The organism is Sphingomonas sanguinis (assembly GCF_019297835.1).
Lineage (GTDB): Bacteria > Pseudomonadota > Alphaproteobacteria > Sphingomonadales > Sphingomonadaceae > Sphingomonas > Sphingomonas sanguinis_D.
The window spans coordinates 2,586,460-2,643,056 of record NZ_CP079203.1 but is presented as its reverse complement, the minus strand read 5'-3'; the positions used below and the strand labels follow the sequence as shown (position 1 = coordinate 2,643,056).

General features: G+C 67.8%; 51 protein-coding genes and 1 tRNA gene (2 of these 52 only partly in view). 20 read left to right on the top strand and 32 right to left on the bottom strand.

Features of this window, described 5'->3' with window-relative positions:
- From KV697_RS12320 to KV697_RS12295, 6 genes are all read right to left on the bottom strand, one after another.
- Positions 1-387 carry the 5' portion of a GIN domain-containing protein gene (locus KV697_RS12320; protein WP_219018438.1) on the bottom strand. Its footprint begins 288 nt before the window's first position, so only the first 387 of its 675 coding nucleotides appear in the window; it begins with the start codon at positions 385-387; the stop codon falls past the left edge of the window.
- Positions 388-434: 47 nt separating this feature from the next.
- A complete protein-coding gene (locus KV697_RS12315; RefSeq protein WP_219018437.1) occupies positions 435-1,184 on the bottom strand; it encodes a head GIN domain-containing protein in 750 nt (249 codons plus the stop codon).
- Positions 1,185-1,302: 118 nt separating this feature from the next.
- The gene (locus KV697_RS12310; protein WP_042486954.1) at positions 1,303-1,836 is read right to left on the bottom strand and encodes a CarD family transcriptional regulator; all 534 of its coding nucleotides are present in this window, start codon (positions 1,834-1,836) and stop codon (positions 1,303-1,305) included.
- Between the two features lie 392 nt (positions 1,837-2,228).
- Positions 2,229-2,570, bottom strand: a complete 342-nt coding sequence (fdxA, locus tag KV697_RS12305; protein ID WP_042486955.1) for a ferredoxin FdxA — start codon at positions 2,568-2,570, stop codon at positions 2,229-2,231.
- A 29-nt stretch (positions 2,571-2,599) separates the two neighbouring features.
- Positions 2,600-2,920 carry a S4 domain-containing protein gene (locus KV697_RS12300; protein ID WP_219018436.1) on the bottom strand — a complete coding sequence of 107 codons (321 nt, stop codon included), beginning with the start codon at positions 2,918-2,920 and terminating at the stop codon, positions 2,600-2,602.
- A gap of 152 nt (positions 2,921-3,072) precedes the next feature.
- Positions 3,073-5,565 carry a helicase-related protein gene (locus tag KV697_RS12295; protein ID WP_219018435.1) on the bottom strand — a complete coding sequence of 831 codons (2,493 nt, stop codon included), beginning with the start codon at positions 5,563-5,565 and terminating at the stop codon, positions 3,073-3,075.
- Between the two features lie 221 nt (positions 5,566-5,786).
- On the opposite strand from KV697_RS12295, the gene KV697_RS12290 reads away from it, so the two are divergent.
- Positions 5,787-7,256, top strand: coding sequence for a M23 family metallopeptidase (locus tag KV697_RS12290; RefSeq protein ID WP_219018434.1), 1,470 nt, complete (start codon positions 5,787-5,789; stop codon positions 7,254-7,256).
- Between the two features lie 138 nt (positions 7,257-7,394).
- On the opposite strand, the gene KV697_RS12285 is transcribed toward KV697_RS12290, so the two are convergent.
- The 5 genes from KV697_RS12285 to KV697_RS12265 all read right to left on the bottom strand — a co-directional run bounded on the left by KV697_RS12285 (position 7,395) and on the right by KV697_RS12265 (position 13,147).
- Positions 7,395-9,023, bottom strand: a complete 1,629-nt coding sequence (locus KV697_RS12285) for an ATP-binding protein (RefSeq protein ID WP_257575307.1) — start codon at positions 9,021-9,023, stop codon at positions 7,395-7,397.
- Positions 9,024-9,093: 70 nt separating this feature from the next.
- The gene (locus tag KV697_RS12280) at positions 9,094-9,813 is read right to left on the bottom strand and encodes a TIGR02186 family protein (RefSeq protein ID WP_219021381.1); all 720 of its coding nucleotides are present in this window, start codon (positions 9,811-9,813) and stop codon (positions 9,094-9,096) included.
- Between the two features lie 41 nt (positions 9,814-9,854).
- Entirely contained in the window at positions 9,855-10,769 is a 915-nt protein-coding gene (locus KV697_RS12275) for a sulfite exporter TauE/SafE family protein (protein ID WP_219018432.1), read from the bottom strand.
- A gap of 45 nt (positions 10,770-10,814) precedes the next feature.
- Positions 10,815-11,774 (bottom strand): hypothetical protein, encoded by a 960-nt coding sequence (locus KV697_RS12270; protein ID WP_257575306.1) that lies wholly within the window; start codon positions 11,772-11,774, stop codon positions 10,815-10,817.
- Positions 11,771-13,147, bottom strand: a complete 1,377-nt coding sequence (locus KV697_RS12265) for a glycosyl transferase family protein (protein WP_219018431.1) — start codon at positions 13,145-13,147, stop codon at positions 11,771-11,773. Before KV697_RS12265 ends, KV697_RS12270 begins: the two co-directional genes overlap by 4 nt.
- A gap of 197 nt (positions 13,148-13,344) precedes the next feature.
- Between KV697_RS12265 and KV697_RS12260 the strand changes: the two genes are divergently transcribed.
- A complete protein-coding gene (locus KV697_RS12260; protein WP_219018430.1) occupies positions 13,345-14,544 on the top strand; it encodes an MFS transporter in 1,200 nt (399 codons plus the stop codon).
- Here KV697_RS12260 and KV697_RS12255 read toward each other — a convergent pair.
- The 5 genes from KV697_RS12255 to sucC all read right to left on the bottom strand — a co-directional run bounded on the left by KV697_RS12255 (position 14,498) and on the right by sucC (position 19,169).
- A complete protein-coding gene (locus tag KV697_RS12255; protein ID WP_219018429.1) occupies positions 14,498-15,721 on the bottom strand; it encodes a dipeptidase in 1,224 nt (407 codons plus the stop codon). The genes KV697_RS12260 and KV697_RS12255 overlap by 47 nt on opposite strands.
- The gene (locus KV697_RS12250; protein WP_219018428.1) at positions 15,715-15,993 is read right to left on the bottom strand and encodes an acylphosphatase; all 279 of its coding nucleotides are present in this window, start codon (positions 15,991-15,993) and stop codon (positions 15,715-15,717) included. The genes KV697_RS12255 and KV697_RS12250 overlap by 7 nt, the downstream gene beginning before the upstream one ends.
- Before the next feature lie 147 nt (positions 15,994-16,140).
- Positions 16,141-17,070 (bottom strand): electron transfer flavoprotein subunit alpha/FixB family protein, encoded by a 930-nt coding sequence (locus tag KV697_RS12245; protein ID WP_219018427.1) that lies wholly within the window; start codon positions 17,068-17,070, stop codon positions 16,141-16,143.
- Complete coding sequence (locus KV697_RS12240; protein ID WP_219018426.1) at positions 17,067-17,816, bottom strand: electron transfer flavoprotein subunit beta/FixA family protein; 750 nt, start codon at positions 17,814-17,816, stop codon at positions 17,067-17,069. Before KV697_RS12240 ends, KV697_RS12245 begins: the two co-directional genes overlap by 4 nt.
- 153 nt (positions 17,817-17,969) lie before the next feature.
- A complete protein-coding gene (gene sucC, locus KV697_RS12235) occupies positions 17,970-19,169 on the bottom strand; it encodes an ADP-forming succinate--CoA ligase subunit beta (protein WP_058746346.1) in 1,200 nt (399 codons plus the stop codon).
- 195 nt (positions 19,170-19,364) lie between these two features.
- Between sucC and KV697_RS12230 the strand changes: the two genes are divergently transcribed.
- Positions 19,365-19,913 carry a sterol desaturase family protein gene (locus KV697_RS12230; RefSeq protein ID WP_219018425.1) on the top strand — a complete coding sequence of 183 codons (549 nt, stop codon included), beginning with the start codon at positions 19,365-19,367 and terminating at the stop codon, positions 19,911-19,913.
- Between the two features lie 26 nt (positions 19,914-19,939).
- Positions 19,940-20,272 (top strand): PilZ domain-containing protein, encoded by a 333-nt coding sequence (locus KV697_RS12225; protein WP_219018424.1) that lies wholly within the window; start codon positions 19,940-19,942, stop codon positions 20,270-20,272.
- Between the two features lie 175 nt (positions 20,273-20,447).
- Here the strand turns inward: KV697_RS12225 and KV697_RS12220 are convergent, their stop codons facing one another.
- Positions 20,448-21,383 (bottom strand): ribose-phosphate pyrophosphokinase, encoded by a 936-nt coding sequence (locus KV697_RS12220; protein ID WP_042487036.1) that lies wholly within the window; start codon positions 21,381-21,383, stop codon positions 20,448-20,450.
- Between the two features lie 98 nt (positions 21,384-21,481).
- Here KV697_RS12220 and gltX point away from each other — a divergent pair, with 98 nt between their 5' ends.
- The 4 genes from gltX to KV697_RS12200 all read left to right on the top strand — a co-directional run bounded on the left by gltX (position 21,482) and on the right by KV697_RS12200 (position 24,567).
- Positions 21,482-22,807 (top strand): glutamate--tRNA ligase, encoded by a 1,326-nt coding sequence (gene gltX, locus KV697_RS12215; protein WP_219018423.1) that lies wholly within the window; start codon positions 21,482-21,484, stop codon positions 22,805-22,807.
- 87 nt (positions 22,808-22,894) lie between these two features.
- Positions 22,895-23,791, top strand: a complete 897-nt coding sequence (locus KV697_RS12210) for a tetratricopeptide repeat protein (RefSeq protein WP_219021379.1) — start codon at positions 22,895-22,897, stop codon at positions 23,789-23,791.
- Between the two features lie 6 nt (positions 23,792-23,797).
- Entirely contained in the window at positions 23,798-24,403 is a 606-nt protein-coding gene (locus KV697_RS12205; RefSeq protein WP_219018422.1) for an LON peptidase substrate-binding domain-containing protein, read from the top strand.
- A complete protein-coding gene (locus KV697_RS12200; protein ID WP_219018421.1) occupies positions 24,400-24,567 on the top strand; it encodes a Trm112 family protein in 168 nt (55 codons plus the stop codon). The genes KV697_RS12205 and KV697_RS12200 overlap by 4 nt, the downstream gene beginning before the upstream one ends.
- A gap of 344 nt (positions 24,568-24,911) precedes the next feature.
- Here KV697_RS12200 and KV697_RS12195 read toward each other — a convergent pair whose 3' ends face one another.
- From KV697_RS12195 to KV697_RS12185, 3 genes are read right to left on the bottom strand one after another with little or no spacing between them, the layout of a single operon-like run.
- Positions 24,912-25,475, bottom strand: coding sequence for an MAPEG family protein (locus KV697_RS12195; protein ID WP_219018420.1), 564 nt, complete (start codon positions 25,473-25,475; stop codon positions 24,912-24,914).
- Positions 25,459-25,872: a VOC family protein gene (locus KV697_RS12190; protein ID WP_219018419.1), complete on the bottom strand. Its 414-nt coding sequence runs from the start codon at positions 25,870-25,872 to the stop codon at positions 25,459-25,461. Before KV697_RS12190 ends, KV697_RS12195 begins: the two co-directional genes overlap by 17 nt.
- A gap of 16 nt (positions 25,873-25,888) precedes the next feature.
- Positions 25,889-27,103, bottom strand: a complete 1,215-nt coding sequence (locus KV697_RS12185; RefSeq protein ID WP_219018418.1) for a UbiH/UbiF/VisC/COQ6 family ubiquinone biosynthesis hydroxylase — start codon at positions 27,101-27,103, stop codon at positions 25,889-25,891.
- A 124-nt stretch (positions 27,104-27,227) separates the two neighbouring features.
- On the opposite strand from KV697_RS12185, the gene KV697_RS12180 reads away from it, so the two are divergent.
- The gene (locus KV697_RS12180) at positions 27,228-29,543 is read left to right on the top strand and encodes a DNA translocase FtsK (RefSeq protein ID WP_219018417.1); all 2,316 of its coding nucleotides are present in this window, start codon (positions 27,228-27,230) and stop codon (positions 29,541-29,543) included.
- 457 nt (positions 29,544-30,000) lie between these two features.
- Here the strand turns inward: KV697_RS12180 and KV697_RS12175 are convergent.
- Positions 30,001-30,075, bottom strand: a tRNA-Gly gene (locus tag KV697_RS12175).
- Positions 30,076-30,206: 131 nt separating this feature from the next.
- Between KV697_RS12175 and KV697_RS12170 the strand changes: the two genes are divergently transcribed.
- From KV697_RS12170 to clpS, 4 genes are all read left to right on the top strand, one after another.
- Positions 30,207-30,968, top strand: a complete 762-nt coding sequence (locus tag KV697_RS12170) for an ImuA family protein (RefSeq protein WP_219018416.1) — start codon at positions 30,207-30,209, stop codon at positions 30,966-30,968.
- Positions 30,859-32,412 carry a Y-family DNA polymerase gene (locus tag KV697_RS12165; protein ID WP_257575305.1) on the top strand — a complete coding sequence of 518 codons (1,554 nt, stop codon included), beginning with the start codon at positions 30,859-30,861 and terminating at the stop codon, positions 32,410-32,412. Before KV697_RS12170 ends, KV697_RS12165 begins: the two co-directional genes overlap by 110 nt.
- 160 nt (positions 32,413-32,572) lie before the next feature.
- Positions 32,573-35,866 (top strand): error-prone DNA polymerase, encoded by a 3,294-nt coding sequence (locus tag KV697_RS12160; RefSeq protein WP_219018415.1) that lies wholly within the window; start codon positions 32,573-32,575, stop codon positions 35,864-35,866.
- A 128-nt stretch (positions 35,867-35,994) separates the two neighbouring features.
- The gene (gene clpS / locus KV697_RS12155; protein WP_219021377.1) at positions 35,995-36,339 is read left to right on the top strand and encodes an ATP-dependent Clp protease adapter ClpS; all 345 of its coding nucleotides are present in this window, start codon (positions 35,995-35,997) and stop codon (positions 36,337-36,339) included.
- Between the two features lie 114 nt (positions 36,340-36,453).
- On the opposite strand, the gene KV697_RS12150 is transcribed toward clpS, so the two are convergent.
- From KV697_RS12150 to nadB, 5 genes are all read right to left on the bottom strand, one after another.
- Positions 36,454-37,968 (bottom strand): lipopolysaccharide biosynthesis protein, encoded by a 1,515-nt coding sequence (locus KV697_RS12150; RefSeq protein ID WP_219018414.1) that lies wholly within the window; start codon positions 37,966-37,968, stop codon positions 36,454-36,456.
- A gap of 214 nt (positions 37,969-38,182) precedes the next feature.
- The gene (gene polA, locus KV697_RS12145) at positions 38,183-40,957 is read right to left on the bottom strand and encodes a DNA polymerase I (RefSeq protein ID WP_219018413.1); all 2,775 of its coding nucleotides are present in this window, start codon (positions 40,955-40,957) and stop codon (positions 38,183-38,185) included.
- Positions 40,958-41,122: 165 nt separating this feature from the next.
- Complete coding sequence (locus tag KV697_RS12140; protein WP_219018412.1) at positions 41,123-41,539, bottom strand: Imm30 family immunity protein; 417 nt, start codon at positions 41,537-41,539, stop codon at positions 41,123-41,125.
- Positions 41,540-41,633: 94 nt separating this feature from the next.
- Positions 41,634-42,623, bottom strand: a complete 990-nt coding sequence (locus KV697_RS12135) for a serine hydrolase (protein ID WP_374011360.1) — start codon at positions 42,621-42,623, stop codon at positions 41,634-41,636.
- 383 nt (positions 42,624-43,006) lie between these two features.
- A complete protein-coding gene (gene nadB / locus KV697_RS12130) occupies positions 43,007-44,584 on the bottom strand; it encodes an L-aspartate oxidase (RefSeq protein ID WP_219018411.1) in 1,578 nt (525 codons plus the stop codon).
- A 118-nt stretch (positions 44,585-44,702) separates the two neighbouring features.
- On the opposite strand from nadB, the gene KV697_RS12125 reads away from it, so the two are divergent.
- On the top strand, positions 44,703-45,452 hold the full coding sequence (locus KV697_RS12125; RefSeq protein WP_219018410.1) for an energy transducer TonB: 750 nt from the start codon (positions 44,703-44,705) through the stop codon (positions 45,450-45,452).
- Positions 45,453-45,585: 133 nt separating this feature from the next.
- On the opposite strand, the gene pdeM is transcribed toward KV697_RS12125, so the two are convergent.
- Positions 45,586-46,248: a ligase-associated DNA damage response endonuclease PdeM gene (gene pdeM / locus KV697_RS12120; RefSeq protein WP_219018409.1), complete on the bottom strand. Its 663-nt coding sequence runs from the start codon at positions 46,246-46,248 to the stop codon at positions 45,586-45,588.
- 146 nt (positions 46,249-46,394) lie between these two features.
- Here pdeM and KV697_RS12115 point away from each other — a divergent pair, with 146 nt between their 5' ends.
- The gene (locus tag KV697_RS12115; protein WP_219021375.1) at positions 46,395-48,359 is read left to right on the top strand and encodes a potassium transporter Kup; all 1,965 of its coding nucleotides are present in this window, start codon (positions 46,395-46,397) and stop codon (positions 48,357-48,359) included.
- Between the two features lie 129 nt (positions 48,360-48,488).
- On the opposite strand, the gene KV697_RS12110 is transcribed toward KV697_RS12115, so the two are convergent.
- The gene (locus KV697_RS12110) at positions 48,489-48,755 is read right to left on the bottom strand and encodes a hypothetical protein (protein WP_219018408.1); all 267 of its coding nucleotides are present in this window, start codon (positions 48,753-48,755) and stop codon (positions 48,489-48,491) included.
- Between the two features lie 265 nt (positions 48,756-49,020).
- Positions 49,021-50,406 (bottom strand): DEAD/DEAH box helicase, encoded by a 1,386-nt coding sequence (locus tag KV697_RS12105; protein WP_219018407.1) that lies wholly within the window; start codon positions 50,404-50,406, stop codon positions 49,021-49,023.
- 274 nt (positions 50,407-50,680) lie between these two features.
- Between KV697_RS12105 and KV697_RS12100 the strand changes: the two genes are divergently transcribed.
- On the top strand, positions 50,681-51,682 hold the full coding sequence (locus tag KV697_RS12100) for a fumarylacetoacetate hydrolase family protein (RefSeq protein ID WP_219018406.1): 1,002 nt from the start codon (positions 50,681-50,683) through the stop codon (positions 51,680-51,682).
- 144 nt (positions 51,683-51,826) lie between these two features.
- Here KV697_RS12100 and KV697_RS12095 read toward each other — a convergent pair whose 3' ends face one another.
- The gene (locus KV697_RS12095) at positions 51,827-52,117 is read right to left on the bottom strand and encodes a 4a-hydroxytetrahydrobiopterin dehydratase (RefSeq protein ID WP_257575304.1); all 291 of its coding nucleotides are present in this window, start codon (positions 52,115-52,117) and stop codon (positions 51,827-51,829) included.
- Positions 52,118-52,173: 56 nt separating this feature from the next.
- On the opposite strand from KV697_RS12095, the gene KV697_RS12090 reads away from it, so the two are divergent.
- The 4 genes from KV697_RS12090 to KV697_RS12075 are packed head-to-tail and all read left to right on the top strand — an operon-like array spanning position 52,174 to position 54,542.
- Positions 52,174-52,581 (top strand): metallopeptidase family protein, encoded by a 408-nt coding sequence (locus KV697_RS12090; RefSeq protein ID WP_219018405.1) that lies wholly within the window; start codon positions 52,174-52,176, stop codon positions 52,579-52,581.
- Complete coding sequence (ccmA, locus tag KV697_RS12085) at positions 52,578-53,165, top strand: heme ABC exporter ATP-binding protein CcmA (RefSeq protein WP_219018404.1); 588 nt, start codon at positions 52,578-52,580, stop codon at positions 53,163-53,165. The genes KV697_RS12090 and ccmA overlap by 4 nt, the downstream gene beginning before the upstream one ends.
- Positions 53,162-53,800, top strand: a complete 639-nt coding sequence (locus KV697_RS12080; protein ID WP_219018403.1) for a heme exporter protein CcmB — start codon at positions 53,162-53,164, stop codon at positions 53,798-53,800. The genes ccmA and KV697_RS12080 overlap by 4 nt, the downstream gene beginning before the upstream one ends.
- A 4-nt stretch (positions 53,801-53,804) precedes the next feature.
- Positions 53,805-54,542, top strand: a complete 738-nt coding sequence (locus KV697_RS12075; RefSeq protein WP_219018402.1) for a methyltransferase — start codon at positions 53,805-53,807, stop codon at positions 54,540-54,542.
- Positions 54,543-54,626: 84 nt separating this feature from the next.
- Here KV697_RS12075 and KV697_RS12070 read toward each other — a convergent pair whose 3' ends face one another.
- Positions 54,627-55,496, bottom strand: coding sequence for a class I SAM-dependent methyltransferase (locus tag KV697_RS12070; RefSeq protein WP_184105722.1), 870 nt, complete (start codon positions 55,494-55,496; stop codon positions 54,627-54,629).
- A 9-nt stretch (positions 55,497-55,505) separates the two neighbouring features.
- Positions 55,506-56,597 carry the 3' portion of a threonine synthase gene (gene thrC / locus KV697_RS12065; RefSeq protein ID WP_219018401.1) on the bottom strand. The gene runs 297 nt beyond the window's last position, so only the last 1,092 of its 1,389 coding nucleotides appear in the window; its start codon lies beyond the right edge, outside the window — the gene reads right to left on this strand; the stop codon is at positions 55,506-55,508.

Genomic DNA, 56,597 nt, shown 5'->3' with positions numbered 1-56,597 from the left:
CCGACCGACCCGCAGCTCGCCGGTTCCCATTACCGACAGGGCGAGCGCGCTGCCCTTCATCGCCTGGACCGTCACCTGCGCGCCGCCGATGACGGTGACGCCGGACAGGGGCGGCGCGGCGAGCGTCAACGTGACCGGCGCATCGCCGCCGCCCGCGCGCCGCACGACCAGCGTGCCGCCCATCACCTGCGCCTCGACGTCGCGCAGCGCCCTAGCATCGCCGGACAGCACCCCGCGTGGCGACGGCGCGGTGGTCAGGGTGACGCGGAACGGCCCTTCGACCCGCAATTTGTCGAAGCTGCTCAGATCGACTCGCCGCTCGGCCGCGAAAGCGGGGCCTGCCATGAGCAGCGAGAACAGGACAGCGGCAGCGGCACGGATCGACATCGGCGTCATCCTCGCACCGCCCCGTCGGCGTCGCAAGCAGGTCGCCGTTACAGCGTCCGCCCGCAACGCGCCGTGCCCGAGCCGCCCTTGTTCACAGTGCAGACCGAGTTCGGCCCCAGATCGGCATCGCCCGATCCGCCCAGCGATACCTTGGCCGGGCCATCGACCTGAACCGCGACGCGGCCCGATCCGGCGATCCCGACCTCGGCACGTTTGGCATGGAGGCCGCCCCCAAGCACGTTACCCGACCCGGCGATCCCGATCTTCAGCGCGTCGACCGTGCCGCTGGCATTCACCGAGCCGGAGCCGGCCACGCCCAGATCGGCTTGCCGGACCCGCATCGCCCCGATCGTCATGTCGCCCGATCCGGCGATCCCGCCCTTGAAGCTGTCGCCCTCCACCCGGTCGATGCGCATCCGCCCCGATCCCGCGACGCCCGCCCCGGTCAGGCGGGGCAGCGTTACCAAGATGCGGACGTTGCGGCGGTTGCCCCAATGTACGCCCTTCTTCATGCCGATCCGCAGCGTGTCGCCATCACGTGCGATACGCAGCTGGTCGAGATCAGCCGCCGCTCCTTGCGCGCGTACCGAAAAAGCGCCGCCGACCCGGATATCGACCGGATCGCTGCCGTCGCTGGACACGGTGGTAAAGCCTCGCGCCGCGTAACTGCGCGTGTCGCCCGAGCCTTGCGCGGGGACTTCCTGTCCCTTGGCGTCGCTTTCGAACGAGCAGGCGGCGGTGGGGATGGCCAGTACCATCAGGCCGAGAAGCGTGGAAAGCGTGACGGACTTGGGCATGAGCGACCTCCTGTGTATTGATGAAATAATACACAGGGGCGGGCTATCTACGCAAATGAAAAGGGGCGGCCCCGCCTGGGACCGCCCCTTGTTCGTATCGGCGAAGACCGACCGCCTGTCAGGCGGCGGGCTTTTCCTTGTTATAAATGGCGGCGGCAGCGCGCAGGATTTCCAGGATCTTTTCCTGGGCGCGCGGCTCGTCCACCTCTTCCATCGCGGCGAGTTCGCGGGCGAGGCGGCTGGTGGCCGCTTCGAAGATCTGCCGCTCGGAATAGCTCTGCTCGGGCTGGTCGTCGGCGCGGAACAGGTCGCGGACCACTTCGGCGATCGACACCAGGTCGCCCGAGTTGATCTTCGCTTCATATTCCTGGGCACGGCGCGACCACATGGTGCGCTTGACCTTGGGCTTGCCCTTCAGCGTTTCCATCGCCTCGCGCATGGTCTTGTCCGAGGACAGCTTGCGCATGCCGACCGACTCGGCCTTATTGGTGGGAACGCGGAGCGTCATGCGCTCCTTTTCGAACCGCAGCACATAGAGTTCGAGCTGCATCCCTGCGATTTCCTGCTTTTGCAGCTCGATAACGCGGCCCACGCCATGCTTGGGATACACGACATAGTCACCGACGTCGAAGTGGAGCGCCTTGGCAGCCATTGGGGGCCTTTCCGGGTCAAAGGCCTTCGCACGAGCGCCGGACGAGCGGAAATGGGTCCACTGTTCTCATCGGCCTCGGGAAGGAAGGGTCGAACACATCAAAGGCGGGCGGTCGCGAAAACAGCTATGCCCGTCGCGGAACCATATAGCATGGTCGCAACAAAATTACCAGCATATGTGCAGGTTGCCGGAACCATCGGGCGCAAGGAGCGGCACCGTAGTGGCATGGGCCCCTTATTCCTCCCCTGGAAGGGGAGGTGGCGTGCGCAGCGCGACGGAGGGGTGTCCCGCTATCGAGAGGGGTGACACCCCTCCACCAGCTTCGCTGGTCCCCCTCCCCTTAAAGGGGAGGAAAGATCTTGGATCAGTCGCCCTTGCCGGGCGCGTCCCGGTCAGTCGCCCTTGCCGGGTTCCGGGCTGAAGAACTGGTCGTACTTGTTCTCGACACCCTTCATCGCATCGGCGTCGGGCGGCGTCTGGTCGAGCTTGCGGGTGACGTTGGGCCACTGGGCGGAGAAGGTGTTGTTCAGCTCCAGCCACTGTTCCAGCCCGCTCTCGGTGTCGGGTAGGATCGCCTCGGCCGGGCATTCGGGCTCGCACACGCCGCAGTCGATGCACTCCGAGGGGTTGATGACGAGCATGTTCTCGCCCTCGTAGAAGCAGTCGACGGGACACACCTCGACACAGTCCATATACTTGCAGCGAATGCAGGCATCGGTGACGACGTAGGTCATGACAACTCCCAAGGTACGAACGCGTGCTGCTATGCCGCGTATGGCGATCCGTCAACGCTTGAAACCGGGGAAGTGACCAGATCGCAGTAACAGGCGCGTCCCTCGGCGGGCGGGCCGCGCCGGACGGGCAGCGATTCCACCCGCAGCACGCGGACGTCGCCGCCTTGCGCGAAGGTCAGGATGCTGCCGACCCGCACCGGCGCATGGGCACGGTCGATCGCGCGGCCGTCCATGCGGAAATGCCCGTCGCACGCCATCGCTTGCGCCCGCTCCCGCGACTTGGCGATCCGCGCCCACCAGAGGAAACGGTCGAGCCGCATCGACTCAGAGGTGGGGGCGCGGGTGCTCATCGGGTGGGGCGGTCCTTTCTGTGGGAGAAATCTACAAATCTTCTACCACCCCGGCGAAGGCCGGGGCCCAGGTGCCACGCGGCTGGGTGGCGCGCGTCACGTTCACCGCAACTGGACCCCGGCCTTCGCTGGGGTGGCAAGGGGAATTATGGTCACGAAGGCCGCCCCCAGTCTGCAAGGGCGGCGAAGGCGTTGCCGGGGCTGGCCGTGACACGCGGAGCCGGGCGAGCAGGGGGGCGACCGCGCCAGATCCAGCGGGCGGGCTCGTTCTCCCCGCCCCGTATCTTGCGGAACCCCAGATCGCCCATCAGCCGGTCGAGCGTTGCCGCCTCCAGCCCGATCGAGGTCGCCAGCGAGGCATCCGGGGTGAAGGGTCCACGCCCCTCGCGCGCGTCATGGGCGGCGCGCGCGATGCGTTCGACCAGATCGATCCGTACCGCCTGTTCGCCGAGCGGCCGATAGCCCGACGCGACACCGCGCCCCGGCTCGTCGCGGCGCAGGATGGTGGCGCCCGGCCGGGCGAGGTCGGGCGTCTGGCCCCACAGGGTCATCAGGATACGCCGCCATGCCGCCGCACCGGGTTTGAGCAGCCGGGGATCGAACACGTCCAGCGTGCCGATGGTGATCCCCATGCCGCGCAGCCGCCGCCGCTCGTCGGGCGACAGCGCATCGATCATCAGGCGCAGCGGCTGGCGCGGCGCGATGCCGCCCGCATCCTCCAGCGCGGCCGCGACGGCGCGGATCGCGGGCGACGCCTTGGCCTCGCGCGCCAGCCCCGCCAGCCGGACGAGCGCGGGCAGTTGCCGGTCGAGCGACCGCGCGAGCCAGGTGTCCAGCCGGGCCTTCACCTGCTCGCGTTGGATCGGGGCCAGGCAATCGAGATCGCGTTCCAGCCGCAACACCGGCCGCCCCAGCGACGGTCCCGGTATCAGCCGCGCGACGCCATGCCCGTCCCAGACCAGCCGGTCCTCGACCAGCGTGAACGCGTCATGCCCGGCGGCGATCAGCGCCTCGGCACGGCGCGACCGCTCGGTGCCCAGCCGCTTTTCCGCCGCCGCCAGCAACAGGCGCTTGTCGTTCGCCCGCGCGCCCGCCTCGACGGTGAAGCGGAAACCTTCCAGCCGACCGATCGGGTGATCCTCGACCAGCACCTCGCCCTCCGGCCCGATGGTGACGGGCAGGGCGCCTGCATCGGCACCGATGCGGCGGATCAAGGCGGTGGTACGCTTGTCGACGAAACGCTGGGTCAGGCTGGCGTGAAGCCCGTCGGACAACCGCTCCTCAATCTCCCGCGTCCGCTCGGCCCAGTGTCTCGGATCGGCCAGCCAGTCGGCGCGCTGGGCGATATAGGCCCAACTGCGGATCGCCGAGAGGCGGCCCGCCAGCGTCTCGACATCGCCCGCCATATTGTCGAGCCGCGCAATCTCGTCGGCGAACCACTGGTGCGGGACATGGCCCAGCCCTTCAGAGAGATGGCCGAACGCGCGCGAGACGAAGCGGGCATGGGGGTCGATGCCGACTTTGCGGAAATCGGGAATGCCGCATGCCGCCCACAACCGTGCGACCATGGAGGGCCGCCGCACCCGGTCGCGGACCCAGGGTTCGTCGGCTAGCCGCTTCAAGACCTGCAAATCGGTGGCGAGCGGCGCGGCGCGCAGCACACCGGGTTCGGGCTTGCGCTCCAGGCTCTTGATGAGCGCGTCGATGCTCGACAGGTCGGGATCGCCCTCGCGCCAATAGAGATGGTCAAGCCGGGGGAAGCGATGCTCCTCGATCGCCAGCACCTCTTCGGGCAGGAACGAGTCCGGGCCTTCCTCGGCCAGTGCGCCGAACGTCCCATCGCGGTGATGCCGCCCGGCGCGCCCGGCGATCTGCGCCATCTCCGCGACCGTCAGGCGGCGGCGGCGGCGACCGTCGAACTTGTGCAGTCCGGCAAAGGCGACATGCGCCACGTCCATGTTCAGGCCCATGCCGATCGCATCGGTAGCGACGAGATAATCGACCTCGCCCGCCTGGAACATCTCGACCTGCGCGTTGCGCGTGCGGGGCGACAGCGCCCCCATCACCACGGCGGCGCCGCCGCGCAGACGGCGCAGCATCTCGGCCACCGCATAGACTTCTTCCGCCGAGAAGGCGACGATGGCGGAGCGCTTCGGCAAACGGCTGATCTTCTTCGCGCCTGCATAGCTGAGCGTCGAGAAGCGGGGCCGTGCGATGACCTCCGCATCCGGCACCAGCGCGCGGATCATGGGCTTGAGCGCCTCCGAGCCGAGGATCATCGTCTCGTCGCGACCGCGCCGGTGCAACAACCGATCGGTAAAGACATGACCGCGCTCCAGGTCCGCGCCCAACTGCGCCTCGTCGAGCGCGACGAAGGCGACGTCGCGGTCGGGCATGGACTCGGCGGTGCAGAGGAACCAGCGCGCGTCGGGGGGAACGATCTTTTCCTCACCCGTGACCAGCGCGACCTGGCTCGGTCCCTTCAGCGCGACGACCCGGTCATAGACCTCGCGCGCCAGCAGGCGGAGGGGAAAGCCGATGATGCCGCTGCTATGCGCGCACATCCGCTCGATCGCGAGGTGCGTCTTGCCGGTGTTGGTCGGCCCGAGAACGGCCGTCACGGCGCCCGATACGCGGCTTGTCATGGACCCTACATCGGGCTTCGCGGGCGCGGTTGCAACGGCATGAAGCAAGATCGCCCACGAACATTCGCGTTTGGCCCGGTCCGGCCACGTCTTGCCGCAGCATCGGGGCGGCGGGGCGCAGCGGCTTTGACTTTGCGGGCGCCAACCCACACCGAAAAATCCTGTGCGCCGGGGGGAATCGGCGACGCTGCTCGACGATTTCACGGACACGTTTTCCACTCATGTTTCTTGCCACCGACGAAGCCCTGATCCTGTCCGGCGGAACCGCCACGCGCCCGATCGGCCGCGTGGCCGTGCTGCCCATGGGACGCCTGGCGCGGTGGCGCATCGCCGCGCGCGAGATCGACTGGGTGCCCGATCTGGGGACGCAGATCGGCAGCCGCAGTTGGTGGCGGGGGCTGGCGACTTGTTCGGCGCTCTGTGCCGCGACCATTGCGATGGCGCCGGGCTTTCACCGTCCGATCGTCGGGCAGGCGCCCGCGCCCCTCACCGGCGAGGTGCGGAGCCACGAACGGGCGCAGGCGATCGCCCCGCTGGCGCTCGGCGCGGACAGCGGACAGCGTCTGGCCGCGAACGAACTGGTCACGCATCTGGCCGAAGCGCCCGAACGACCGATGGTCGAGCTGTCGGCAACCATCGGCGCGGGCGATCGGCTCGACCGCGTGCTGCAACGCGCAGGCGTGTCGAGGGATCAGGCGCGCGCCGCCGCCGCGCTGATCGACCCGGTGACGGACGGTGAGGCGATCCCGTCAGGCACACGCATCGCGCTGACGCTAGGGCGGCGAGCGAGCCGCTCGGTCGCCCGGCCGCTGGAGACGATGAAGCTGCGCGCGCGCTTCGACCTGTCCGTCACCCTGACCCGTACCCCGCAAGGGTTCGAGATGATGCAGGCACCGATCGCGATCGACCGCACGCCGCTCCGCCTGCAAGGACTGGCGGGATCGAGCCTGTACCGTTCGGTCCGCGCGGCGGGCGCCCCCGCCAAGGTGGTCGAGGCCTATATCAAGGCGCTGGCCGCGCGCATGTCGGTCGGCCGCGACGTCAAGCGATCGGACAGTTTCGACCTCATCATCGAGCGCGAGCGGGCCGCGACCGGCGAGACCCGGCTGGGCAAGCTGCTGCTCGCCGGGCTGGACCATGGCGGGCACAAAGTTCAGCTGGCACGGTTGGCCGATGACGATGACGGCCAGTGGTATGACGTCAACGGCCAGAGCGAGAAGCGCGGCGCGATGGGGATGCCGGTCGCGGGGCGCGTGACCTCCTCCTATGGCAAGCGCGTCCATCCGATCCTGGGGTTCATGCGGATGCACAAGGGGACCGATATCGGTGCGCCCTATGGCACGCCGATCCATGCGATGATGGACGGCGTGGTCAAGTTCGCCGGGCGGTCGGGCGGATACGGCAATTTCGTCAAGCTGGCACACGCAGGCGGGATCGCCAGCGGTTACGGCCATATGAGCCGCTTTGCCGTTCGCTCGGGCGCGCATGTCCGCCAAGGCCAGGTGATCGGCTATGTCGGCTCGACCGGCATGTCGACGGGTCCGCATCTGCACTGGGAAGTGTGGAAGAACGGCGCCGTGGTGAACCCGCGCACGCTGAAGCTGGCGAGCATGGCGGTGCTGTCGGGCGCGAAGCTGCGGACATTCCGGCGTGAGGTGCAGGCGTTGCTGGCGGTCAAGCCGGGGCGGTAGGGCGCCTCACGCTCCTCCCACCGTTCACACTGAGCGAAGTCGAAGTGTACGTTCCGCGCTAAGTCGTGAGGGCTGATCCCGTGGCCTTCGACTTCGCTCAGGCTGAACGGAGGAGGAGGTACGGAGGAGGTGGAAGTGTTACTTCCCCGCCGCGCGCCAGCGGCCGATCGTCTCGGCCAGCACCCGGTTCCCCCCCGACGGCCTGCCCCAGAGCGCGGTGATCGTCATGTCGTTCGATGCGGGCCGCTTGTCCTCGTCCAGATGGTCCAGGCTCGCCCGCATCGGGAAGCTCACGCCTTCGCCGCACAATATCGCCTCGCGGTTGCGCAGCGCCGATATGGTGTCGAGCAGCCCACGCCCGCCCTCGGGCATCGCCGATCGCACCATCGCCTGATCGCGTTCGTTGTTCAGCCGCATCGCGATGATCGTGCCGCATTGCGACAGCACACCCTCGGCCAGGTCGGACGGGCGCTGGGTGACGAGGCCCAGCGAGACGCCATATTTGCGCCCCTCCTTGGCGATGCGCGACAGGATGCGTCCGACCGCCGAATCCTGTTCGGCGCGCGCGGGGATGTAGCGATGCGCCTCTTCGCAGACCATCAGCACCGGGCGACGCTCCGAAGGGTGGGTCCAGACGGCATGGTCGAATATCATCCGCGCCAGCACCGCGACGACCACGCTGGTCACGTCCGACGGCACGCCCGACACGTCGATGATCGAGATCGGCCGCCCGTCGCCCGGCATCCGCAGGATCCGCGCGAGGAAATCGGCCATGCTGTCGGCGACCAACATGCCGGAGAACATGAAGGCGAAGCGCGGATCGCCCTTGATCTCCTCGATCCGGGACTTGATCCGCTGATAGGGGGCGAGGTCGCCGACCCGGTCCAGCTTGCTCATCTCCTGGGAAAGCTGCGTGGTCAGGTCGGACAGCAGATAGGGGATGGGCGTGTCAACGGTGACGCGCGGCAGTTCGGCGGCGGCGCGGTTGCGCATCCGGGCAGCGAGCAGGCATTTGGCGAGCACGTCCATGTCGTTCTGGCGCTGCTCGCCACCCGCCGAGAGCAGGATCTCGCAATGCTCGGCGAAGTTCATCAGCCAATAGGGCATCCGCAGATTGCCGACATCATGGATGGTGCCGGTGTCGCGGAAACCATGGGCATATTCGCCGTGCGGATCGATCATCACGATATGGCCGAGCGGCGCATGATCGCAGATGCGGTGAAGGATCATCGCGGTCGCGGTCGACTTGCCGGTGCCGGTCGACCCCAGGACCGCGAAATGCCGCCCCAACAGCGCATCGACCGCCAGCGTCGCGGGGACGGTACGCGCGGGGTGGACCGTGCCGATCGTCACCGTGGTCTGCGCGCGGTTCAGGTGGATGCCCGCCAGCTCGGCATCGGTGATCGCATGGATCGTCGCGCCGGGCATGGGATAGGCGGTGACGCCGCGCCGAAAGCCATGAAGGTCGCCCGTCTCGGGTCGGCGCATCCCCTCGCCCATCAGGTCGATCTCGGTGGTCAGCGCGGCGGCGTCGCTGGCGGGATCGAGCGAGAGCGAGCGGATCGTGCCGATGATCCAGCGGTCGCCGTGCCTGATCTTGACCGGCATCGCGACCTGTCCCGCCGCCGCCAGCACCGGATCGTCGGCATCCGCCAGCGCGGCCAGCGCCTGGCGATCGAGCACGATCCGCCCCGACGATCCGGTGATGCCGAGCAGCCAGCCGATGACCGGCGTGTCGTTGGCTTGAAAGTCCGGTAGCGAAGACATGAGGAGCGCCGTCATTCCGTGGGGGGAGAGGGGCGGACGCTAAGCCGATAGGCTTAAGATTTTCCGACCCTTACACCCGCCGCGCGATCCATCCGGCAGTCCAGCCGAGCAGGATCGACAGCGCCACCGCCGTCAGGCCGTAGGGGATGGCGGCCTTGTCGGCGGCGCGCGCGACGAAGCGCTCGAACCCCGATTTGCGGATGTCGATGTCGCGCACGGCGGCGGCCAGCACGCGGCCGTCGCGGATCAGGAAAGTCTCGGCGGTGAAGCGCCCGACCGGCACGCGTGCCGGGATGGTGACGCGAGCGCGGTAGAGCACGTCATCGGTAATCTCGACGGCACGTGGCGCCTCGACATACAGGCCGCTGCGGCGGCGCTGGTCGACCAGACCCTGCTGGAACCGCGCTTGGACATTGGCGGGCGCGGCGGAGGCGGGCGAGAGCTGCAGGCTGTCGAGCCCGAGTTCGTAGATGGCGCGGGTGCGATCGTCGACGATTCGCTCGATCGGCCGCGACGAGGCGATGGCGTAGAAGGACGGCGCCGATTGATAGCGCAGGCGCCCGGCATTGACCCAGAGACCTGCGATCTTCTCCTTCTCGCGGATCAGGATCGACTGGGTGGGGCCTTTGACCACCACGACGATGTCGGTCGCCTTGTCGTCGCTGGGCGGGCGGCCGCCGGGATAGAGGATCGCGCCGAACAGCAGCAGCTCCGCGCCGGTGAAGCTGTAGGCGATCTGGATATCGCGCTGCGACACGTCGGGGACCAGCACCGGCTTGGCCTGCGCCATCAAAAGCGGCGATAGCAGCGCCAGGATGACGGGAAGGCGTTTCACAGGGGCTGGACCGTGAAGATTTCCTCGGGCCGCCATACCAGGCCCAGCAGGATGCGAAGGCCGACCAACAGTACGATGACGGCGAGTGCCAGCCGCAGATATTCGGGCTTGGCATTGGTGGCGAGCTTCGCGCCGACCTGCGCCCCCGTCACCGACCCGATCAGGAGGAGGCCAGCGAGCACGATATCGACCGCCTTGGTCGTCGTCGCATGGACCATGGTCGCGGCGGCGGTGACGAACAGCGTCTGGAACAGCGAGGTGCCGAGCACGACATTGGTCGCCATGCCTAGGATATAGATCATCGCCGGGACCAGGATGAACCCGCCGCCGACGCCCAGCAGGATGGTCAGGATGCCGGTGAAAAAGCCCAGCATCAGCGGGGCGAGCGGCGAGATGTACAGGCCCGAGGCATAGAAGCGGGTGCGGAAGGGCAGTGCCGCGACCAGCGGATGATGCCGCCGCCGTGCCGCTTTCTGCGGACGCCCGCGCCGCTGCGCCAGGATCGCGCTCGCCGCCTCGCGCGCCATGACCGATCCGATCCACCCCAGCATCAGCACATAGACGATGGCGATGACCGTATCGATCTGCCCGCTCGCTTGGAGCAGGCGGAAGATCCACGCGCCCGCGAACGATCCGACCACGCCGCCCGCGACCAGCACGCCGCCCATCTTCACATCGACCCCGCCGCGCCGCCAATGCGCGGACACGCCCGAGACGCTGGCCCCCGTCACCTGGCTGGCGGCGGAGGCGGCGGCGACGGTCGGCGGGATGCCATAGACGATCAGCAGCGGCGTGGTCAGGAACCCGCCGCCGACCCCGAACATCCCCGACAACAGGCCCACACCCGCCCCCAGCGCGATGATGACGAGCGCATTGACCGACAGGTTGGCGATCGGAAGATACAGGTCCACGGCCGCGTTATAGACGCACGCGCCTTTCCGAACAGTGTCGAAGCGTCAGAAATCGCCCGCGAGTGTGAGCGCGGGGCCGGAATCGGGGGCTGCGCGTCCCGCCACCCGCTGCCGCCAATCGAGTGACAGGCGGACACGCCGATCGGCAAGGGGCAGGGCGATGCCCAAGGTCGGCCCGACATCGAGCCGCTGCGCATCCCGCTGTGCCCCGCCCCAGAGTCCCAGCCCGAGGTCGATCACAGGTGTCAGCGATGTGCTGATCCGCGCCGCGCCGTCCGCGAACGGCTCCACGGAGCCTCGCGCCACCGCGCCGCCCTGCGCATAGGCGGTGACGGTCACACCCGGCGCTATGGTGCGCGGGCCATAACCCGCCACCGCCAGCAATGCCGTTCCGCCCCGTCCGGTATCGAGCGGCACCCGATGTTCGACGATCAGCCGTAGGGGGAGATGACGCGACGGCTTCCAGTCGAGACCCGCCGCCATTTCGCGGCCAAGTCCGTCCCATGGCGCGGACACTCGAAGGCTGGCCGACAGATCGCCGTGCCGGTCAAGTCGTCGGAGAAGACGCATCCCCGCCTGCGTCCCACCCAATTGACCCCCCGGCAGGAGTGCGCCGCCACCCTGACGCGCGACCGCCCACAGGCTGGCGCTCCATCGATCCTTGGGGCTGGGGAGCGGCGGCAGGGTCGGAATGGCCGGTCGCGAGGACGATGCCGGAACAACTGCCTCGGGAATTTCCTCGGGGTTTGGCGGGATAGCCCACTCGGCTGCTTCTCCGTCGGGCGGGGCGATCGCGAGCGGGGGCGCCATCGGATGCTTTACGGGCGGCATCCGCACCATGGCTTGGCGAACAGCGACGACCGTCACGGCTCGCGCTTTCGCCGCCGGTCGGGGCGTCATTCGCACCACATCCACCCCCGGCTCCGACGGCAACAGGAACGCGACCCGCCCCATCGTCCACAGCGCCAGCGTCCCACCCAGAAAGCGCAGCGGACGTCCGCTCACGGCTGGGCCGAGACATCCGGGAAGACATGCCGCGTCTTGTCCCACACCACCGGGCGACCGCGCAGGATCAGCAGATAGCGCATCATCGCGCGTGGTGCCGCCGCCAGCGCCACGAAATTGCCGACGACGAAGCGCGGCAGCGACCACAGGGATTCGCGCGTACCGTATGTCCGCCCGGTAAAGACCATCCGCACGCTCAACCGCCATCCCAGCAACAGCGTATTGACGGCGAAGAGCCAGCCCAGTCCCGGATCGAGCGCGGGCAGCGGTGTTGCTTCGATCTCATGCAGCGCGATCGCCGCCGCATCGGCAAACAGCCCCAGATAGGCCGCCGCCAGCACCAGCATGGCGAGCGGGCCGCGGCGGTCGCGCAGCCGCCACCAATGGTCGCCCAGCGCCAGCGGCTTTCCCCAGCCGGTACGATCCCAGCCGATCAGCGCGATCCCCGTCATCCACCGCGCCTTCTGCCGAACCGCCGCGACCAGATCGGCGGGGAAGAAGGCGCGTACCGCGACGACTCCACCCGTTTCGTCCGTCACCCGCGCGAACAGCCCTTCGCCGCCCAGCTCGGCGATGCGCAGGCCCAGCTCATAATCCTCGGTCAGGCTGGTCGCATCGAACGGATCGCCGCCACGTCGCGCGGCGATCTCGGCCAGCATGGCGGGCGCGATCGCGCATCCTGTGCCCGCCAGCGGCATACCCGCGCCGATCCAGGTCCGCACGATCAGCTGCTTGCGATGGCTCTCCGCGAACTCGTCCGCATAATGCCCCGACACCAGCCGCGATCCCGGCACTACCAGCGGCAGGACCGGCAGCTGCACCACCGCACGTCCCTCGATCAGCGAGTCGAAGACGCTCAGCTCGGCGGGATGCACGACATCCTCCGAATCGTGCAGGACGATCGCCTTGACCGAAAAGCCTTCCGCCGCCCGGTCGCGGGCCAGCGCGTGCCATAGAGTGTTGAGGCAATCCGCCTTGGTCGTCGGTCCCGCCCGGCCACCGACGACCAGCCGCACGCGCGCGTCCGTCTCGGCGACATCGGCCGCCGCCGCGATGCTCGCCGGATCATTGGGGTAAAGCCCGACATAGAGGCGATAATCGTCATGCCGGAACCGCGCCAGCGCGGTCGACAACATTGCGCCGATCACCTCGGCCTCGTCCCAGGCGGGGATGAAGACGATCATCCGCCCCGTCGTGACCGGTGCGGACAGATGATGAAGGTGCATCCGGCCCTTGCGACCCGCCCCTGCCCGCCGCGCCAGATAGAGAAGGTCGACCAGCAGGTCGTCCAGTCCGCCGATCAGCAGTCCTGCGCCCGCGAACAGCAACAGCTCGCGCGCGATGACATCCACCGCTTCGATGATTCCGCCCATCTGGCAATCCCCCTTTGCCGGGGGCGAGCCTGCCTGTCCGAAATGGCGGTTTCAACCACATCCATTGTCCATTTCGGATCAATCGCTGCTCGGCCGCCATTCGGCTTGGATCATATCTCTGATTTCGCTGGTGAATGCAGACCTATGGTTGCGCCGTCTGTTGCGGTGCAACATATGGGGCGGTGAAAGGATATCCCATGGCCCGGACATTTCCCCCCGGCATCGTCCACACCGCGCTGGCGGTGGGCGGTTTTGCGATCGGCACGACCGAGTTCGCCGCGATGAGCCTGGAGCCCGATCTCGCGCGCGGGCTGGGCATCGATGCACCGACCGCAGGGCATGTCATCAGTGCTTATGCGCTGGGCGTGGTGGTGGGTGCGCCGTTGCTCGCGGTCCTGTCGGCCAAGCTGGCGCGGCGGACGCTGCTGATCGCGCTCATGCTGATGTTTGCGCTGGGCAATGGCCTGTCGGCGATGGCGCCGGATTATCATTGGATGCTGGTCTTCCGCTTCCTCAGCGGGCTGCCGCACGGTGCCTATTTCGGGATTGCGGCGCTGGTCGCAGCCTCGCTTGTCCCCGAGTCGCGGCGGACGGTGGCGGTCGGGCGAATCATGCTCGGCCTGACGGTCGCGACCGTGATCGGCGTGCCGCTGGCGCAGATGCTGGGGCAGTGGCTCAACTGGCGCTGGGTGTTCGGCGTCGTCGCGGCACTCGCGCTGTTGACCGCGACTTTGGTCGCCATCGCCGCACCGCATGACCGGCCCGACGAGGGCGCGAGCATCCGTCGCGAACTCGACGCGCTGAGCAAGGGGCAGGTTTGGCTGACGCTCGCCATCGGCGCGATCGGCTTTGGCGGCATGTTTGCGGTCTATACCTATCTGGCGGCGACGCTGAACGAAGTGACGGGAGCGTCGACCGTGATCATCCCGCTGGTGCTGGCGGTGTTCGGGCTGGGCATGACGATCGGCAATATCGTCGTGCCGCGCTTTGCCGACCGCGCGCTGATGCCGACCGCCGGGGGCTTGCTGCTCTGGTCGGCGGCGATGCTGGCGCTCTATCCGCTGGCGGCGGGCAGCCTGTGGACGATCCTGCCCATCGTCTTTGCGATCGGGTTGGGTGGGGCGCTGGGCACGGTGCTCCAGACCCGGCTGATGGACGTGGCGGGCGAGGGGCAGGGGCTGGCCGCCGCGCTCAACCATTCGGCGTTCAATACCGCCAATGCGATCGGCCCCTGGGCGGGCGGCCTAGCCATCGCCAACGGGTTGGGATGGACCTCGACCGGCTATGTCGGGTGCGGGCTGGCGCTGGGCGGGTTCGTGATCTGGCTGATCGCGATGCGCTTCGGTGGGACTAGCGCGCCAGCGGATCGATCGAATCGCCCGGTGCTGTCGCACTGAGGCTTTTCGCCACCGCCTCGACCCGCTCCATCACGCGCAGGATGTTGCCGCTGGTCAGGCGCATCAAGTCGGCATCGCTCCAGCCGCGCCGCACCAGTTCGGCCAGCACCAGCGGATAGCCGTCGACGCCGGTCATCCCTTCCGGCCCGGTGCCGTTGATCCCGTCATAATCGCCACCGAAGCCCACCGCGCCATGTCCGGCGACGCGCGCGATATGCTCGATATGATCGGCGACCATCGCCGCCGTCACGCGCGGCGGCGGATTGGCGGCGTCCCACGCAGTAAGCGGCGCCGGGCTGCGAGGGCCATAGACATTGGCGGGCACGCCGACCGACCGGGCATAGGCGGTGCGCTTCACATCCCAGGCGCGCCAGTCGCTCGACAGGAAGGCTGGGTAGCAGTTCACCATCACCACCCCGCCGCCAGCGCCGATGCGGCGGAGCAGCGCGTCGGGAATGTTGCGCGGCGCATCGGCCAGCGCGCGGGCGTCGGAGTGCGAGGCGATGACCGGTGCCTTGCTGGCGTCCAGCACCGCCGCCATCGTCGCGTCGGAGACATGCGCGACATCGACGATCATGCCGATCCGGTTCATCTCGGCCACCACCGCGCGACCAAAGGGGCTGAGGCCGTTCGCGATGGGGGTATCGGTCGAGGAATCGGCCCAGGCCAGGCTGTGGCCATGGGTGAGCGTCAGATAGGCGACGCCCAGCGCTTTATATTGGCGCAGTACCGAGAGCCGCCCGTCGATCTGGTGCCCGCCCTCGACCCCGATCAGCGAGGCGATCCGGCCGCCGTGCGACAGGCGGCGGATATCCTCGGCGGTCCGCGCCATCGCCAGTCGCTCGGGATGCGCCGCGACGAGGCGGTGCACGCGGTCGATCTGCTCCAGCGTCATCTCGACCGCGTGGGGGCCGGTGACGTCGGCGGGAATCCACACCGACCAGAATTGTCCGCCGATCCCGCCACGCTTCAGTCGGGGAAGATCGGTCTGCAGCGGATGGGGCAGGGCGGCGGTGCCGGTCGCGAGCGAAGGCGATTCGGGGGGAAGCTCCGAGTCGCGCAGCTCCCAGGGCAGGTCGTTATGCCCATCGACGATCGGTGCACGGGCCAGGATCGACTCGACCCGGCGCGTGATCGCGGGATCGGCGGCCTGGGCGAGAAGGAGCGCGATCAGCATGTCGGTCGCTGCTCGAAGCGGGTGAGGCTGGGGTCGATTCCATGGTCGTGGGGCAGGACCAAGTCGACCCGGGCGGCGGGCGGGCCGTCTGTGGCGTCAGCGATCATCTGCGCAACGGATGCGTCAGGGCCTTGGATCACCGCCTCGACCGAGCCGTCCGCGCGATTGCGCACCCAGCCGGTCAGTCCCAGAAGTTCGGCGCGGCCGAGGAACCAGTAGCGATAGCCGACGCCCTGCACGCGCCCGGTGATATGAAGATGGCGGCCGATCATGCCCGCGACTGTCGCGCGGACGGCGGCGAAAGGGAAGTTCCGATTCCTCCCCTGCAAGGGGAGGATTGTTGGTTCGCGCGGAGGCGCGGAGGTCGCAGAGAAGGACATTTCTTCTCCGCGACCTCCGCGCCTCCGCGCGAACGAATGTCAGACCTTCTCAGTCAGCTCCGGCACGACGGTAAACAGGTCGCCGACCAGACCGATGTCCGCCACCTGGAAGATCGGCGCATCCTCGTCCTTGTTGATCGCGACGATGACCTTGGAGTCCTTCATGCCCGCCAGATGCTGGATCGCGCCCGAGATGCCGACCGCGACATAGACTTCCGGCGCCACGATCTTGCCGGTCTGCCCGACCTGATAGTCGTTGGGGGCGTAACCCGCATCGACCGCCGCTCGGGACGCGCCGACGGCCGCCCCCAGCTTGTCGGCGAGCGGATCGATCAGCGCATGGAACTGCTCTTCCGACCCCAGCGCGCGACCGCCCGAGACGATGATCTTGGCGCTGGTCAGCTCGGGCCGGGTATTCTCGGCCTTTTCCGCGCCGACGAAGCGGGACTTGGCGGCATCGCCGGTGGAGGCGACCGCCTCGATCTCGCCCGCGCCGCCTTCGGCCGCCGCCTTCTCGAAAGCGGTGGTGCGGACGGTCAGGATCAGCTTGGTGTCGCTGGTCTTCACCGTCGCGATGGCGTTGCCCGCATAGATGGGCCGGGTGAAGCTGTCCGGCCCTTCGACCGACAATATGTCGCTGATCTGCATCACGTCGATCAGCGCGGCGACACGCGGCGCGATGTTCTTGCCGGTCGTCGTCGAGGGCGCGAGGAAGGCGTCGTGATGGCCCATCAGCTGGGCGATCAGCGGCGCGACATTCTCGGCGAGCGCATTGGCGTAGGCCGCGTCGTCGGCGACGTGGACCTTGCCCACGCCGGCGATCCTGGCGGCGGCCTGCGCGACGCCGTCCACGCCCTGCCCTGCGACGATCAGGTGCACCTCGCCCAGCTTAGCGGCCGCCGTGACGGTCGCCAGCGTGGCATCCTTGACGGACCCGCCGTCATGCTCGACCCAAACCAGCGTCTTCACTTGGCCACTCCCAGTGCTTTCAGTTTCTCGACCAGTTCGTCGACCGAGCCGACCTTGACGCCCGCCTGGCGCTTGCCCGGCTCGGCGACATGGGTGATGGTCAGGCGCGGGGCGATGTCGACGCCGTAGTCGGCGGCGGTCTTGGTCACCATCGGCTTGGACTTGGCCTTCATGATGTTGGGCAAGCTGGCATAGCGCGGTTCGTTGAGGCGAAGGTCGGTGGTGACGATCGCGGGGAGCGTGAGGGCCACCGTTTCCAGACCGCCATCGACCTCGCGGGTGACGTTCGCCGTCTCACCCTCGATCTCGACCTTCGAGGCGAACGTGCCCTGCGCCCAGCCGAGCAGGCCGGCCAGCATCTGACCGGTCTGGTTGTTGTCGCCGTCGATCGCCTGCTTGCCGAGGATGACGAGGCCCGGCTGTTCCTCCTCGACCAGCTTGGCGAGCAGCTTGGCGACGCCGAGCGGTTCGACCGGCTGGTCGGCGGTGATCAGCACCGCCCGGTCCGCGCCCATGGCCAGTGCGGTGCGCAGCGTGTCCGCCGCCTTGGGCTCACCGATCGAGACGACGACGACCTCGGTCGCCGCCCCCTTCTCCTTCAGCCGGATCGCCTCTTCCACCGCGATCTCGTCGAACGGGTTCATCGACATCTTCACGTTCGCCAGGTCGACGCCCGTCCCGTCCGCCTTCACGCGCGGCTTCACGTTATAATCCAACACCCGCTTCACGGGCACGACGATCTTCATCGCGGTTCCTTCCCGGCTGAACAGCCAAACATGCCGCCGTCTTTGGCGGCGTTGCGAGCGCATCGCAAGCGTTCCGCCCGACCAACGAGAAAGGGGCCCGGACGTTTCCGCCCGAGCCCCTCTAAATCGGTCCGTCAGGGCCGAAGGTGCGGCTTAGGCGACCTTCTGAACCTCGGCGACGATCTTCTTGGCGGCGTCGCCCAGATCGTTGGCGGGGACGATGGCGAGACCCGAATTGGCGAGGATTTCCTTGCCCTTCTCGACATTCGTGCCCTCGAGGCGGACGACCAGCGGAACCTGCAGGTTCACTTCCTTCGCCGCCGCGACGATGCCGTCGGCGATGATGTCGCAGCGCATGATGCCGCCGAAGATGTTGACCAGGATGCCCTTCACGGCGGGATCGCTCAGGATGATCTTGAACGCCGCCGTCACCTTCTCCTTGTTGGCGCCGCCGCCGACGTCGAGGAAGTTGGCCGGGAACATGCCGTTCAGCTTGATGATGTCCATCGTCGCCATGGCGAGGCCGGCGCCGTTGACCATGCAGCCGATGTCGCCGTCGAGCTTGATGTACGCCAGGTCGTACTTCGACGCCTCCAGCTCCATCGCGTCTTCTTCGGTGGTGTCGCGCAGTTCCATCAGGTCCTTGTGACGGAACATGGCGTTGCCGTCGAAGCCGACCTTGGCATCGAGCACCATGAGCTTGCCGTCCTCGGTGACGGCGAGCGGGTTGATCTCGATCTGCTCGGCATCGGTGCCCAGGAACGCGGCGTACAGCTTCGACGCGACATTGGCGGCCTGCTTGGCGAGGTCGCCGGTCAGCTCCAGCGCGGCGGCGACGGCGCGGCCGTGATGCGGCATGAAGCCGGTCGCAGTGTCGATGTCGATCGAGTGGATCTTCTCCGGCGTGTCATGCGCCACGGTTTCGATGTCCATGCCGCCTTCGGTCGAGGCGACCATCGAGACGCGACCGGTCGCGCGGTTGACGAGCAGCGCGAGGTAGAATTCCTTCGCGATGTCGACGCCGTCGGTCACGTACAGGCGGTTGACCTGCTTGCCCGCTTCGCCGGTCTGGATGGTGACCAGCGTGTTGCCCAGCATGTCGGTGGCGGCAGCGCGGACTTCGTCGGCAGTCTTGGCCAGGCGGACACCGCCCTTGGCGTCGGGGCCGAGTTCCTTGAACTTGCCCTTGCCGCGGCCGCCCGCATGGATCTGCGCCTTGACGACGTAGAGCGGTCCGGGGAGCTTGGACGATGCCTCGACGGCCTCCTCGACGGTCATCGCGGCGAAGCCGGCGGGGACGGGCACGCCGAACTTGGCGAGCAATTCCTTGGCCTGATATTCGTGGATGTTCATGCGCTAGCCTTCCGCCTCTCGGGTGGTTCTAGGGAAATTGGGTGTGGCTAAAGCACAGGCTGACGGACAAATCCACCCCGAAACGGCGTTAATGCAATTGCATCGCAAATGCGTTTTACGGGTGGTCGGGGCGGTCCCCGGACGTGACCGACGGAATAGGAAGCAAATTTATCGCAAATGCGTTATGGTCACCCGATGAACTGGGCTCTCGGCATCCTTCTGTTTCTCGGCACCGTGATCTTCATGGAGGGGTTCGCCTATGCGGCGCACCGATGGATCATGCACGGGCCGGGCTGGTTCCTGCATGAGAGCCATCATCGGCCACGCACCGGCAACTGGGAATTGAACGATCTCTATGCGGCGATCTTCGCGGTTCCGTCCTTCGTAATGATCCTCGGCGGGGTGCAGCTGGGCTGGTGGCTGGGCTTTACTTGGATCGGGGCGGGAATCGCCGCCTATGGCGCGATCTATTTCGGCTTTCACGACATCATCGTCCATAAGCGTCTTCCGACCCGCTATCTACCCAAGTCCGATTATATGAAGCGGATCATCCAGGCGCACCGGCTGCACCATGTCGTCGAGACGAAGGAAGGCACGGTCAGCTTCGGCTTTCTGGTCGCGCCGCGGCCCGAGGATCTGAAGGCGGAATTGAAGAAGCGCGCACGGGCGGGCGTGCGTCGGCCTGCGGGTGCTCCTGAGCGTGTCGGGGGCGAACGGCAGGATGCCCTGTTGACGGAAAAATAACCTTGTTCAGCGAAGAGGGGAACGTCATGGAAAAACCGGTCTTCACGCCGCCTTTCGAGCCCGTTCCTGGTCAGGAGCTTCGCCAGTCGCTTCGCCATGCGGTGCGAATGCGCGCGCATCTGCGCGACAAGGGACAGACCCGGTTCGAGATCGACGTGGTCGACCTGTCGCCCGAGGGTTTTCGCGCCGAAACCAGCTTCACGCTATGGCCGGGCACGATCGTCTGGCTGACGCTGCCGGGCCTCGCCCCGCTGGAGGCGGTGATCGCTTGGCGCGACCGGTTCAAATATGGCTGCGCCTTTTCCAAGCCGCTCCACCCGGCGGTGTTCGAGCATATCGTCGCGTTGGGGAATCGCTGAGTTTTTTCCTGTCGTGAGCGTATCCCGTGCGCTTCGACTTCGCTCAGTGCGAACGGAGCGTATGGTTAGCCTCAACCTCCGTTCAGCCTGAGCGGAGTCGAAGGCTACGGGAATCGCTTAGCTGAGCAGGTGACGGGGGCGGGCGACGATGATCGCCAACGGCCCCCGCCCATCCTCAATCGAACAGGCTAGACACGCTCGTCTCGTCCGCGATGCGCTTGATCGCCTCGCCGAGCAGCGGGGCGATGGGCAGGTGGCGGATCTTGCCGGTGGTGTTGATCGACTCGTGATTGCCGATCGAGTCGGTGATGACCAGCTCGCGCAGTTCCGATCCATCGACTCGCGCCACCGCGCCGCCCGACAGCACGCCGTGGGTGACATAGGCGACGACGTCTTCCGCCCCCGCCTGGCGCAGAGCGGCGGCCGCGTTGCACAGCGTACCCGCCGAGTCGACGATATCGTCGATCAGGATGCAGAAGCGGCCTTCCACGTCACCGATGATGTTCATCACCTCCGACTCGCCCGCGCGCTCGCGGCGCTTGTCGACGATGGCGAGCGGCGCGTTGTTGAGCCGCTTGGCAAGCTGGCGCGCACGGACGACGCCGCCGACATCGGGCGAGACGACCATCAGATTGTCGTTCTTGAAGCGCGCCAGAATGTCCGCCGACATGACCGGCGCGGCATAAAGATTGTCGGTCGGGATATCGAAAAATCCCTGGATCTGACCGGCATGGAGGTCGACCGACAGCACGCGATCGGCGCCCGCGACGGTGATCAGGTTGGCGACCAGCTTGGCCGAGATCGGCGTGCGCGGGCCGGGCTTACGGTCCTGGCGTGCATAGCCGAAATATGGGATGACCGCGGTGATGCGGCTGGCCGACGCGCGCTTCAGCGCGTCGATCATGATGAGCAATTCCATGAGGTTGTCGTTGACCGGATAGCCGGTCGACTGGATCACGAACACGTCCTCGCCGCGGACGTTTTCCTGAATCTCGACGAAGATTTCCTCATCGGCGAAGCGGCGCACCAGCGCCTCCGTCAGCGGCACCTCCAGATAGGAGGAAATCGCCTTCGCCAGCGGCAGGTTCGAATTGCCGGTCATCAATTTCATGGTCGTACCCCGTCCCCGCAGACAGCCCGTAGTCGCGGCCCCTTTAATCGCGCTGTCACAATAGCGCAAAGGTGATTCCCCGATTATGGGCGAGCACCATGACCGTGACCCGTTTCGCTCCCTCGCCCACCGGGCGGCTGCATGTCGGCAATATCCGCACCGCGCTGCACAACTGGATGTACGCGCAAAAGGCCGGAGGGCGCTTCCTGCTGCGCATCGACGACACCGACGCCGAGCGGAGCGAGGAACGCTATGTCGAGGCGATCCGGGCGGATTTGGCCTGGCTGGGCCTGATCCCCGATGCCGAGGTGCGGCAGTCGCAGCGTTTCGCCTTGTACGAGGCGCGCTTTACCGAACTGGTCGCGGGCGGCCATGTGTACCCCGCCTATGAGACGGCGCAGGAACTGGACCTGAAGCGCAAGATTCAGCTCGGGCGCGGCCTGCCGCCGGTGTACGACCGCGCTGCGCTGTCGCTTTCGCAAGAAGACCGCGCCAAGCTGGAGAGCGAAGGCGTTCGCCCGCATTGGCGGTTCAAGCTCGACCACGGCGCCCCGATCGAATGGGATGACGCCGTGCGCGGCCCCCAGCGCTTCGACCCCGCGACGATGAGCGATCCGGTGATCCGCCGCGCCGACGGGACGTGGCTCTATATGCTGCCTTCCGTCATCGACGATATCGACATGGGCGTGACTCAGGTGGTGCGGGGCGAAGACCACGTCTCCAACACCGCTCTCCAGATTCAGATGTTCCAGGCGTTGGGGGCCGAGCTGCCGCGCTTCGCCCATGCCGCGTTGCTGACCGGCAATGAGGGCAAGCTGTCCAAGCGACTCGGCTCGCTGGGCGTCGATCACTTTCGCGAGATCGGCATCGAGCCGCAGGCGGTGCGCGCGCTGCTGGCGCGGATCGGGACCAGCGATCCAGTCGAGCCGGTCGCCGACATGGCCCCGCTGATCGCCGGGTTCGATTTCACGCGCTTCGGTCGCGCGCCCGCGCGGTTCGACGAGACGGAACTGGCGCAGTTGAACGCGCGCATCCTCCACCAGACGCCGTATGAGGCGGTCGCCGACCGGCTGCCGACCGGGATGGGTGTGGCGGAGTGGGAGGCGGTGCGCCCCAATCTCAACACCGTCGCCGAAGCCGCCGACTGGTGGCAGGTGATCGAGGGACCGGTCGACGCGCCCGAGCCTGCCGAGGACGACCGCGCCTATCTGGCGCAGGCGGCCGAGGTCGTCGCCCAGATCGACTGGGCGGGTGACCCCTGGCACGCGCTGACCGCTGCACTCAAGGACGCGACGGGGCGCAAGGGCAAGACGCTGTTCCTGCCGCTGCGACTCGCCTTGACCGGCCGGGCGCAGGGGCCGGACATGGCCGCGCTGCTGCCGCTGATCGGGCGCGAGCGGACAATCGCGCGGCTGAACGGCTGATTTACGCCGCCACCTTCCAATCCCGTACCCGCTCGCCCACATAGGGTCGAGCAACACGTAAAGGAGCGTCTTTTGGCCACGTTGGGAATGTCGCCCGCCGACAAGGAAGCCGTTACCGCATTCCGCCGCGATGTCGTCGAGCCGTCGATGACCAAGCTGGTCATCCTGGACTTCTGGGCGGAATGGTGCGGGCCGTGCAAGGCGCTGGGCCCGACGCTGGAGAAGGTCGCCGAGGCTTACGCCGACAAGGGCGTCGTGCTGGCAAAGATCGACACCGACAAGAACCAGTTCATCGCTAACCAATTCCAGATTCGCTCGATCCCGACCGTCTATGCGATGTTCCAGGGCCAGCTGGTCGCCGACCTGACCAGCGCGCGTACCGAAAGCGCGCTGCGCACGATGCTGGACCAGCTGCTCAAGCAATTGCCGATCCAGTCGGAGGCGGCGGACGCGGCGGCCGAGCTGGAACCGCTGATCGCGATGGGCGAGGAAGTGCTGGAGGCCGGCGACGCCGAGCGCGCGCTGTCGATCTTCCAGCAGCTGCTAGACATGGCGCCGGAGCATCCCGCCGTGCTGTCGGGGCATATCCGCGCGCTGCTCGCGGCGGGTCAGGTTGTCGAGGCCGAGGCGGCCGCAGAGGCGCTTCCCGAGGCTCTGGCGAAGGACCCCGCCATTCACCGGGCCATTGCTGCCATCGCGCTGGCGCGTTCGGCTCCTCCGGCAGCGGACTATGCCGGTCTGGCGGATGAGGTCGCGGCCAACCCCGAGGATCACGAAAAGCGGTTCGCGCTGGCGAACGCGCAGATGGCGGCGGGCGACCGCGACGGGGCGGCGGACAATCTGCTCCATATCGTTGCCGCCGACCGCAGCTGGAACGAGGATGCCGCGCGCCAGCAGTTGCTCAAGCTGTTCGAGGTCGTCGGCATGACCGACCCCTGGGTGTCGCAGCAGCGGCGGCGGCTGTCCGCCATCCTGTTCGGGTAACGCGAGATGGCGCGGCTCTCGATCTTTCCGCTGGCGGGTGCGATCCTCTTTCCGGGGATGCCGATGCCGCTGCACATCTTCGAGCCGCGCTACCGGGCGCTCGTCTCCGACGCGATGGCGCGCGACCGGCGGATCGGCATGGTCCAGCCTTCGGGCGATGGTGACACGCCATCGCTCTACCAGATGGGTTGTGTCGGCCGCATCGCCGAGGTCGAGGCGATGGAGGATGGCCGCTACAATATCGTGCTGGAGGGCGTCTCGCTGTTCCGCATCGTCCGCGAGCTGGAGGTGACGACGCCCTTCCGCCAGGTCGAGGCCGAGCTGCTGCCGGTGATCGACGAGGATTTGCTGTCGCTCGGCCGCCGCGCCTCGCTGGAGCAGGAATCGAAGCGTTTCGCCGATCTTCAGGGCTATGCGGTCGACTGGGACGCGGTCGGGCGGCTGGACGATGAAAGCCTGGTCAACGGCATCGCCCAGATCGCGCCCTTCGACGTGGCGGCCAAACAGGCGCTGCTGGAGGCGCCCGATCTGGAGCAGCGCGCCGAGCTCATCATCCAGTTGATGCAATTTTTCGGACGCCATGACGGCGAGGATCGGGGGACGCTGCAATGAGCCTGGACCCATGGTTGCTCGAACGGCTGGTGTGCCCGGTCACGCGGACGCCGTTGCGTTATGACGAAGCGGCGCAGGAGCTGGTGTCGGAGGCGGCTGGTCTCGCCTATCCGATTCGTGACGGCGTGCCGGTGATGCTGGTCGAGGAAGCGCGGCAGCTCTGACGGCCACCCATCCCCTCCCTCCGTTCCGCCTGAGCGAAGTCGAAGGCCACGGGATTGCCTCGCCGCACGCTCAGGGCGTGCACTTCGACTTCGCTCAGTGCGAACGGGGATTCATATAGAGCGCGAAGGCGGCATGCCCCGTGACAACGAATGTTTCTTTATCAAATATAGGGAGCACGGCTGCCGCCGCCCCAAACCGATTTCTGCGTCCTCCGCGCCTCCGCGCGCACCCCAGTCCCACCCTCCGTTCGCACTGAGCGAAGTCGAAGTGCACGTTCCGCGCTCGCGGATAGGGTGGAGCGTGGCCTTCGACTTCGCTCAGGCGGAACGGAGGGTGGGATTGTTCAGATGAGCCGCCCCACCAACGCCACCAGCACGATGACCAGCGCCGCAACGCTGGAATAAAACCCCAGCGCAAAACCGAATGCCCTAGCCACCGCGCCGCGCGTGTAATTGGCCCAGAACAGCGTCCGCCCGACCGAGAACAGCGCCGCCAGCATCGGGATCATCGCCCCCGACCCCTCGACCACCCAGGCGAGCGCCAGATAGGCGGGGATCGCCAGCACCACCTGCTCCAGCGTGTTGCGCAGCACCGCCTGCGCCATCGCGATACGCGGCGAATCGGGGCTGCCGCTGGCCGCCGCATCGATATCGGCGGGCGACTCGAACCGTAGCGCGGCGACATGGCCGATCGCTGCCGCCAGCCACAAGGCGGCCACCGTCGATGCCGCCACCGCGCGCAGCATCCGGTCGGTGGGGGAGAGCGGATGCCCGAGGCTCCACCCGACCAGCAAGGTCAGCAGCACCACCGCCAGCGCGGCGGCCATGGCGCGGGCTACGCCGGTCTGGCGGCGGTCGCGGATCGGGGTTCGGAGCGGACGGGTGGGATGGTCAGGCCCAGGGATCATAGCTGCCGAAACTCCAGACATAGCCCTCCGGATCCCGCGCGGTGTAATCGCGGCCGCCATAGGGTTTGTCCTCGGGTTCGATCAGGATGATCGCCCCGGCCGCTCGCGCCTGCTCGGCATGGCCGTCGACATCCTCAACGACCAGATACAGGCCCAGCGTGGTACCGCCCGCCTGGGCCGGGGTCTTCAGGCCGGTGGCTGCGCAATGCGGCGTATCGAGCGCGCTCGACACCATCACCATGCGGTCCTGCCACAGCAGTTGCGCGTGGTGGATGATGCCCGGATCGTCCGGGTCGGCGACGACCATGTGGCGCGCGAACCCGAAGGCGGTGCAGAGAAATTCGATGGCGCGGGGCGCATCCGCATAGCGGAGGCTGGGAATGATTTCGTGCCGCATCGAATCTCCTGTCCGGTTATACCATGACGCCCTGCAACAGCCGGGGCAGCTGCCCGGTTTCGCCGCGCGCTTCGGCCATGAAGCGGTTCTTCAGCGGCGGGATATGGTTGATCGCGGTGATGCCCAGCCGCCGGACCGCGCTGGCGGTCTTGCCGGGCACACTGAAGATGCGGTTGAAGCTGTCGGTCGCCACCGAGACCATCAGCGTGTCGAGCCCGCGCCACTGCTGATAACGCTGAAGCAAAGCCGCATCGCCCAGGTCCATGCCGGTGCGCTTGCCCTCGACCAGCACCTCGACCAGCGCGGCGACGTCCCGGTAGCCCAGATTGACGCCCTGGCCCGCAATCGGGTGGATGCCATGCGCCGAGTCGCCGACCAGGACCAGCCGCTCGCCCGTCATCGTCGCGGCGCGGTGGAAGCCCAGCGGATAGGCGGAGCGCGGGGCGGCGTGGGACAGCGGACCCAGGAACCCGCCCATGCTCTTCTCCGCCTCGGCCAGGAAGGCGCGGTCGGACAGTTTCAGCATCGCATCGCCGTCGCGCCCCGACACCGACCACACGATCGCCGAGCGATGCCCGATCTCGTCGTCTGGCAGGGGCAGCAGCGCGAAGGGGCCGCTGGGGTAGAAGATTTCGAACGCGATATTCTCGTGCGGGACCTCGTGGTGGAAGGCGCTGATGATCGCCTTGTGGTCATAGGACCAGCGCGCGACCTTGATCCCGGCCGCGTCGCGCGTCGGCGACTGGCGGCCTTCGGCGGCGACCAGCAGCGGCGCGCGGACGGTGGTGCCGTCGCTCAAGGTGGCGGTGACGCCCGCCGGGCCGCGTTCGACATGCGTCGCGCGGGTCAGCATCCGCAGGTCGACCAGCTCGGCTTCGTTGGCGGCCTCGTTGATCGCGCGGCGCAGCAGCTTGTTCTCGAACATCGTGCCCAGCGCGCCGTCATCGGCGTCAGGGATGAAATCGAGCTTGCCCGGCTCCAGCCCGTCGCTGACCCGGATGTGCCGAATCTCGCAGCCCTTGCCCGCCAGCTTCGCGCCGATGCCGATTGCATCCAGCATCCGCCAGCTCGCCGAGGCGACGGCCGACGCCCGCCCGTCGAAACCGGGGGCCAGCACGACTGCCGGGTCGGCGGGGTCGACGATGATCGAGGAAAGGCCATGCGCGGCCAGCCCGACGCCCAAAGTCGCGCCGACCAGGCCGCCGCCGAGGATGATGACGTCGCTATCCATGGGAACGCTCCTAGACCTTCGCGCGGCTGCAAACAATGCGCTGGCAAGCCTGCGCCTTGACGTAGGAACCGCCAGAGGCGATGATTTTTCCCGGATTTTCGGACATTCCTGAAGGACAAGACCCATGGCCAGCCGCGCGCAGCCGGTTTTATGGCGCGAGACGGTGAAGGCGGGGGCGGTGCGCAGCGGTGCGCTGGTCGCCGCGCTCATCCTGTTTGCCGTGACGCTGATGCTGGTACTGGCGCTCGCCAGCTACCGGGCGAGCGACCCCGCGCTCAACACCGCCTCGGGCGCGGCCCCGGCCAACTGGATGGGCCATCCCGGCGCCTGGATCGCCGACATCGCGCTGACCCTGTTCGGTCCCGCCGTCGCGCTGATCCTCCCCGTAGGGCCGATCATCGCGACCCGGCTGTGGCGGGATCGCCCGGCAGGCCGCTGCGTGAAGATGCTGCGCCAGGCGGTGCTCGGCGTCGTGCTGATGGCCTGCGCCTTGTCCTTCGTCTCCGATTCGGCGGTGCTGGCGCTGCCCGCCGGATGGGGCGGCGTGATCGGGCTGTCGGTGGCGGGCCTCGTCCGCTGGGCGCTGGAATTTTCGGGCCAGGCGGCGGTGGTGACCTGGGGATCGGTGGTGATCGGGCTGGCCTTCGGGCTGGGCGGCGCGCTGATCTGGGGCCGCAGCTTGGAACTCGACATTGCCGAGCGGGGCCTGGCGCGTCTGCGGCGGCGCCGGGCGGTGAGCGAGGACGGCGAGGCGCTGCCCTGGGACGATGAGGACGAGGCGCTCTACGACGAAGACGAGGATGACGAGGAGCCGCTGACGCTGGCCCGCAAGGCGGTGCCGGTGCGCGAGGATCGCCCCGCCCCCGTCATCGCCGACCGGCAGGTCGCGCCCGCACCCGCCAAGCCCAAGACGGCGGCCGACCGCGACGCGCCCTATCAGCTACCCGGCCTGGACCTGCTGACGCCCGCGCCGCCCTCGCCCGCCGGACAGATCGACAAGGCGGCGCTGGAGCGCAATGCCCGGCTGCTCGAGAATGTGCTCGACGATTTCCGCGTCCAGGGTTCGATCGTCGAGGTTCGCCCCGGCCCGGTCGTCACCATGTATGAGTTGGAGCCTGCGCCCGGCATCAAGGCCAACCGCGTCATCGCGCTGGCCGACGATATCGCGCGCAACATGTCGGCGATCTCGGCGCGCGTCGCGGTGATTCCGGGGCGCAACGTCATCGGCATCGAACTGCCCAATGCCAAGCGCGAGATGGTGTCGCTGCACGAGCTGGTCGCGTCGCAGAGCTTCGCCGACCAGGCCGCTCAGCTGCCGATCATCCTGGGCAAGAATATCGCGGGCGACTCGGTGGTCGCCGACCTGGCGCCCATGCCGCATCTGCTGGTCGCGGGTACGACGGGTTCGGGCAAGTCGGTCGGCCTGAACGGCATGATCCTGTCGCTGCTCTACCGCCTGACGCCCGAGCAGTGCCGGATGATCATGATCGACCCCAAGATGCTGGAGTTGTCGATGTATGACGACATTCCGCATCTGCTGTCGCCGGTCGTCACCGATCCGGCCAAGGCGGTCCGCGCGCTGAAATGGGCGGTCGAGACGATGGAGGACCGCTATCGTCAGATGTCCTCGGTCGGCGTGCGCAGCCTTGCCAGCTTCAACGACAAGGTCCGCGCGGCCAAGGCCAAGGGCCAGCCGCTCGGCCGGAAGGTGCAGACCGGCTATCACCCGGAGACCGGCCAGCCGGTCTATGAGGAGGAAAAGCTCGAATACGAGCCGCTGCCGCAGATCGTCGTGATCGTCGACGAGCTGGCCGACCTGATGATGACGGCGGGCAAGGAGGTGGAATTCCTGATCCAGCGCCTGGCGCAAAAGGCGCGCGCGGCGGGCATCCACCTCATCATGGCGACGCAGCGCCCCTCGGTCGACGTCATCACCGGCGTCATCAAGGCGAACCTGCCGACCCGCATCAGCTTCCACGTCACCTCGAAGATCGACAGCCGCACCATCCTGGGCGAACAGGGGGCCGAACAGCTGCTGGGCCGCGGCGACATGCTCTATATGCCCGGCGGCAAGGGCATCGTCCGCGTCCACGGTCCCTTCGTCTCGGACGACGAGGTGCACCGGGTTGCGGATCACTGGCGCGCACAGGGGCAGCCCGATTACATCTCCTCGGTCACCGAGGAACCGGCGGAGAGCTTCGCGCTCGACGGCGCTCCCACGGGCGAAGACACGGCCGAGGACCAGCAGTACCGCGCGGCGATCCAGCTGGTGTGCGAGAGCCAGAAGGCGTCGACCTCGTGGCTCCAGCGGCAGTTGCGGATCGGGTACAACTCGGCGGCGCGGCTGATCGAGCGGATGGAGACGGACGGCATCGTCGGCCGTCCCGACCATGTCGGGCGACGCGAGGTGCTGCGCGATACCGAAGGGCATCCGATTTAAGACGCTGGGCGACCGACCGGGGCGTGTGGACGGCGTTTGGGCTCTGGTCCCGCCCCCGACGTTCGGAATGCCTGTCTTCCCCTCTCGCCTCAATGGGGGAGAGAATTGCGCGGACAGGGGCTGTGGTTGGCAAAAGCCAGGTCTAAGCCGGGTGAGAGGGTGTTTGCCCTACGAACCGGTTCGCTCGCCCCCTGACTCAAGCGGCGCTCATCCTTGCCTCCGTTCGCAGGAGAGGGGAGCATCGAGCCAACGTGAGTCGATCTACCGTGGCGCTCAAGCGGTTGAGGGAAGTGTCTGCACCGACCGCCTGAACCAAGCCGCAAGACCATCAGCATATGGCGGAAATTTATCAGGGAAGCATAAGTCGCGTCATTGCACTGAGGCGGTCAGGTACAATGTTGATGCTGGGCCATCGCGTCGATGGTGTGTCGCACGTTCTCACTATCTTAGTGAAAACTGGAGCGGGCGAAGGGATTCGAACCCTCGACCCCAACCTTGGCAAGGTTGTGCTCTACCCCTGAGCTACGCCCGCTCTGGCGTTCCGAACCGGCTGACCGGCTGGGGTGAGGCGGGCTATTAGATGCGGGTTTCGAATCCGGCAAGCACTTTTTTCAGTTTTTTTACGGCTGGCGACTCCGGCATTAGAACATTACAAGAACATATATGGAGAAGCCTTTCGCCCTGATCGACCGTCTGCGCCGCGCCGCCGCTCTGGTGGCGCAAGGCGATGACGGTGGAATGGAGTCGGGGGGTGGCTTTGGAGTCCGGCTGGCCCGTGCGCAATTGCATGAAATCCATGCGCTTTCACCCGAAGAGGCGGCGAGCGGCGCGGGGCTGGCGCTCGGCTGTGCGCTGACGGTGGGGGCGCGGCCGGTCCTGTGGCTGCGCACCGAGGCGGCCGAGCGGCAGGGCGGGCGACTCCATGGGCCGGGGCTGGTCGCGATGGGACTCGACCCCGCCGATCTGGTCGTGGTGGTGGTCGCCGACGATGCCGCGCTGCTGCGCGCGGCGGCCGATGGCGCGCGCTGTCCGGGGCTGGGCACGGTGATCGCGGAGGGCTGGGGCGCGATGCGCGGGCTGGACCTCACCGCGTCGCGACGGCTGATGCTGGCGGCCGAAGCCTCGGGCGTGCTGATGCTGGTGCTGCGCGTCGGCGGCCAGGTCGTGCCCAGCGCCGCGGCGACCCGATGGTCGGTGGCGTCGGCGCCGTCGCGGGCACTGGCGGCCGACGCGCCGGGGGCACCGGCCTATGATCTGGAATTGCTGCGCCGAAGGGGAGGGCCTGCGGGCGCCCGGTGGCGCGTGGAGTGGAACCGTGACACGCAAAGCTTCGACCCCGCGCCGCTATCTGGCGCTCGCCTTCCCCTGGTTGCCGATCGAGCGGTTGCGAGCCCGGCGCCCGCACCTGTTCGTGGCGCGGGATGAGGCACCGATCGCCTTTGCCGAATCGGTGGGCGGCGCGATTCGCCTGGCCGCGCTCAACGGACAGGCGCTGGCGGCGGGGCTGTCGGTCGGGCTGACGCTGGCCGATGCGCGCGCGCGGGTGCCCGAGGTCGAGATATTTCCGCATGATCCCGCCGCCGATGCCGACTGGCTGGAGCGGCTGGCCGAGGGGGCGCGGCGCTACAGCCCGGCGGTGGCGCTCGATCCGCCGCAGGGGCTGGTGCTCGACAGCGCAGGGGCGGATCATCTGTTCGGCGGCGAGCGGGGCCTCGCCGAGGATATCGAGACGCGGATGGCCAGACGCGGGATCACCGTCCGGCTGGCGTACGGCGACACCCCCGAGGCGGCGCGGGCGCTGGCGCGTCATGCGGGCGCTCCGGCCCCGGACGAGATGGGGGCGATCCGCCGCCTGCCCGTCGCCGCGCTGGAACTGGACGAGGATGCGAGCGCGGCGCTGATCGCGGCGGGGCTGAAGTCGGTCGGCGATGTGCTGGCGCGGCCGATGGCGACGATTGCGGCGCGCTTCGGGCGCGAGGCGGCGACGGCGCTCAGGCGGCTGACCGGCGAAGAGGAGAGCCCGCTGACCCCGCGCGTCGTCGCCGCCCCGATCGGGGTGGAGCGGCGCTTCGCCGAGCCGGTGGCGCGCACCGAGCATATGCTGGGCGTGCTGGAGGAACTGGCGGCGCAAGCGGCGCGGGCACTGGAGGAGCGGCATGAGGGCGGGCGGCGCTGGAACGCGCGGCTGTTCCGCTCCGATGGCGAGGTACAGGCCTTGCGGGTCGAGACGGGGCAGCCGACCCGCGACCCCGCCGTCCTGCTGCGGCTGTTCCGCGAGCGGATCGAGGCGCTGGCCGATCCGCTCGATCCCGGTTTCGGATACGACCTGATCCGGCTGGACGTGGGGCTGGCCGAGAAGCTGGACGCGGTGCAATTGCGGCTGGAGGGGGGCGAGGCCAAGTCGGAGGCGGTGGCCGCACTGATCGATCGGCTGGGCACGCGGCTGGGGCGGGAGCGGGTGCGGCGCATCCATCCGCGCGACAGCCATATGCCCGAACAGGCCGAACTACTCCTCCCCGCGACCGAGCCGGCGCCCAAGGCCGAATGGGCCCGGCCGGAGGCGGGTGAGCCGCCCTTGCGCCCGATTCATCTGTTCGACCCGCCCCAGCCGATCGAATCGCTCGCGGCGGAAACCCCGGATGGTCCTCCGGCGCGGTTTCGCTGGCGGCGGAAGATGCATGACGTGGCACGCGCCGAAGGGCCGGAGCGGATCGCAGGCGAATGGTGGCGCCGCGCCGACATGGCCCCGCCGACTCGCGACTATTACCGGGTCGAGGATGTGCGTGGGCGGCGCTTCTGGATATTCCGCCACGGCCTGTACAGCGAGACCGAGCGGCCGCGCTGGTATGTGCACGGGCTGTTCGCGTGAAAGCGGGTGCTGAAATTCCTTTCCTGCAAGGGGTGGTGGCAGGGCATAGCCCTGATGGAGGTGTGCCACCGCCGGAGAAGATGGTCGCCATCGCAACCGGCAACACCCCTCCACCATGCTACGCATGGTCCCCCTCCCCCCATGGGGGAGGAAAAGGGTAATGCCCGACTTCGCCGAACTGGTCGCGGCGACCCATTACTCGTTCCTCGACGGGGCGAGTTCGGCAGAGGCGATGGTCCAGCAGGCGATCCTGTTGAGGCTGGACGGAATTGGCATTGCAGATCGCAACACGGTGGCGGGTGTCGTGCGCGCGCACCGGGCGCTCCGGGAAATCCGCGAGAAACTGGGTGAGCAGATGCCCCCCTTCGACCTGGTCGTCGGCGCGCGCCTCGTCTTTGCCGATGGGACACCCGACATCGTGGCCTATCCGGTCGATCGGGCGGCTTGGGGGCGGCTGACCCGGTTGCTGACGACGGGTAACAAGCGCGCGAGGAAGGGCGGCTGTATCCTGGGGCTGGGCGACCTGATCCGCCATGCCGAGGGATTGTTGCTGATCGCCCTCCCCTCATCATCCGCGCGGCCTTGCGAGCCCATGGAGGACGCCATGCTGCCCCCCCAGCGCGCCGATCCGGGGTTGGCGGCGACGCTGGACCGATTGATGGCGGTGGCGCCGGGGCGGGTCTGGCTGGGTGTGACCATGCCGCGATCGGGGGCGGATCGGCGGCGGCTGGTGACGTGGGCTGCACTGGCCGAGGCGAGGGGTGTGCCCTTGCTCGCCACCACCGATGCGCTGTTTGCAACGCCCGAAGACCGACCGGTACAGGATATACTGACCTGTATCCGCGAGGGGCTGACTATCCGAACCGGCGGGCGGCGGCTGGCGGCCAATGCCGAGCGGCACCTGAAGCCTGCGCCCGAGATGATGCGGCTGTTCGCCGACCGTCCCGACGCGGTGGCGCAGAGCGTGGCGATCCTGGAGCGCATCGCCTTCCGGCTGGACCAGCTATCCTATCACTATCCGAACGAGCCGGTACCCAAGGGATGGGACGCGCAGGACTGGCTCGAGGCGCTGGTATGGACGGGAGCGGAGGCGAAATTTCCGGAGGGCGTGCCGCCCAAGCTGCAAACGTCGCTGACAGACGAGCTCAAGCTCATTCGTAAGCGGCAATATGCGCATTATTTCCTGACCGTGCATGACGTGGTGCGACATGCGCGCAGCCTGACGCCACCCATATTGTGCCAGGGGCGGGGATCGGCGGCCAATTCGGCGGTCTGCTGGATATTGGGGGTCACCTCGGTCGATCCGACCAAGCATGACCTGCTCTTTTCGCGCTTCGTATCTGCCGAGCGGGGCGAGCCGCCCGATATCGACATCGATTTCGAGCATGAACGGCGCGAGGAGGTGATCCAGTATATCTATGACCGCTATGGCCGCCACCGCGCCGCCATCGCCGCGACCGTCATCCATTATCGCCCGCGCAGCACGGTGCGCGAGGTCGGCCGTGCGCTGGGCTTAAGCGAGGACGTGACGCAGCGGCTGACCAGCACTGTCTGGGGCAGCTTTTCCAAGCAGTTCGAGGAAAAGCGCTTCCACGAAACCGGCTTCTCGCCGGACAATCCCGAGATTGCGCGGCTGCGCACCTTGGTCGATCGGCTGCTGGGCGCACCGCGCCATTTGTCGCAGCATGTCGGCGGCTTCGTGCTGACGCAGGGACGGCTCGACGAGACGGTACCGATCCACAACGGCGCGATGGAGGGGCGGACCTTCATCGAGTGGGACAAGGACGATATCGACGAGCTGAAGATCATGAAGGTCGATATCCTCGCGCTCGGCATGCTGACCTGCATCCGCAAGGCGTTCGACCTGATGGAAGCGAACGGACTGCCGCGCCCGACCCTCGACGATCTGGCGCAGGACGAGGACGAGCGGGTCTATGAGATGCTGCAAAAGGGGGACAGCATCGGCGTGTTTCAGGTGGAGAGCCGCGCGCAGATCAACATGCTGCCCCGGCTCAAGCCCGAGCGATTCTATGATCTGGTCGTGCAGGTGGCGATCGTCCGGCCCGGACCGATCGAGGGTGATATGGTCCATCCCTATCTGCGGCGGCGGTCGAAAAAGGAAGTCGTGACCTATCCCTCGCCCCATCCCGACCATGGCCCGGCGAACGAATTGGAAGAGCTGCTCGGCAAGACCTATGGGGTGCCACTGTTCCAGGAACAGGCGATGAAGCTGGCCATTACCGCCGCCAAGTTCACTCCCGACGAGGCCAACCAGCTCCGCCGCGCCATGGCGACGTTCCGCAAGGTCGGAGGGATGGACAATTTCCAGCAGAAGATGGTCGGCGGCATGGTCCGACGCGGCTACGAACCCGACTTCGCCGAGCGCTGCTTCAAGCAGATCGAGGGGTTCGGTTCCTATGGCTTTCCCGAAAGCCATGCGCTGTCCTTCGCGCGGCTGGTCTATGTCTCAGCCTGGCTGAAACGCCATCAGCCCGCGATCTTCACCTGCGCATTGCTCAATGCACAGCCCATGGGGTTCTATGCGCCCGCCCAGCTGGTCCGCGACGCACGCGAAAACGGCAAGGTCGAGGTGCGGCCGGTCGATGTGAATTTCAGCGGCTGGGACAATCGGCTGGAGCGGCGGGAGGACGGGGCCTTCGCCCTGCGGCTGGGCTTTCGGCAGATCGACGCCTTTCGTGAGGTCTGGGGCAAAGGGATTGCGGATCACGCCCCCTATGAAACCATCGAGTCGGTCGCGATCCGCGCGCAACTTCCGCGCCGCGCGCTCGATCTGCTGGCGCAGGCCGACGCCTATCGCTCCTTGGGCAGCGGGCGACGCGAGGGGCAGTGGGAGGCGCGGCGGATGAAGTCGGCGCAACTGCCGCTGTTCGCCGCGATGGAGGCCCCCGAAATGGCCGCCGAACCCGATGTTAAGCTGCCGCCCATGCCGCTCTCCGAACAGGTCAGCGCCGATTACCGGGCGACGCGGCTGTCGCTGAAGGGCCATCCCATGGCGTTCCTGCGCCGCGAGCTGGCAAGCGAAGGCATCCTGTCCGCCGCCGATCTCAACCATCTGGCCGATGGGCGGCGGGCCAAGGTGGCGGGGGTGGTGCTGGTCCGCCAGCGGCCGGGCAAGGGCAATGCGATCTTCGTCACGATCGAGGACGAGACGGGCATCGTCAACGCGCTGATCTGGGCGCGTGACTTCGAGGCGAACCGGCGCGCGGTCATGGCGTCACGGCTAATGCTGCTCCACGGCGTCGTCCAGCGCAGCGAGGAGGGCGTCGTCCATCTGATGACGGCGGGCGTCGAGGACCGCAGCGCGATGCTGACCCGGCTGGAGGACGTGCCCGCCGCCGCCACGCGCTCGCACGATCCGCGTGGCGCCCCGGCGCAACGCGGTGTCCACCCGCGCGATGTGCGCCTGCTGCCGCGCTCGCGGGATTTTCATTAGGGGCATCCACCCGAAGCGTGCCGATTTATACGATCGACCCTGTCCCCAAGGGCTTGTGCGCACCCCCCGCCATGCCATATTTTACCGTCATGGCCGAGATCAGCGACACTTTCACCCATCCTCTGGGAATGGCCGGCGATGGACCGGGGCACGGCCCCGACCATGGCGACGATGAGGGCACCGGCCTGGGCGTCGCGACGCGCACCCGTACGCGCACCAAGCAGCCGACGCCGTATCGCGTCCTGATGCTGAACGACGATTACACGCCGATGGAATTCGTCGTGCTGTGCCTCCAGCGCTTTTTCCGTATGAGCATGGACGATGCGACCCGCGTGATGCTGCACGTCCATCAGCGCGGCGTGGGGGTATGCGGGGTGTTCTCCTATGAAGTCGCCGAGACCAAGGTGGCGCAGGTGATCGACTTCGCCCGCGCCAACCAGCACCCACTGCAATGCACGCTGGAAAAGGCGTAATCGGCCCACCTTCTTCGCCTGGATAGGACTGGGCCGAGACGAAAACCCAGGTCCAACCGACATTCCTTCTATTCCTCCCCTGGCAGGGGAGGAATGAGGCGGCCCGGTCTGCTCCTAGCGTGTGATTCCGCCCGCATTGGGCAGCGTCGCTTCCTCCGCCGTCGGGGCCTTGCCGAACAGCGCGCGGTCGGCCGGACCGAACGCCCAGCGCCACAGGATCAGCAGATAGGTCGCCGCGATCGCAGGCTCGCCGAACAGCAGCTCGGCCCATTCCAGTCGCTTGGGCAGCAGCGTGAACGCACCGCCCACGACGACCGCCGCCGCCGCCGCCCAGACCAGTGGCCAGCGGAAGGGCGACACCGGCGCCTTCAACATGCCCGACAGCACCCGCGCCTTGATGACCGAGGTCATGGTCACGCTCATCGCCAGCGCCACCGCAGGCCCCGCCGCCGCCCATGTCTCGGGCCAGCCGAGTTTGCGCATCCCGACGATCAGCGCGAAGCTAAGCGCGATCTGCACCCCGAGCATCGCGATCGAGATCATCAGGTTGCGGTGCCGCGCGGTATAGACCAGCGCCGATTCGCACACCGCGCCGGTCGAGGCCAGTACCTCGGCGAACAGCAGGAAGGCGAGTGCGGCGGTGCCCGACACGAATTGCGGGCCGACCACGCCCATCACGCCCTCGCCCGGAATCGATCCCATCAGCGCCAGGCAGCCTTGCGCCGCCATGATCCAGAACGCCACCTGCCGCACCTGCCGCGCGATCGCGCCCATATCGCCATTGGCCAGGCTCTGGGTGATGACCGGGCCCAGGATCGGGTCGAAACTGGTCTTCAGCTTCTGCGGCAGCGAGGCGACTTGCTGCGCCATATAATAGATGCCGACGACGCGCGGCTCGAACATCACGCCCAGAATGAAGCGGTCGACATTGCGCGTGCCCCATTCCAGCGCGTCGGCGCCCGCCAGCGGCGCATTGGCGCGGGCGAGCGCGAAGACACGCGCGAGGCGCGGGCTCCAGCCATGCGGCAGGCCATAACTGCGCAGGAACGGCACCAGGCTGGCGATCAGCGCCGCCGTCATCGACGCGACATAGGACAGGACGAGGCCGTCGCGGATGGTGAAGAAGGAAAACACCCAGGCCGCGATCGAGATGGTCCAAGGCTCGATTACCGCGCGCGCGGTGACGGTCGCCTTGACGTTGTGGCGATAGGCGAGCGCGGCGAGGCTGACGTCCGACCAGGCGATGGCGACGATGATGCACGGCAACCACCGGTCCAGCCCGGTGATCGCGCTGTTGGGATAGAGAAGCTCGGGAAAATTCCACAGCACCGCACTCGCCGCGACCGAGGCGAGGAAGGCCAGCGCCATCGCGTCCCAGACGATATGGACATGCGGCCGGTCGGTCGAGGACAGCGCCTGCGCCAGTCCGCGCTTCATGCCCAGCGTCGCGATCAGCGCCGCCAGCTCGACGACGACGACCGCGATGGCGAAGCGCCCGACCAGATCGGGACCGTAAATGCGCCCCGCGATGAACAGGAACGGGATGCGCGCCGCCAGCCGCAGGACGAATCCCGCGATATTGGTCCGCCCGCCCTTGGCGAGCGTTTCGATGTCCTGGGTCTGCGCCATCAGTGGACGCGAAGCCCCAAGGCCAGCCAATCGTCGGATATTCCTCCCCTGTAAGGGGAGGTGGCAGGCCGCAGGCCTGACGGAGGGGTGTAACCGGTCGCGAGGATCGTTGCCGTAGCGGACGGCCATGCCCCTCCACGATGGCTATCGCCACGGTCCCCCTCCCCAAGTAGAACCTGGGGAGGAATGAGGTTGAGGGGACGGGGGCGGCCGATCAATGCGCCGCGCCCCAGCTCTTGCCGAAGCCGATCTCGACGCCTAGCGGCACCGACAACGACACCGCCGGTTCGGCCGCACCCGCCATGACTTCGCGGATCACCGCACCCGCCGCTTCCGTATCCGCCTCGGGCGCCTCGAACACCAGTTCGTCATGTACCTGCAGCAGCATCCGCACATGCCCCAGCCCCGCGGCGGCGAGGGCGGGTTCCATGCGGACCATGGCGCGCTTGATGATGTCGGCGCTGGTGCCCTGGATCGGCGCGTTGATCGCGGCGCGCTCGGCCCCCTGGCGCTCGCCCTGGTTGCGCGAGGCGATGCGCGGGAAATGCGTCTTGCGGCCGAACAGCGTCTCGGTAAATCCCTTCTCGCGCACGCTCGACAGCGTCTCGGCGATATAGCGGTTGATGCCGGGGAACCGTTCGAAATAGCGGTCGATCATCGCCTGCGCCTCGTCCGCCGACACGTCTAGGCGACCGGCCAGCCCCCAGCGAGAAATGCCGTAGAGGATGGCGAAGTTGATCGTCTTGGCCCGCCCGCGCGTGTCGCGATTGACCTCGCCGAACAGCTCCATCGCGGTCAGGCTGTGGATGTCGTCGCCATTGGCGAACGCATCGCGCAAAGCGGGCACATCGGCCATATGCGCGGCGAGCCGCAGCTCGATCTGCGAATAGTCGGCGGCGATCAGGACATGGCCGTCCTCGGCGATGAACGCCTCGCGCAGCTGCCGTCCGACCTCGGTGCGGATCGGGATGTTCTGAAGGTTCGGCTCGGTCGAGGACAGGCGGCCGGTCTGTGCGCCGGTCAGGCTGTAGCTGGTGTGGACGCGGCCGGTCTTCGGGTTGATCTGCGCCTGAAGCGCGTCGGTATAGGTGCTCTTCAGCTTGGACAGCTGGCGCCATTCCAGGATCTTGCGCACGATCTCCGCCGCGTCGCCGCCGTCGCGGGCCAGCCGTTCGAGTTCGGTCACGTCGGTCGAATAGACGCCCGACTTGCCCTTGCGCCCGCCCTTCAGGCCCAGCTTGTCGAACAGGATTTCGCCCAGCTGCTTGGGGCTGCCGATGGTGAAGGGGGTGCCCGCCAGGCCATGGATCTCGCCCTCTAGCGCGGTGATCTGGCCCGCGAACTCGGTCGAGAGTTGCGACAGGCGGTCGCGATCGACCTTGATCCCGCGCCGCTCCATGCCTGCGATGACGGGGACGAGCGGGCGGTCGACCATCTCGTAGACGCGCGTCGCCTGCTCCATGGGCAGCCGCGCCTTGAACCGCTTCCACAGCCGCAGCGTGACGTCGGCATCCTCGGCGGCGTAGCGGGTGGCGAGTTTGAGATCGACCTCGTGAAAGCCGAGCTGCTTCTTGCCGGTGCCGACCACCTCCTTGAAGGCGAGGCAGGTGTGCGACAAATGCGTCGCGGCCAGCTCGTCCATGCCGTGGCCGTGCAGCCCGGCGTCGAGGTCGAAGCTCAGCACGATGGTATCGTCATGCGGCGCGACGGCAATGCCGCGCTCGCCCAGCACGATCATGTCGAATTTCAGGTTCTGGCCGATCTTCAGGACGGACGGGTCCTCGCACAGTGCCTTGAGCCGCTCCAGCGCCGCCGCGACGGAAATCTGCACCGGCACTTCGGCCAGCAGATCGGTTCCGCCATGTCCCAACGGGATATAACACGCCTTGTTGGGCGCCAGGCACAGGCTGACCCCGACCAGTTCGGCCTGGGTCGCGTCGGTCGAGCTGGTCTCGGTATCGATCGCGACGAAACCCTGATGACGCGCGTCGGCCACCCACTGGTCGAGCGTCGCCAGGTCCTGCACCGTGGTATAGCCGTCGAGATTGCACGGCTCGTCATCGTCCATCGGCGCGGCGGGTGCGGCCTCTCCGGCGGCGGGGGCGGGCGCGGCGTCGTCGGTGATCTGGCCCATCTTGGCGATCAGCGAGCGGAAACCGTGATGCTCAAGGAACGCGCGCAAGGGCGCATCCGGGATGGTCGGATGCAGCGCCAGTTCCTCCAGCGGCTGCGGCAGCGGCGCGTTGCACTCCAGCGTGACCAGCCGCTTCGACAGCCGGGCATTCTCGGCATGTTCGATCAGGTTGTCGCGCAGCTTGCCCTTCTTCATCTCGGGCGCGGCGGCGAGCACGGATTCGAGGTCGCCGTGCTCGACGATCAGCTTGGAGGCGGTTTTCGGGCCGACACCCGGCACGCCCGGCACGTTATCGACGCTGTCGCCCATCAGCGCGAGCACATCGCCCAGCTGCTTCGGCCCGACGCCGAATTTCTCCTGAACGTACGCCTCGCCCAGCCGCCGGTTGTTCATCGTGTCGAGCATGTCGAGGCTGCCATCCTCGACCAGCTGCATCAGGTCCTTGTCGCCCGAGACGATCGTGACCTGCCACCCCTGCGCCATCGCGGCGCGGGCATAGCAGGCGATCAGGTCGTCCGCCTCTAGCCCCATCTCCTCGATGCAGGGCAGCGAGAAGGCGCGGGTGGCGTCGCGGATCATCGGGAACTGGGGCACCAGATCGGGCGGGGGCGGGGGCCGGTGCGCCTTATACTGGTCGTACATGTCGTTGCGGAAGGTCTTGGACGACTTGTCGAGGACCACCGCCATATGGGTCGGCCCATCGGCAGCGTTGATCTCGTCCACCAGCTTCCACAACATGGTAGTATAGCCGTACACCGCCCCCACCGGCTCGCCATGCTTGTTCGTCAGCGGCGGCAGGCGGTGATAGGCGCGGAAGATATAGCCGGAGCCGTCGACGAGATAGAGATGGGGCATATCGCTGCGGTTTAGCGGATGCGGGGGAGGGTAAACAGCCCCTGATGTTAGCGGTTTTTCAGGGCTGTGGCGGATGGGCCACGCTGGATCAGCACGAGTCGTTGACGCGCCAAGGTTTGGCCTTTGATGGGATCTGAAAAGGAGCGAGTGGCTGGAATTGGTAGATTAGCTGCCCTTGGACGCAGCGATCAGAACGCCAGCCGTTTTCGTTAGGAACCGCACGTCTCGTTCGTTGATAGCACCGCAGATGAAGGTAGCGGCCTCCTGTGTATCTGTAGGCGCCCCCCGAACTTGGCGTATCAACTCCGCCCGGGATGCATCGGAGTTAAGTATCCTCATCATAATAATGGCCGCCCAGCGGCTTGAGGCGACCACCATGCCAGAAAGGGCGGCAAGAAAGTGGCTGATATAGATTGCGTCATCGAACTGCTCGACGGCATGAACCAGTGACCAAAGACCTTCATCTTCCGTGCCATCGTTCAACATGAGCAGAAGAGGCGCTATTGTTATTGGATCGCGGGTAGAGGCGATCGGCTCAAGAGCAGCATCAATGTCGCGGGCTGTCGCGTCCTGCGCGATCACTGACCGTAGCTGCGCTAGATCGTCCTCAATCACGCTTCACGATGGCCCGTCAGCGGAACGACCGCAGGTGGGCGAACTTGGTTGTCAGTAACCATCAATTCGCTACCGCGACCGGCCCTCTCGGCGGTCCCGCCGCATTGGCCACCGCCGCCGCGACGTTCTGGATCAGCTGTTGGCGCTTGCGGATATCCTCGGTCGTGTCGCCGATCATCACCGCGATGGCAAAGCGGCGGCCGTCGGGGGCGGTCAGCAGGCCGACATCGTTGAAGCCCGCATTGCGGCGGCCCAGATCCTGGCCGGTGCCGGTCTTGTGCGCGATGGTCCACCCCGACGGCACGGCGGCGCGCAGGCGGGCATGGCCGGTGCGCGAGGCCTCCATCGTGTCGATCAGGATGCGGGTCGAGGTCTCCGACAGCAACTCGCCGCGCGCCAGCCGGGCCAGTGCATCGGCGATGGCGATCGGCGCGGCGCCATCGGGCGGATCGCTGACATAGGCGTCGAGCGCGGCCTTGCGCGCCGCCGGATCGAGCCGGTTGCGCGCCGCCTGGAACGCGCCTGCCGTCGCGAAGGCGGGTTGCCAAGTCAGTCCGGCGGTCTTGGCCTGGAGCAGCCGCTCGCCGGGACCGAAGCGAATATCGCCCAGCCGCTTGGCGGCGATCATCGCGCGGACCGCCTGCGGCCCGCCGACATAGGTCAACAGCCGGTCGTTCGCGGTATTGTCGCTCATCGTCAGCGCGCGGTTCAGCAACTCGCCCACCGTGGTGTGATAGCCATCGCCCTTGACCAGCATCGCGATCGGCTGGTGGAAGAGGGTCAGGTCCTCGCGCCGCACGACGATCGGTTCGTCCAGGCGGGCACGGCCCCGGTCGCGTAAGTCGAGCAGGGTGATCGCGACCCACAGCTTGGAAACGGATTGCTGGGGCAGGCGCTGGCGACCGCCGACCTCGACCGTCCAGCCGTCATCGACCGCGCGCACCGCAATGCCCTTCTTGCCCGCGAACGACGCGGAGAGACGGTTGATCGTCGACACCAGCGCGGCGGGCGCGGCGGGGGCACGGCTGGGACGGGGCGGGGGGAGCGGCATCGATACCGAAATCTGCGGATGGGCAACATTGGGGGCATGCGAGGTCGCGCCGGGGCGTGAATCGGCTCCACAGCCTGCCAGCCCCAGGAGGAGAAACCCGGCAGGCCATGAACGCAGCCCGCCGTTCGATACTCGCTTCGTCACCGCTGTACCCCGCTACACACCGGTATCCTTACGGGTTGACCCAGTGGGGGAAATCCCCGCGCACAGGGCTTGCGACGAAAGGCCGCAAGGGCACGATAAGATGCGAAACTTCCTCGTTCCTCCCCTGGAAGGGGAGGTGGCGCGCATAGCGCGTCGAAGGGGGGGCCCGTTCTCGATAGGGTTACACCCCTCCGTCAGGCTGCGCCTGCCACCTCCCCTTCCAGGGGAGGAATGGGGGGTCAGGGAATCAGGATCGTGTCGACGGCCTCGGGCAGGGTCTCGGGGTAATCCAGCGTATAGTGCAGCCCCCGGCTCTCCTTGCGATGGAGGGCACAGCGAACGATCAGTTCCGCCGTCTGGAGCAGGTTGCGCAGTTCGATCAGGTCGGGCGTGACGCGGAAATGGCCGTAATAGTCGTTCACCTCGTCGGTCAGCATGCGGATGCGGTGCTGCGCGCGCTCCAGCCGCTTGGTGGTGCGGACGATGCCGACATAATTCCACATGAAGCGGCGGATTTCGGTCCAGTTCTGCTTGATGACCACCTCTTCGTCCGAATCGGTGACGCGGCTTTCGTCCCAGGGGCGGATGGCGGGCGGCGGGGGCAGCTCGTCCCAATGCGCCGCGATATGGTTGGCGCACGCCTCGCCATAGACGAAGCATTCGAGCAGCGAGTTGGACGCCAGCCGGTTCGCGCCGTGCAGGCCGGACTGGGTGACTTCGCCCGCCGCATAGAGACCGGGCAGGTCGGTGCGCCCGTCGCGGTCCACGATCACGCCGCCACAGGTGTAATGCTGGGCGGGGACGACCGGGATCGGCTGCACGGTCATGTCGATGCCGAGCGAGAGCAGCTTTTCGTGGATGTTGGGAAAATGCTCGCGCACGAAGGCGGGCGGCTGGTGGCTGATGTCGAGATGGACGTAATCCAGGCCCAGCCGCTTGATCTCATGGTCGATCGCGCGCGCCACAATGTCGCGCGGCGCCAGTTCGGCGCGCGGGTCGAGATCGGGCATGAAGCGGTGGCCGGTCTCGGGGATCTTCAGGTGCCCGCCTTCGCCGCGAACCGCCTCGGTAATCAGGAAATTCTTGACCTGGGTGTTGTAGAGGCAGGTCGGGTGGAACTGCATGAACTCCATGTTGGAGACGCGCGCGCCCGCCCGCCACGCCATGGCGATGCCGTCGCCGGTCGCGCCCTTGGGCGCGGTCGAGAATTGATAGGTGCGCCCCGCCCCTCCCGTCGCCAGGATCGTCGCGCGCGCCTTGTGCACGACGACGCGCCCCGTCCGCCGATCGACGGCATAGATGCCCCAGACATGCCCCGCGCCCGAATAGCGCATCTCATGGCGGCTGGTCGCCAGGTCGATCGCCACCTGATCGGGGACCATGGTGATGTTGGGATGCGCGTCCGCCGCCTTCAGCAGCGCGTCGAGCACCGCCCAGCCGGTCGCGTCGGCGACATGCACGATGCGGCGATGCGAATGGCCACCCTCGCGCGTCAAATGGAGCACATTGCCCTCGGTCGCGAAGGGGACGCCGAGCTTCTGCAACCGCTCGATCGCGGCGGGGGCGTTCTCGACGACGAACTCGACGGTGGCGCGGTCGTTCAGCCCGGCGCCCGCGACCATCGTGTCCTCGATATGGCTGTCGAACGTATCGCCGGGTTCCAGCACGGCGGCGATGCCGCCTTGTGCCCAGGCGGTCGAGCCTTCGTTCAGCTTGCCCTTGGCCAGCACCGTGACCTTGAACCGGTCGGCCAGGTTCAGCGCGGCGGTCAGCCCGGCCGCGCCCGATCCGACGATCAGGATATCGGATTCGGTCATGCGCGGACTCCTTGTGGCGCGGATCGGGGTTGCATGACGGTCCTGTGGCACGGACGGCGGGCGGGGGACAGAGGGTAAGCGGCTTGCGGGGCGCAGCGGGGCTTCCCACCTTTCTTCCATGACGTTGGCCCGGCCCGATTGGCGCGACCGTCTGCGCGCAGGCATCCCCACGGCGCTGATCGTGGGGGGCATGGGCTATGCGCTGGTCGTCGGGCTGGGCTTCGCGCCGACCCTGCCGGTCCCCAGTGCGGCGCTGGACAGTTTCGACGTGCGTCCGCCAGCACCCCCACCTCCGCCGCGCATCCAGCCCAAGCGGGTCCAGACCCACCGCCCGCGCGGAGCCGCCGCACCGCCCAATCTCCGGTCTCAGGCGACGCAAGTCGTCGCGCCGCCGCCGGTCGTCGTGCTGCCGCCCGTCTCGCCAGTGGTCGCCGCGCCGGTCGCGGGCACCGGCTCGCAGGCTACCCAAGGCGCGTCGGACAAGCCTGGTCCCGGCACGGGGGCTGGCGGAGTCGGCAACGGCACGGGCAGCGGCGGGGCGGGCGACGGCGACGGTTATGGCGACGACACTCCGCCGCGCCGGATCAAGGGACGGATCAAGGACTCCGACTATCCGCGCGAAGCCGCCGAGGCGGGCGTCAGCGGCAGCGTGACGGTGCGCTATTTCGTCAATGTCGACGGCCGGGTCAGCGGCTGCGTTGTGACCAAGAGCAGCGGCAACCGCGCGCTGGATGAGACGACGTGCAGCCTGATCGAGAAACGCTATCGCTACGACCCGTCGCGCGATGCGGACGGGCGGCCGGTCCGCTCGATCATCATCGTCAGCCAGGACTGGGTCCTGGAGCGCGAGCCGCCGGAGGGGCGGTGAGTCCTCCCCGGAACGGGGAGGGGGACCGCCGCGAAGCGGTGGTGGAGGGGGTGTGCCGCAAGGGGTATCCTGTGTGGAAGCCCCCCTCCGTCAGCGCTTCGCCCTGCCACCTCCCCGTGCCGGGGAGGAATAATCACGCCGCGACGGGGAAGCGCAGCATCCGGTCGCGCACCGGCACCAGCGCCTCGGCGGGGCGGCCGACCGCCTGGCGCAGCGCGGGGTGGTCCACGTCCAGCCCGCCGGTGAGCGCGCCGAAGGCGGGCAGGATCAGCTTGTTCGCCGTTCCCACGAAGCATCGCCGCGCGACCAGCTTGCCGCGCACTCGTAGCCGCAGTTTGGGGTGGAAATGCCCCGACAGTTCGGGGCGCGTCTCCGCCGGATCGGCCTCGTGGCGCAGGATAAGGCCTTCGACCAGTGCCTCCTCCGTGACCGCGCCGCCGCAGCGGTCGCGCAGCACCGGATCGTGGTTGCCGGTGATCCAGGTCCAGTCGGTCGCCCCGGTCAGCGCCAAGAGCATCGCGCGGGCGTCGGGCAACAGCCGGTCGCAGCCGTCCGCGTCATGAAAGCTGTCGCCCAGGCACCATACCTCCCGCGCGCCGGTCCGCGCCACGATCGCGGTCAGCTCGGTGAGCGTCGCCAGCGAATCATAGGGGGGCAGCATCTGTCCACCGCCCGCATACCAGCTCGCTTTCTCCAGATGCAGATCGGCGACCAGCAACGCCCCCCGCGCGGGCCAGTAGAGCGCGCCATCGGCCAGCGCCTGGAATGCATGACCGCCGAACGAAAAGGGAACCATTTCCGGTCCATGCGCTTGACGCCTGGCAATATCAAGCGTTTGCAAACGGTCGCCGAAAGCCCTTGCGTCGGGCGCGCATAAGCGTAAAGCGCGCCGTCCTTTTGGCACAGGGGGTTCCGGCGGGCATGACGGGGACGGCAACCGACATGAGGGGCGAGATTACGGGCCATCCGGCTCCATCGACCGAAACGGCCGACGTGGGCGTGCATCGCCACCCCGCGCTGGCGGCACTGACCGTCGGCGCGATCGGCGTGGTGTTCGGCGATATCGGTACCAGCCCGCTCTACGCCTTTCGCGAGGCGCTGGCGCAATCGGCGGGCGACGGCATCGACCCCAGCGAGATTCTGGGCGTGCTCAGCCTCGCGCTCTGGTCGCTGATCCTGGTCGTGACGATCAAATATGTCGTCTTCCTGATGCGCGCCGACAATCAGGGCGAGGGCGGAGTGCTGGCGCTCGCCGCGCTGGCCCGCCGGGCGGCGGGGGCGCGTTCGCGCATCGCGCTGGTGCTGGGCGCGGCGGGGGCGTCGCTCTTCTATGGCGATGCGATCATCACCCCCGCTCTGTCGGTGCTGTCGGCGATGGAGGGGTTGCGGACCATCCCCTCCGCCACGTCGTTCTTCGACGAAAGCGTCATCCGGATGTGCACGATCGTCATCCTGGTCGCGCTGTTCTTCATCCAGTCGCGTGGCACGGCGCAGGTGTCGAAGCTGTTCGGTCCGATCTGTATCCTCTGGTTCCTCGTCATCGGGGGGCTGGGCATCTGGCATATTGCCGACGAACCCTCGATCGCGCGGGTCGTGTGGCCGGGATATGGCGTCGGCTTCCTCGCCAGCCACGGCGTCGTCGGGCTGTTCGTGCTGGGCGCGGTGTTCCTGACCGTCACGGGGGCCGAGGCGCTGACCGCCGATATGGGGCATTTCGGGCGTTTGCCGATCCGCATTGGCTGGTTTTCGCTGGTCCTGCCCGCGCTGGCGCTCAACTATCTGGGGCAGGGGGCCTTTGCGCTGTCCGCGCTCGAACAGGCGGCGGCGAGCGGCCAGCCCTTCACCAATCAGGACTGGTTCTTCCTGATGGCGCCCGAACCGCTTCGCCCGGCGCTGATCGTGCTGGCGGGGCTGGCGACGGTCATCGCGGCGCAGGCGGTCATCACCGGTGCCTTCTCGCTGACCCAGCAGGCGATCCAGCTCGGTTTCCTGCCCCGGCTGCGGGTGCGCCAGACCTCGGCCGATTTCCAAGGGCAGATCTATCTGCCCGCGATCAACTGGTTGTTGCTGTTCGGGGTGCTGGTGCTGGTCATCCAGTTCAAGACATCCTCGGCCATGGCCGCCGCCTATGGCATCGCGGTGACGGGGACGATGGTGGTGACGACCTGCCTCGCCTATCTGGTCGTGCGGCACCGCTGGGGCTGGTCGCGGGCCTTGGCGGCGGCGGCGATCCTGCCCTTCCTGACGCTCGATCTCGTCTTCTTTGGCGCCAATATCCTGCGCGTGATCGAGGGGGGCTGGGTGCCGCTGCTGGTCGGGGCGGGCGTCGGCCTTATCATCTATACCTGGGTGCGCGGGCGCGGGATCGTGTCGGCCTTCGAGAAGCGGCAGGCCATCCCGCTCGCCGATCTGGCCGCCGCGCTCGCCAAGCGTCCGCCCGAGCGGGTGCCGGGGACGGCGGTGTTCCTGACCGCCAATCCGGCCTCGGCACCAGGCGCGCTGCTCCACAATCTGAAGCACAACAAGATCCTGCACGCGCAGAATCTGGTGATGACGATCCGCACCGCCGACCGGCCCTACGTGTCCCAGGAGCGCCGCGCGCATGTCGAGCGGCTGGACGACAATTTCGCCACCGTCACGCTGACCTATGGCTTCATGGAGTCGCCGGACGTGCCGCGCGACCTGCCGCGCGATCTGGGTGTCGAGAGCAAGCCCGCCGGGCTGGACCCGATGAAGACCAGCTATTTCATCGGCCGCAACACCCTGAAGCCCGAGGCGGAGAAGGGTATGCCGCTCTGGCAGGACCGGCTGTTCATGTTCCTGCAGCGCAATGCCAGCGACCCGACCGAGTTCCTGCGGATTCCGCCGGGCAAGGTGCTGGAGCTGGGCGAGCAGGTGACGGTGTAAGCTCCTCCCCGGTACGGGGAGGTGGCAGGCCGAAGGCCTGACGGAGGGGGGCTTCCACAAAGGTCATCCCTTGGGGTGATCCCCCTCCACCATGCTTCGCATGGTCCCCCTCCCCGTACCGGGGAGGATTTACAGCGTGACCTTGGGCGGCTTGGCGGCTTCGACCGCGACCAGCACCATCTTTTCCCAGATGGCGGGATCGCCCGCATCGGCCATGGCCTGATCGGGTTCGCGCAGCGTCCGCAGCACCGCCAGCGCGTCGGACATGTGATCGCGCCAATGGGCGTCGACCAGCTTGGCGGCGGATTCGGAGTCGCCTTTGGCATTGGCGCTCAGCCGCTGGCCGCACAGCACGCGCGCGATGCGTTCGGCGGCGGGGGTGTGGGCAATATCCATGGCAACCTCTCCTGATGCGCGTGTCGTTACGCGCTCAACGCGGGAGAGGGGAGAATGGTGCCAGCGTCTGCGGCTGGGCACGCCCCTCCCGCAAGCGGGAGGGGATGGGGGAGGGTATGCCGCAGGCGATGGCCTCGGTGAGACTCCGTGCCCTCCCCAAACCCAGCTTCAGGTAAACGATGCCCTGCCTCGTTTAGGTCATGCCGGGGCATGACCGACCTGAAACTCGTTTACGGGAGGGGCTTAAGAATAGCTACGAAGCGGGTCAGCCCTGCGCGCCGCGACCGGCACCGCCGCCGGGACGACCGCCGCGACCGCGACCGCCGCCACCCGGACCACCGGCGCCACCACCGCCGCCGCCACGACGACGCGGCTGGCGACCCTGCGGTGCACGGCTGTCGGTCGCGCGCGGGTGATGCGTGGCGCGCGGACGGGCCGGGTCACGCGGACGGTCGACGCGCGGGGCGGGGTCGGCCCCGATCGCCTTCACCCGCTGCGACTTGATCGTCTCGGCGCGCTTCACGAAGTCCGCCGGAAGCGGCACGACCGTGATCTTCTGCCGGGTCAGCTTCTCGATATCCTTCAGATACGGACGCTCATCCTCGGCGCAGAAGGCGATGGCCAGGCCCGAGCGGCCCGCGCGCGCCGTGCGGCCGATGCGGTGGACATATTGCTCGGCGACGTTGGGCAGCTCGAAGTTGAAGACGTGGCTGACGCCCGGAATGTCGATGCCGCGCGCGGCGATGTCGGTCGCCACCAGCACGCGGGTCTGGCCTGAGCGGAACTCGCCCAGCGCGCGCTCGCGCTGGCCCTGGCTCTTGTTGCCGTGGATCGCGTTGGCGGCGATGCCGTTGCCGGCCAGCAGCTTCACGACGCGGTCGGCGCCATGCTTGGTGCGGGTGAAGACCAGCGCCAGCTCGATCGCGGGATCGGCAAGCAGGATGGTCAGCAGCGCCTGCTTTTCCTGTTGCGTGACGAAGGTCACCGACTGCTCGACGCGTTCGGCGGTGGTCGACACCGGCGTGACCGAGACGGTCGCGGGGTTGTCGAGGAACTTGTCGGCCAGGTCGCGGATCGCGGCGGGCATGGTGGCCGAGAAGAACAGGGTCTGGCGCTTGCGCGGGATCATCTTCACGATGCGGCGCAGCGCGTGGATGAAGCCCAGGTCGAGCATCTGGTCGGCTTCGTCGAGCACCAGGATCTCGATCATCGACAGGTTCAGGAAGCCCTGCTCGACCAGATCGATCAGACGGCCCGGCGTGGCGACGAGGATGTCGACGCCGCGCGACAGGTCCTGCCGGTTCTTGTTCAGGCTGGTGCCGCCGAAGACGGTCGCGACCGCCAGCTTGGAAAACTTGGCATAGCCCTTCGCATTCTCCGCGATTTGGCTGGCCAGCTCGCGGGTGGGGGCGAGCACGAGCATCCGGCAATGGGTCGGCAGGACGCGTTTGTTCGCCTCGACCAGACGCTGGATCGAGGGGAGGACGAAGGCGGCCGTCTTGCCGGTGCCAGTCTGCGCGATGCCGAGCAGGTCGCGGCCTTCCAGCAGCGTCGGAATCGAATCGCGCTGAATGGGGGTGGGTTCGGAATAGCCCTTGGCTTCGAGCGCACGGACGAGCGGCTCGGCGAGGCCGAGTTCGGAAAAGGACATGGAATAACTTTCTGACATGGCGCGCGAGTCACGACAGGCCGCAAGCGCGGGCCGGGGTTGATGACACCCCGCGTGACAAGGGAAGCCTGAAGACAGGGTCGGGGCGGAGCCGGGACCAGATGGTCCGTTCACGCTGCGAGTGGACGCCTCGACGGGCGGGCATGTGCGCTGGCCATTGCCAAAAGTCAAGTTTCGGGCAGGATCACCACCCTAATGCGTGACAAGCGCGGACGGATGGTTACATCCGATACCAGTTAGCGAAGAGGAGTCCTGCATGAAACTCGCCAGTCTCAAGAACGGTCGCGACGGCAAGCTGGTCGTCGTGTCGAGCGATCTCGCCTGGTATGCGGATGCGGGGCATATCGTGCCGACGCTGCAGGGCGCGCTCGACGATTGGGAGCGGCATGCGCCCGCGCTCGCCAATCTGGCGACCGATCTCGACCATGAGGCGATCCCGCGCGCGCGTTTCCACGAGCATGACGCCGCCTCGCCGCTGCCGCGCGCCTATCAATGGGCGGACGGTTCCGCTTACGTGAATCACGTCGCGCTGGTGCGGCAGGCGCGCGGCGCGGAACTGCCCGAGAGCTTCTGGCACGATCCGTTGATGTATCAGGGCGGATCGGACGGGTTTCTGGGACCGCGCGACGCCATTCCGCTGGCCGATGAAAGCTGGGGCTGCGATCTGGAGGGCGAGGTGGTCGTCGTTACCGGCGACGTACCCATGGGGGCGAGTCGCGAACAGGCGCTCGCGGCGATCCGGCTGGTCGGGCTGACCAACGACGTGTCGTTGCGCAGATTGATCCCCGGCGAGCTGGCCAAGGGCTTCGGCTTCTTCCAGTCCAAGCCCGCCTCGGCCTTCTCCCCCGTCTTCGTCACGCTCGAATCGCTGGGCGACTGGTGGCAGGACGGCAAGCTGCACCGCGTCCTGAAGGTCGATCTGAACGGCCAGCCCTTCGGCCGGGCCGATGCCGGGCAGGACATGACCTTCGACTTCGGGACCTTGATTGCGCACGCCGCCAAGACCCGCGCGCTGGGCGCGGGGACGATCATCGGGTCGGGCACCGTGTCCAACCGCGATGCGGACGGCGGGCCGGGCAAGCCGGTCGCCGAGGGCGGCGTCGGCTATAGCTGCCTGGCCGAGTTGCGCATGATCGAGACGATCCGTGGCGGCGAGCCGGTCACGCCGTTCCTGAAGAAGGGCGACACGGTCCGCATCTGGATGGAGGACGACCGCCACCACCCGATCTTCGGCGCGATCGAGCAGACGGTGGGGTAATTACAATCCTCCCTCATCTCTGATGGGGGAGGGGGACCGCGCCCGCAGGGCGTGGTGGAGGGGCATGGCCCTATCCGTCCCGCCCCTCCACCATCGCTGGCGCGATGGTTCCCCTCCCCAAGCCCAGCTTGGGGAGGAATGAATTTAACCCACCAGCGCGTCGATCGCTTCGGCCATGTCGATGTCGCGCGCCGACAGGCCGCCCGCGTCATGGGTGGTCAGCACGATGTCGACCCGGTTCCACACGTTCGACCATTCGGGATGATGATCCGCCTTTTCCGCCAGGAGCGCGACACGGGTCATGAAGCCGAACGCCTCGTTGAAGTCGGCGAAGACGAAACGGCGGCTGATCGCGTCGCGCGCCTCGTCCCAATCCCAGTCGGGCAGGCCGTCCAGCGCTTCGTCCCGGTCCAGCTCGCTCAGCCGCTCCACCATGATCGTCCCCTTGCTTCTCTTGTTCTTTTGACCGGCACAGCGGTAAGACGACGGCCATGAGCGGGCAAGACGCGATTGGTGAAGCACCCGGCCCCGAGGTGATCGAGCGGATCGCGCGGGATGCGATCGCGCGCCTGCCCGCCGAATTCACCGCGCATCTGGGCGATGTCGTCCTGATCGTCGAGGAATATGCCGATGACGAGACGCTGGCGGCGTTGGGCCTCGACCATCCGCTCGACCTGACGGGCCTGTACCACGGGCGGCCGGTGGGCGAGAAAAGCGCGATGGATTCCGGCAGCCTGCCCGACCGCATCCACCTCTATCGCCGGGCGATCCTGGACGAGTGGATCGAGACGGGGGTGCGGCTCGACGATCTGGTCGTGCATGTGACGATCCATGAGATCGGGCATCATTTCGGCCTGTCCGATGCGGATATGCACGCGCTGGAAGACGCGGTCGCGTGATCCTGAGCCTGTCCGACGTCGCCTGCGCACGGGGCGGGCGGCTGTTGTTCGCGCGAGTTTCGCTGTCGCTCGCAGCGGGCGAGGCGGTGGTCGTCACCGGTCCCAACGGCATCGGCAAGTCCAGCCTGCTCCGCCTCGCCGTCGGGCTGATCGCACCGTTCGAGGGCAGCGTCACCCGCTCGGGGCGTATCGCTTTGATGACCGAGGACTTGGCGCTCGACACCGAGCGGCGGCTGGGCGAGGCGCTGTCCTTCTGGGCGCGGCTCGACGGGAGGGCTTCGGAGGAACGGGTCGCGGCGGCGCTGGAGACGGTGGGGCTGGGCAAGCTGGCCGAGGTGCCGGTGCGGCTGCTATCGACCGGGCAGCGGCGGCGCGCGGGGCTGGCGCGCGTGCTGGCGTCTCAGGCCCCGCTCTGGCTGCTTGATGAGCCGGGCAACGGGCTTGATACCGAAGGCGTCGCGATGCTGGAGCGGGTGATCGCGCATCACCGTGCAGAGGGCGGCGCGGTGCTACTGACCACGCATCAGCCGCTGGGGCTGGCCGACGTGCGGATGCTGGCGCTCGAGCGATTCGTGACGGCATGAGCGTTGCGCTGACCCTGATCGCGCGCGACGTACGACGCGGCTATGCAGGGGGCGGGGCGGGGCTGGTCTGCGGGTTTTTCCTGTTGGCGGTGGTGCTGTTTCCCTTCGCCATCGGCCCGGATCGGGCGGTTTTGATGCGTGTCGGTGCGGGCGCGATCTGGGTCGCGGCGCTGCTGGCCGCGCTGTTGCCGGTCGAGCGGCTGGTCGCGCCCGATGTCGAATCGGGGTGGTTCGACCAGATTCGCGTGCACGGCCTCTCGCTGCCGCTGGTCATGGCGTTGCGGATCGCCGCGCACTGGCTGGCCTTTGCGCCGCCGCTGATGCTGGCGGCGCTGGTCGCGGCCGGGTTGTTCGGGCTGGACGCGGCGGCGCTGGTCCGGGTCGAGGCGGGGTTGCTGCTCGGTACGCCGGGGCTGGCCGCGCTGGCGGTGGCGACGGGGGCACTGACCGCAGGCCTGCGCGGCGCGGGAGGGCTGGCCGGGCTGCTGCTGCTGCCGCTCGCGCTGCCGCTGCTGATCTTCGGGGCGGGGAGCGGCGACATGGGGGCGCTCAAGCTGCTCGCGGCAGTTTCGCTGATGCTGGTCGCGGGCGCGCCCTGGATCGCGGCGGCGGCGATCCGGTCGGTGCGGGACTGACGCCATGGCCGAAGCGGCGCGGATTGCGCGGGCCTTTGACGCGGCGGCGGCCTATGACGCGCATGCCGTCGTGCAGCGGCAGGTCGCCGACTGGCTGGCGGAGCGGATCGTCGCGGTCGCGCCGCCCGCTCCGCGCGTGCTGGAGGTGGGGTGCGGGACGGGCTTTCTGACCGGCGCAACGCTGCCGCGATTGGTATGTCCCGACTGGCTGATGACCGACATCGCGCCCGCCATGCTCGCGCGCGGGATGGCGGCACATCCGGCCGTGCGCGGGCGGGTGATGGATGGTGAGTTTCCCGATCTGCCGGGCGAGTCGCCGTTCGACCTGATCGTCAGCAGTTTGGCGGTGCAGTGGTTCGGCGATCTGGACGCGGGCCTGCGACGGCTGGCCGGGTGGCTCGCGCCGGGCGGGCGGATGCTGGTGACGACGCTGGTTCGGGGGACGTTCGCGGCGTGGCATGAGGCGCATCGGGCGGAAGGGTTTGTGGCGGGGAGTCCGGTCTATCCGCCGGTCGAGGCGCTGGGCTGGCCGGTCGAGACGCGGAGTTTCGTGCAGCGGCACGACTCGGCGGCGGACTTCATGCGTGCGCTGCGGGCGATCGGGGCTGGGACGCCGCGCGATGGGCATCGCCCGATTCCGCCGGGCGCGATGCGGCGGATTGCGAAACGGTTCGAGGCGGGCGGGGCGGTGGCGACCTATGAGGTGGCGTTGATCGACCTACCCAACCCCCGTTCAGCCTGAGCGAAGTCGAAGGCCACGCCAGATCATAGCGGCGGGGCGTGTGCTTCGACTTCGCTCAGCACGAACGGAGGTGAGGGGAATGGCTTACCGGCTCCACCGCGCCCAGATGGCGGTCGGCAGCGTCAGCCCTCGCGCTTCCTCGCGCACGCCGAGTTCGCCGCATTCCACCTTGCCGGGAAGATCGGCCATCACCTGGCGCATCATCTCACCGATCGCCATCGCCGACATGCGCACCGCGTACACCGTCAGGAACAGGAAGCGCGAGTCGGCATCCAGCAGCTGGCGGCAATTGGCGATCAGACCCGGCAAGTCTTCCTCCAGCCGCCAGACCTCGCCCTCCGGCCCGCGTCCGTACTTCGGCGGGTCGAGCAGGATGCCGTCATAGCGCCGTCCGCGCCGCACCTCGCGCGCGACGAACTTGGCGGCGTCGTCGATGATCCAGCGGACCGGCGCATCGCCCAGACCCGACAGCATCGCATTGCCACGCGCCGCCTCGACCGATTTCTTGGACGCGTCGACATGGACCATCTTGGCGCCCGCGCTCGCCATCGCCAGCGTGCCGACGCCGGTATAGCCGAACAGGTTCATGCATTCGGGCTCGGCCATCCCGTCGACCTGCTCGCGCATCCAGCTCCACACCGGCGCCATGTCGGGGAAGAAGCCCAGATGGCGGAACGGCGTGTTCTGCGCGGTGAAGCGAACCTCGTTCCACTTGAGCGGCCAGCCGTCGCGCGGGACCGGCTCGTTGAAGTTCCAGCGGCCGCCGCCATCCTCGTCCGATCCGGGCACGAACTCGGCCGCCGCGCGCCAGTCGGTGGTCGCGGGGGCCCACATCGCCTGCGGTTCGGGGCGGATGAAGCGGAACCGGCCATAACGTTCCAGCTTGCGGCCATGGCCGGAGTCGACCAGCCCGTAATCCGCCCAGGGCTCGCCGATCATCGTTTCGAGTTTCATGGGAGTGCGTTAGCGCAAACCATGCCCGTCGATAAAGGCCGTCACCGCGTCGAAGGTGGCGGGCAGGGTGGTATAGCGTTCCTCACGCTCGAACAGGTCGCCGACGCGGCGGGGCAGCGCGGGGCGGCTGCCGGTCGCGCGCTCGACCGCATCGGTGAACTTGGCCGGGTGCGCGGTGGCCAGCGTCACCACCGGCACGTCTAGCCCGCTGGCGCGCGCAGCCGAGAGCGCGATGCCGGTATGCGGGTCGAGGATCTGCCCGGCCTCGTCCGCCGCCCAGCGCATCGCGCGGCTCATGTCATCGGCGTCCACGCGCGCGCTGGTGAAGAGTGGGGCGATATTCTGGCTCTGCGCATTGGTCAGCCGCATCGCGCCCGTACCTTCAAAGCTCTTCATCTGCGCGGCCAGCGCGGCACCGTCGCGGCCATTGGCGTCGAACAGCAGCCGCTCGAAATTCGAGCTGACCTGGATGTCCATCGAGGGGGTGGCGGTGGCCTGAACCTGCCCCTTGGAATAGTCGCCCAAGGACAGCGCGCGGTGGAGGATGTCGTTGACGTTGGTCGCGACGATCAGCCGCGCGATGGGCAGGCCCATGCGTGCCGCGACATAGCCCGCGAACACATCGCCGAAATTGCCCGTCGGCACCGAGAAGGCGATGCGCTTGCCCGGCGCGCCCAGCCGGACGGCGGCGTAGAAATAATAGACGACCTGCGCCATCAACCGCGCCCAGTTGATCGAATTGACCGCCGACAGGGTGTGGCGGTCGGCAAAGGCACGGTCGTTGAACATCGCCTTCACCAGTCCTTGCGCGTCGTCGAAATTGCCCTCGATCGCGATGTTGTGGACGTTGGGGGCGAGCACCGTCGTCATCTGGCGGCGCTGGATCTCGGTCACACGGCCCGCCGGGTGCAGCATGAAGATGTCGATATTGGCACGCCCCGCCACCGCATCGATCGCGGCCGATCCGGTGTCGCCGCTGGTCGCGCCGACGATGGTCAGCCGCGTGTCGGTGCCGCGCAGGAACCGCTCGAACAACAGGCCGAGCATCTGGAGCGCGACGTCCTTGAACGCCAGCGTGGGGCCGTGGAACAGCTCCAGCAG

What these genes read in the sequence shown, in the direction of transcription:
- KV697_RS12315 (WP_219018437.1), bottom strand. Translation starts at nt 1,184, where the DNA reads ATGCCCAAGTCCGTCACGCTTTCCACGCTTCTCGGCCTGATGGTACTG.
- KV697_RS12310 (WP_042486954.1), bottom strand. Translation starts at nt 1,836, where the DNA reads ATGGCTGCCAAGGCGCTCCACTTCGACGTCGGTGACTATGTCGTGTAT.
- fdxA (WP_042486955.1), bottom strand. Translation starts at nt 2,570, where the DNA reads ATGACCTACGTCGTCACCGATGCCTGCATTCGCTGCAAGTATATGGAC.
- KV697_RS12300 (WP_219018436.1), bottom strand. Translation starts at nt 2,920, where the DNA reads ATGAGCACCCGCGCCCCCACCTCTGAGTCGATGCGGCTCGACCGTTTC.
- KV697_RS12295 (WP_219018435.1), bottom strand. Translation starts at nt 5,565, where the DNA reads ATGACAAGCCGCGTATCGGGCGCCGTGACGGCCGTTCTCGGGCCGACC.
- KV697_RS12290 (WP_219018434.1), top strand. Translation starts at nt 5,787, where the DNA reads ATGTTTCTTGCCACCGACGAAGCCCTGATCCTGTCCGGCGGAACCGCC.
- KV697_RS12285 (WP_257575307.1), bottom strand. Translation starts at nt 9,023, where the DNA reads ATGTCTTCGCTACCGGACTTTCAAGCCAACGACACGCCGGTCATCGGC.
- KV697_RS12280 (WP_219021381.1), bottom strand. Translation starts at nt 9,813, where the DNA reads ATGGCGCAGGCCAAGCCGGTGCTGGTCCCCGACGTGTCGCAGCGCGAT.
- KV697_RS12265 (WP_219018431.1), bottom strand. Translation starts at nt 13,147, where the DNA reads ATGGGCGGAATCATCGAAGCGGTGGATGTCATCGCGCGCGAGCTGTTG.
- KV697_RS12260 (WP_219018430.1), top strand. Translation starts at nt 13,345, where the DNA reads ATGGCCCGGACATTTCCCCCCGGCATCGTCCACACCGCGCTGGCGGTG.
- KV697_RS12255 (WP_219018429.1), bottom strand. Translation starts at nt 15,721, where the DNA reads ATGCTGATCGCGCTCCTTCTCGCCCAGGCCGCCGATCCCGCGATCACG.
- KV697_RS12250 (WP_219018428.1), bottom strand. Translation starts at nt 15,993, where the DNA reads ATGATCGGCCGCCATCTTCATATCACCGGGCGCGTGCAGGGCGTCGGC.
- KV697_RS12240 (WP_219018426.1), bottom strand. Translation starts at nt 17,816, where the DNA reads ATGAAGATCGTCGTGCCCGTGAAGCGGGTGTTGGATTATAACGTGAAG.
- sucC (WP_058746346.1), bottom strand. Translation starts at nt 19,169, where the DNA reads ATGAACATCCACGAATATCAGGCCAAGGAATTGCTCGCCAAGTTCGGC.
- KV697_RS12230 (WP_219018425.1), top strand. Translation starts at nt 19,365, where the DNA reads ATGAACTGGGCTCTCGGCATCCTTCTGTTTCTCGGCACCGTGATCTTC.
- KV697_RS12225 (WP_219018424.1), top strand. Translation starts at nt 19,940, where the DNA reads ATGGAAAAACCGGTCTTCACGCCGCCTTTCGAGCCCGTTCCTGGTCAG.
- KV697_RS12220 (WP_042487036.1), bottom strand. Translation starts at nt 21,383, where the DNA reads ATGAAATTGATGACCGGCAATTCGAACCTGCCGCTGGCGAAGGCGATT.
- gltX (WP_219018423.1), top strand. Translation starts at nt 21,482, where the DNA reads ATGACCGTGACCCGTTTCGCTCCCTCGCCCACCGGGCGGCTGCATGTC.
- KV697_RS12210 (WP_219021379.1), top strand. Translation starts at nt 22,895, where the DNA reads ATGTCGCCCGCCGACAAGGAAGCCGTTACCGCATTCCGCCGCGATGTC.
- KV697_RS12205 (WP_219018422.1), top strand. Translation starts at nt 23,798, where the DNA reads ATGGCGCGGCTCTCGATCTTTCCGCTGGCGGGTGCGATCCTCTTTCCG.
- KV697_RS12200 (WP_219018421.1), top strand. Translation starts at nt 24,400, where the DNA reads ATGAGCCTGGACCCATGGTTGCTCGAACGGCTGGTGTGCCCGGTCACG.
- KV697_RS12195 (WP_219018420.1), bottom strand. Translation starts at nt 25,475, where the DNA reads ATGATCCCTGGGCCTGACCATCCCACCCGTCCGCTCCGAACCCCGATC.
- KV697_RS12190 (WP_219018419.1), bottom strand. Translation starts at nt 25,872, where the DNA reads ATGCGGCACGAAATCATTCCCAGCCTCCGCTATGCGGATGCGCCCCGC.
- KV697_RS12185 (WP_219018418.1), bottom strand. Translation starts at nt 27,103, where the DNA reads ATGGATAGCGACGTCATCATCCTCGGCGGCGGCCTGGTCGGCGCGACT.
- KV697_RS12180 (WP_219018417.1), top strand. Translation starts at nt 27,228, where the DNA reads ATGGCCAGCCGCGCGCAGCCGGTTTTATGGCGCGAGACGGTGAAGGCG.
- KV697_RS12170 (WP_219018416.1), top strand. Translation starts at nt 30,207, where the DNA reads ATGGAGAAGCCTTTCGCCCTGATCGACCGTCTGCGCCGCGCCGCCGCT.
- KV697_RS12160 (WP_219018415.1), top strand. Translation starts at nt 32,573, where the DNA reads ATGCCCGACTTCGCCGAACTGGTCGCGGCGACCCATTACTCGTTCCTC.
- clpS (WP_219021377.1), top strand. Translation starts at nt 35,995, where the DNA reads ATGGCCGGCGATGGACCGGGGCACGGCCCCGACCATGGCGACGATGAG.
- KV697_RS12150 (WP_219018414.1), bottom strand. Translation starts at nt 37,968, where the DNA reads ATGGCGCAGACCCAGGACATCGAAACGCTCGCCAAGGGCGGGCGGACC.
- polA (WP_219018413.1), bottom strand. Translation starts at nt 40,957, where the DNA reads ATGCCCCATCTCTATCTCGTCGACGGCTCCGGCTATATCTTCCGCGCC.
- KV697_RS12135 (WP_374011360.1), bottom strand. Translation starts at nt 42,623, where the DNA reads ATGCCGCTCCCCCCGCCCCGTCCCAGCCGTGCCCCCGCCGCGCCCGCC.
- nadB (WP_219018411.1), bottom strand. Translation starts at nt 44,584, where the DNA reads ATGACCGAATCCGATATCCTGATCGTCGGATCGGGCGCGGCCGGGCTG.
- KV697_RS12125 (WP_219018410.1), top strand. Translation starts at nt 44,703, where the DNA reads ATGACGTTGGCCCGGCCCGATTGGCGCGACCGTCTGCGCGCAGGCATC.
- pdeM (WP_219018409.1), bottom strand. Translation starts at nt 46,248, where the DNA reads ATGGTTCCCTTTTCGTTCGGCGGTCATGCATTCCAGGCGCTGGCCGAT.
- KV697_RS12115 (WP_219021375.1), top strand. Translation starts at nt 46,395, where the DNA reads ATGAGGGGCGAGATTACGGGCCATCCGGCTCCATCGACCGAAACGGCC.
- KV697_RS12110 (WP_219018408.1), bottom strand. Translation starts at nt 48,755, where the DNA reads ATGGATATTGCCCACACCCCCGCCGCCGAACGCATCGCGCGCGTGCTG.
- KV697_RS12105 (WP_219018407.1), bottom strand. Translation starts at nt 50,406, where the DNA reads ATGTCCTTTTCCGAACTCGGCCTCGCCGAGCCGCTCGTCCGTGCGCTC.
- KV697_RS12100 (WP_219018406.1), top strand. Translation starts at nt 50,681, where the DNA reads ATGAAACTCGCCAGTCTCAAGAACGGTCGCGACGGCAAGCTGGTCGTC.
- KV697_RS12095 (WP_257575304.1), bottom strand. Translation starts at nt 52,117, where the DNA reads ATGGTGGAGCGGCTGAGCGAGCTGGACCGGGACGAAGCGCTGGACGGC.
- KV697_RS12090 (WP_219018405.1), top strand. Translation starts at nt 52,174, where the DNA reads ATGAGCGGGCAAGACGCGATTGGTGAAGCACCCGGCCCCGAGGTGATC.
- KV697_RS12080 (WP_219018403.1), top strand. Translation starts at nt 53,162, where the DNA reads ATGAGCGTTGCGCTGACCCTGATCGCGCGCGACGTACGACGCGGCTAT.
- KV697_RS12075 (WP_219018402.1), top strand. Translation starts at nt 53,805, where the DNA reads ATGGCCGAAGCGGCGCGGATTGCGCGGGCCTTTGACGCGGCGGCGGCC.
- KV697_RS12070 (WP_184105722.1), bottom strand. Translation starts at nt 55,496, where the DNA reads ATGAAACTCGAAACGATGATCGGCGAGCCCTGGGCGGATTACGGGCTG.